This window comes from Pseudomonas sp. B14-6, from assembly GCF_013260315.1.
Taxonomy (GTDB): domain Bacteria; phylum Pseudomonadota; class Gammaproteobacteria; order Pseudomonadales; family Pseudomonadaceae; genus Aquipseudomonas; species Aquipseudomonas mandelii.
Genome location: NZ_CP053929.1, coordinates 3,572,611 through 3,630,281 on the forward strand (window position 1 = coordinate 3,572,611; position 57,671 = coordinate 3,630,281).

A 57,671-nucleotide genomic window follows, 5' to 3' on the forward strand; every position below is an offset into this window, starting at 1 on the left:
GGAAAAAGAATACGCAAAGATGGAGGCTCGTGAGCAAGCAGCCTACGAAGTTGAAGTCTATGAAAATCACATCGAATTGCTGTTATCGATGCATAAGGACTCTGGAGAGGACATCGATTGGAACGAGTTCGTGCAACGACCTGCACCACTCAAACCCGTCGCGCTCAACACCTTAGAAAACCAAGCCAGAAAGAACGAAACAAGCTACAAACCTGGCTTCATCGCTCGCTCGTTGAAGCTGGAGACCAAAAAGCGCCGTAAGTTGGCAGAGGCCGTTCAAACCGCAGTAATCAAAGACAAACAGCAGCTGGACCAAGAGTTGACAGAATGGGAATCAAAAAATAACGATTGGAAAGAAGAGTTCGAGCTTGCTCAAGGAATACTGAATGGTAACGGCCCGTCCAAAATTGAAGCCATCAAGCGGATAGACCCTTTTACTGATATTTCGCATCTCGGCACCGCTATAGTCGTCTCTATCGCTGGCGACGGCATTCTTGAATGCACGCTCTCGGTTCACGGCGAAAAAGTAATCCCTCAAGAAATAAAATCACTACTACAGAGCGGCAAGCTTTCCGCTAAAAAAATGCCGACCAGTAAATTCAATGAACTGCTGCAGGACTACGTGTGTAGCTGCGTTTTGCGGGTCGGACAGGAGTTGTTGAGCATTCTGCCGGACGATCTTGTCATCGTTACAGCCATCGATACATTGCTCAATTCTGCAACCGGCCATCTGGAAGAACAACCAATCCTGAGCGTAGCGATCTCGCGTGAGACGCTATTCAGACTGAATATGCAGAGCATCGATCCATCAGATTCGATGAAGAACTTCGTGCATACGATGAATTTCAAGAAGACAACAGGTTTTATGCCCGTGAGCAGGGTAAGTAGCCGAGATTTCGCGAAACCTGCGTAATCAAAGAGCTGCAGCAGAACCAATGTAGGACCGAGCCTGCTCGCGATAGCGGAGTATCAGTCGACATCAACGTTGAATGATAAATCGCTATCGCGAGCAGGCTCGCTCCCACAGGGGATTTGCAGTGCTTTCAGAACCCGCGATGGCGCTTGAGGTGTTCGTTGATCTTCGCCGCCGGCACTTTCTGCAAGCTGACCAGCAAATCATGGGACAACTCGCGCAACCCGTGCTTGTGCCGCAGCTCTTGCGCCAGGTGCGCCGTGAGGTTGGCTGCCATTTCGGCATCGGCCATGGCCCGGTGGGCCTTGCCGGTGTTGGGCAGGCTGGCGAAGGTGGTGAGGGTGCCGAGTTTGTGGTTCGGCGCGGCGGGCATCAGGCGGCGGGCCAGTAGCAGCGAGCAGGCGAAGTTCTGCAAGCGGGTGCGCTTGATGCGGCTGAGTTCGAAGTCCCAGAACTTCTGGTCGAACGCGGCGTTGTGGGCCAGCAGCGGAGTGATCCCGACGAATTCGTTGACCTCGTTCATCACCTGCTCTGCCGAGGGCGCGGTGCGCAGCATGGCGTTGCTGATGCCGGTCAGTTGCTCGATGAACGCGGGCACGCGCACGCCGGCGTTCATCAGGCTCTGGTAACGCTCGACGATGCGCCCCTGTTCAAGGATCACCACGGCAATTTCCGTGGCCCGGCAGCTGCTGCTCGGGGAGATCCCGGTGGTTTCAAAGTCGATGACTGCTATGCGTTCCAAACCTGTTTCAACTCCGTAAAAATCAATTCTTGAGCAGCAACGCGCCTTCGATCGGCACGTAACGGCTGGCGGCGCGGATCAGCGAGTTGGCCGTCAGGCCCGGCACGCCGTAAGCCACGGCTTGCACCCCGTGCTTGGTGATGATGCGCTCCAGCAGCATGTCGAAATCACCGTCGCCGGAAGCCAGCACCACTTCGTCGACATGATCGGCGGCGTCCATGATGTCGAGGGTGATGCCCACGTCCCAGTCGCCTTTGGCCGAGCCGTCGCTGCGCTGGATGTAGGGCTTGAGCTTCACGATGAAGCCGAGGTTGCGCAGGATCTGCTGGAATTGCTGCTGCTTGCTGTCGCCGCGATCGATCGCATAGGCATAGGCCTCGACGATCTCGCCCTGTTTGCTGATATCAGCCCACAGCGCGGCGTAGTTGAAGTGGCAACCATAGGCCTGACGCACGGTGTAATAGAGGTTTTGAACGTCGGCGAACACTGCGATTTTTTTCACCGTGCATCCTCTTTGGCGCAGTCGCGCGCAGGCTGGGTCAGGCACCAGGCCCGAAAAGTGGCCCAGTATGCCAGCCTGAAGGATTGTTCCGCGAATAATCGGCCCGAAGCCTCTTGGAGCCTCGGACGAATGGCAACCTGTGGCGAGGGAGCTTGCTCCCGCTGGGTCGCGCAGCGGCCCCAAAGAAGGACTGCTGCGCAGCCCAGCGGGAGCAAGCTCCCGCACCACGGGTTCAGTGTTACACCTGTAACGTTGAATCAGACGAAGGAATCGTCGTCGCCGCCAAAGAACGATGAGCTGTCATCGCTGTAGTCGGCGTCGGTGAAGCCTCCCTGATCGTTGGCGTTGTTGTCAGCCACGCGCTCGTCGTTGCCCCAGCCGTTGCCGCTGTCGCTCTGATCATTGACCTGAGCCGGTTCTTCCTTGATGACTTCGACGACTTCCTGCGGTTGCTGATTGCTGTGGAACAGGCTGCTGATGCCTTGCGCCAGCATCACGCCACCGGCCACACCGGCGGCGGTTTTCAGTGCGCCGCCAAGGAAACCACTGCCAATCCCGGGGGCTTGCTGCTGCGGCGCGTAATTCTGCTGTGGCGGTGCAGCACCGAAGTTCTGTTGCTGTGGCGGCTGCGAATTGAACGACGGCCGCCCCTGCTCACGCCATCCACCATTGGAGGACGGCGCGCTTTGCGTCGGTGCAGGCTGCGGATCACGGGAACCGCCACCGAAAATGCTCGACAGGAAACCACCGCTGGCAGGCGCCGACGGCTGAGCCTTGGCCGATTGCAGTTCGGCCTGCAATTGCTGAACTTGCTGAGCGAGTTGCTTGTTCTGCGCGTCGAGGCTTTTGATGGCCGCTTCCTGAACCAGAATCGCCTGGGTCATGAAATAACCTGCCGCCGGTTGGCGAGTCAGGTGCTCCTTGATCCGCGCTTCAGCCTGGGCGTCACGCGGGGCTGAGTCCGTTTCGGCTTGTTGCAACCGGGAAAACAGTCCATCGATCAGGGTTTGTTCTTCGCTGTTCATGGCGACCTCGTAGATTGCCGGAGAAATCGTTGACCTTTACCAAAGAGGATAAGGTGCTCGACCTTAATGGAGGCTGAAACAAGTTGTTTCAATGACCTTTACCGAACGTTTACGTTTGCGCCCCAAAGGGCTTCATCGGTTAAAGTGGGCCACTGCTTTCAACCTGCGATACCGACTGATGAATTCGTTCGATGTACTGCGTGACTCTCTGTATTTCTTCAAGCGCAATCTGGGCCAGATCGTGCGCCTGTGCCTGCCGCTGGTGATTTTCGAGGCGCTGCTGCAACAAGTGGTGGATCGCTCCACCGAGCCGGACAGTTTCCCCGGCATCAGCGTGATGGTCGGCTTGCTGGTCTATCCGCTGTACACCGCCGCACTGATCCTGTTTCTCGATGCCCGCAGCCGTGGCGAATCACCGAGCACCCGCGAGTTGCTGTCGAGGTCGGCCTATCTGTGGCCGCGCTTCGCCCTGCTCACCGCCCTCAACACCTTGCTGATCCTGATCGGCCTGTCGCTGTATTTCCTGCCGGGCATCTGGCTGATGGTGACCCTGGCGTTCGGCGAGTATCTGTTGGTGCTGCGCGGCCTGGCCCCGTTGGCGGCGATGAAGGAAAGCCTGCGTCTGACCCGCGGCCATTTCCTGCGCATCCTGGTGTGCATTCTGTGTGTGATGGGCCCGTTGTGGGTGCTCAAGGGCGCGACCCTTGCGATTTACCCGGATCCGCAGAACCCGGTGATTTCGCTGCTGATCGACAGCGCGCACAGCTTCCTGCAATTGTTCACCAGCGTGGTTCTGTTCCGCCTGTTCATGCTGATTGCCGATGCGCCCGAGAAAATTGACGGGCCGCTATGACCCATGGGCTTAAGCCCGACGCTCGGTTATGCTCGGGCTCATCTTTTGTAACGCTATAAGCCGAGCCATGACCCGTCTACTGCGCTACACCCTGCTGGGCCTGCTGATCGCGGCGGGCCTGATTGCCTTGCTGATTTACAACCTGACCTGGCGTCCCGGTGCCAAAGAAGCAGCACCGGTCGGCTGCAGCGCTCAGGCGCCCACGCTGGTCCCCGGCCAGGCCCTGAAAGTCATGACCTGGAACGTCCAGTACCTGGCGGGCAAGCGCTACGTGTTCTGGAATGACCTGGCCAAAGGCGACGACGAGAGCCCCACCGCCGAAGACATGGCCTTCAGCCTCGATGAGGTGGCACGGGTCATTCGTGACGAGCAACCGGACATTGTGCTGTTGCAGGAGCTGGATGACGGCGCCAAGGCCAGCGATTATCAAAACCAGTTCAAGTTGCTTCAGGAGCGGGTCGCCGACCTTTATCCGTGCAGCGCTCATGCCTTCGACTGGAAAGCTGACTTTGTGCCGCTGCCGCACATCTTCGGCAGTGTCGGCCGACAACTGGCAACCCTCAGCCGATACCAGATCGAACACGCCGAACGCCTGCAATTGCCGGTCGCGTCGGCCAACTTCATCAGCCGTCAGTTCACACCGAAAAACGCCTTGCTGGCGACTTACCTGCCATTGGGCGGCGGTGGGCAGATTGCGGTGCTCAATACTCATCTGGACCGCGTCATCCAACCTGATGAAACCCTGCTGGCCCAAGTGACCGCCGTGGCCAAGGTGCTCGACAAATATGAAAGCCATGGCACCCCGTGGTTGATCGGTGGCGACTTCAACCTGTTGCCGCTGGGTCAGTATCGACGCCTGCCCGACGAACAACGCACGCCCTACTCCGTCGACAGTGCCTTGCATGTGCTGTGGGACAAATACCCGATGATCCCGACCAACAACGAAGCCAGCGGGATCGACCGGGCGCGGTGGCTGACCCACTACCCGAATGATCCAGGCTTGAATGGCCCGGACCGGACGGTTGATTACCTGTTCTACAGCCCGCGGATCAAACGGGTCGAGGCGATGGTGAGGCAGGACGATACCTTGCGGATCTCCGATCATTTGCCGGTGATTGCGCGGTTCCTCCTGCCTGCGGCCCCATAGAGCCGGATCAACGCTCCCAGAGGGGATTTGGGCATGACGGTAAATCGGCTCAATGAACCTCTTCCAGATCGTCATGCAACAGCCCGAAGATCTTGCGTTTCATGTCGATGAACGAGCGCTCCATGACCATGTCCAGGTTACGCGGGCGTTCGATCGGCACGTCCAGGATCTGCTTGATCCGCCCGGGCCTGGCGCCCATCACGTACACCCGATCCCCCAACAGAATCGCCTCATCGATATCGTGGGTCACGAACAGCACGGTCTTCTTGCTGTTGCCCCAGACCCGCAATAACAACTGCTGCATTTGCAGGCGCGTCTGGCTGTCGAGCGCGCCGAAGGGTTCGTCCATCAAGAGGATTTGCGGGTCATTGGCCAAGGCCCGGGCAATCGCCACACGCTGCATCATGCCGCCGGACAACTGCTTGGCGTAGTTATCGGCGAACCCGGTCAGCCCCACTTCATTGACGTAGTAATCGACGATCTCCTTGCGCTGAGCGGCCGCCATGCCGCGCCGCTTGAGGCCGAACTCGACGTTCTGCCGCACGGTCAGCCACGGGAACAGCGTGTAGCTCTGGAACACCATACCCCGATCCGCACCCGGCCCCTGCACTTGCTGGCCGCCGACATAAATCTCGCCTTCCGTGGGCTCGTTCAGGCCGGCCGTGAGGTACAGCAGACTCGACTTGCCACAGCCAGACGGCCCGACCAGCACGGCGAATTGTTGATCCGGCACTTCGAACGACACCTGCTCCAGCGCGGTGAACATGCCGCCATCAGGTTTCTGATAACGCAGGCTGACCTTGTCCACCTGCAGCCGTGGTGCGGCTTGCACCGGGGCGGCCGTGGGTGTGATGAAACGCGGGTTGACGGCGCTTACTGAGCCCATGCGGCAATCCTCAGACGGAGAAAACGGAACAGTTGATCGGTGACCAGACCCAGCAGGCCGATGATTGCGATGGCGAGGAAAATCACGTCCACTTGAAAACCGCGCATGGCTTTCAGGCTCAAGTAACCCAGGCCACTGGACGCGGCGACCAGCTCGGCGACCACCAGATAGGTCCAGGCCCAGCCCATGGTCACGCGCAACGTGTCGAGCACACCCGGCAACGACGCCGGGGCAATCACATGCAGTACCGCATCGCGGCGGGTCGAACCCAAGGTGTACGACGCGTTGATCAGGTCCTTGGAGATGCCCTTGGACACGTCGGCGATCATCACCAGTTGCTGGAAAAACACGCCGAAGATGATCACCGACACCCGCTGTTCCAGACCGATGCCGATCCACAGAATGAACAGCGGCACGAACGAGGTCACCGGTAGGTAGCGGATGAAATTGACCATCGGCTCAAGGAACGCCTGGACGATGCGGAAGCTGCCCATCAGCAACCCCAACGGCACCGCCACCAGCGACGAGACAATGAAGCCGACCATCACCACTTCGAGGCTGGCCCACACATGCAGGCCAAGGGTGCCGTCGCGGCTCAGGCGCACGGCGGCTTCGGCCACCGCCCCCGGTGTCGGCAGGAACATGCCTGGCACCACGCCGCCGTAGGACAACCCGGCCCACAGGCCGATCAACAACACCCAGGCCAGCCCGCTCGCGCTCCAGATCACCTGCACCGGGAGGCCGGTCTTGGGCGTGATGCAGCGGCTCAGCCATGAATTGCGCTTGAACATGCGGACCTCCTACAGCGGGCTGACGAAGCGGTTGTCGATCAGGTCGTCATTGCTGACGTTGTAGGGCTTGCCCTGCAATTCGCTGGCGGTTTCGTTGGCCAGTTTGATCAGTGGCTCGCTGTCGCCCGGCTTGCCCGGAGACCCCAAGAGTTTTTCGCTCATGGCCTGATCGTAGAAGCGCACGCCTTGCGCGGCGGCTTCCAGTTCCTTCGGATCGGCGAGGTAACCGCCGACGCCTTTGGCCATGATTTTGTAAGCTTCCTTCGGATGGTCCTTGGTGTACTGCACCGCTTTGTAGAGACCGGCAACCAAGGCCTTGACGTCTTCCGGTTGCTTCTCGATGACCGTGCAGTTGAGCGCGACCACGTCGACAATCACTCCCGGCGTGCTGCTGCTGTCGATCAGCACTTTGCCTTGTTGCTTGTTGCGGACCATCGACAGGTGCGGCTCCCAGGTCACGGCGGCCGGCACACGGCCGGCGATGAACGCGGTGGCAGCGTCATCGGCCGTCATGTTCTGCACGGTGATGTCGCTCATGCTCATGCCGTGTTTTTTCAGCAGGTACGACAGCCAGAACTGCGAGGTCGACCCTTCGTTCACCGCCACTGCCTTGCCTTTGAGCTCCTGCAAACTCTTGACGTCCTTGCCCACCAGAACACCGTCGCCACCATGGCTGTCATCGAGTGCGGCGACGGCCTTGAAGCAGAATTGCGGGCGGTACTTGAGCACTTCGTCGATGGTCGACGCCGAGCCCGACAACTCGCCCGAAGCCTGGGCGGCCATGTACATCGAAGCTTCTTCAACGACGGGCAATTCGACGGTCAAACCGCCTTCCTTGAAGTAGCCCAGATCCTGGGCCAGGTAGAGCGTGCCGTAGCCGACCCACGTGGTGTGGCCGATGGACAGGGTGCCGGCCTGGGCGCTGGTGGCGACCGTGGCGGCGATGGCGGTGATCGCCAGTGGATGAGCGACGCGGTTAAGCAAGGACTTGATCATGGAGCACTCCCAAAGCTGTTGATTTAGTTTTGTCATGGGCAGTACGGCCAGTGGCCTTGGATCAGTTGCCACCGGTGGTCTCTGATGGACCTTTCGATGGTCAGCATTCGGCTGACTGGCGAAGTCGATGTTGGACCAGGGGCGGGATAAGGAAAATCAGGAAATATGTCGTTGGGAGTGATGAAAAAACTGGGTAGCGCGCGCCGTAAAAGGGCGGGGTTGGCGGGGATGCACGGGGGAGGTGCAAAACATGAAATGAGTGTTGAATCGACCACAGCATTCGCGGGCAAGCCTCGCTCCTGCAGGGTTTATGTCGGCCGCGGAATTGGGCACGACACATAACCTGCAGGAGCGAGGCTTGCCCGCGAAGAGGATCAAAAGAGCGCTACAAGATCAAAGCCGGCCGTATTCCTGAGCAGTACGATCGACTGCTTTCAAGGTCTTGCCCACCAGCTCATCAATCTCCTCCCGGCTGGCAATCAACGCCGGCGCCATGATCATCCGCCCCAGCGTCGAACGAATAATCACCCCTTCCTCAAAGCCAATCGTGCGGCAACGCCAGGCAATGTCGTTCTCATTGGCAAAACGCTTGCGACTGCTTTTGTCCTCGGCCAATTGCAACGCCGCGACCATGCCGACACCCTGAATATCGCCCACCAACGGGTGATTGCCGAACACCTCGCGCAGGCACTGTTGCAGGTACGGCCCGATGTCATCCTTGACCCGCGTCACCACGCCCTCATCGCGCAACGCCGTGAGGTTGGCAATCGCCACCGCCGCCGCCACCGGGTGCCCGGAGTAAGTCAAACCGTGGGCAAATACCCCGCCCTGCTCCACCAACACCCGGGCCATTTTCTTCGACAGAATCAACCCGCCCATGGGGATGTAACCGGAGGTCAAACCCTTGGCGATCGACAGCGTGTCCGGCTCGAAACCGAAGTGCTCGTGAGCGAACCATTCGCCGGTACGACCGAAGCCGCCGATCACTTCGTCGGCGCACAACAGCACGTCATACTTGCGGCAGATCCGCTGAATTTCCGGCCAGTAACTCTCAGGCGGGAAGATCATCCCGCCGGCGCCCTGGAACGGTTCGGCGATAAACCCGGCGACCTTATCGGCGCCCAGCTCGAGAATCTTCGCTTCCAGTTGCTGCGCCGCCCGCACGCCGAATTCGGCCGGGGTCAGATTGCCCTCGTGAGCGAAAAAGTACGGCTCGTCGATGTGTTCGATATCGGGGATCATGCCGCCCATTTCATGCATGAACTTCATGCCGCCGAGCGCCGTCGCCGCCAGGGTCGAGCCGTGGTAACCGTTCCAGCGACCGATCATGATTTTCTTCTCGGGCTTGCCGAGGATCGTCCAGTAACGCCGCACAGTGCGGATCAGCACCTCGTTGGCTTCGGAACCGGAGTTGGTGTAGATCGCGTGGCTGTAGTGCCCCGGCAACAGGCTGAACAGCAGCTCCGAGAGCTCGATCACCTGCGGGTGGGTGGTGTGGAAAAACATGTTGTAGTACGGCAACTGCTCGAGCTGCCGGGTCGCCGCAGCCGCCAGATCCTTGCGGCCGTAACCGAGGTTGGTGCACCACAACCCGGACATGCCGTCGAGGTAACGCCGACCATCGTTGTCCCACAGGTGCAGGCGCTCGCCGCGGACCATCACCCGCGGCCCTTCGTCATTGAGCGCTTTTTGATCGACGAATGCGTGGATGTGGTGCGCTGCGTCGGCGGCCTGGTAGTCGCGGGTTTCACGTGGTGTGGTCATCGCCAGTTCTCCGTTTTGTTATGAGCGGCTGTTATGCGCGCAGCTGAAACCAGGTGGTCTTCAACTGGGTGTATTTATCGAATGAGTGCAGCGACAGGTCGCGACCGAATCCGGACTGTTTGCCGCCGCCAAAAGGCACGGTCACGTCCAGTGCATCGACGCTGTTGACCGACACCGTGCCCGCTCGCAATTGCCGCGCCACACGGTGGGCGCGGTTGAGGTCGTCGGTCCACAGCGAAGCCGCCAGGCCGTAGACGCTGTCGTTGGCCAGTTGCAAGGCGTGGGCCTCGTCGTCGAACGCCGTGACCGCCAGCACCGGGCCGAACACTTCCTCGCGAAACAGCGGCATGTCCGGGCTCACGCCGGTAAAAATCGTCGGCTGAATGAAGTTGTCGGAGCCGTTGAAGATCGACTGCCTGCCCCCGCAAACCCTGGTCGCGCCCAGGCGTTCGGCCTGTTGGATGAACTTCATGATGCGCGCGGTCTGACGGCTGTCGACGATTGCCCCGGCGCTGCTCGACGGGTCCAGCGGATCACCCGGCTGCCAGCGCTCGGCCTGCACTTTCAGGCGCTCGACGAACGCATCATGAATCGAACGCTGCACCAGCAAGCGTGAGTTGGCCGAGCAGACTTCACCCTGATTGAAGAAGATGCCGAACGCGGCTTTCTCGGCGGCCAGGTCCAGGTCCTGGCAATCGGCGAACACCAGATTGGCGCTCTTGCCGCCGCACTCCAGCCACACCTGTTTCAGGTTCGATTGCGCCGAATACTGCATGAAATACTTGCCGACTTCGGTGGAGCCGGTGAACACCAGGCAATCGACATCCGGGTGCAGACCGAGGGCTTTGCCGGTCTGCTCGCCGAGGCCCGGCAGCACGTTGAGCACGCCCGGTGGTAGACCGGCTTCCAATGCAAGCTCAGCCAGACGCAGGGCGGAGAACGGTGATTGCTCGGCGGGCTTGAGGATCACCGAATTGCCTGCGGCCAAGGCTGGCGCGAGTTTCCACGCGGCCATGTCCAGCGGGAAATTCCACGGCACCACCGCAGCGACCACACCCAGTGCTTCGCGGGTGATGGTCGCCAGCACGTTTTGCGCACTGGGGGCGATCTGGTCGTAGAGTTTGTCGAGGCTTTCGGCGTACCAGCGAAACACCCCGGCGGCGCCCGGCACGTCGATGTTGTAGGCGTCCATCACCGGCTTGCCCATGTTCAGCGAGTCGAGCAGCGCCAGTTCTTCGCGGTGGGTCATGATCAGTTCCGCCAGACGCAGCAACATATGCTTGCGCTCGCTCGGCGAACGCGCCGACCAGGTGCCGGCCTCGAATACCCGCCGCGCATTGCGTACCGCCGCGTCCACCTCTTCATCACCGCAAGCGCTCACGTTCGCCAGACGCTGGCCTGTGGCGGGGTCGATTGCTGTGAAGGTCTGACCCGACTGCGCCGAACGGGGTTTGCCGTCGATCAGGGCCTGGTCGGGAAACCGCAGCGCGGCGACTTTGTTTTGCCAATATGCAAGCTCGAACACGTTCAGATGCTCCATGGGCTTTTCTTGTGTCTGAATGGTGGCCCAGGCCCGAGTCCAGTAAAAATAGTAAAAATGTCTTCGCAGACCATGAAAAAACTGGGCAGCCAATCTCCCCGGTGGCGCGGTATGTGGTTATTGTTCAGGCACAACAACACCGTCGTCAGAACGGATGCAGTCGGCGCGAAAATTGCCTGGATGTCGAGTCCATCCACCCCGAGGTTTGCCGTGGCTGCCTACAACCTGCGTCAATTGAAATACTTCATCACCACCGTCGAATGCGGCAGCGTCGCCGAGGCCTCGCGCAAGCTGTACATCGCCCAACCGGCGATCTCCACGGCGATCAAAGGCCTGGAAGACAGCTTCGGCGTGCAACTGCTGATCCGCCATCACGCTCAGGGCGTGTCCCTGACACCAAGCGGCGCACGCTTCTATCGCAAAGCCCAGGAACTGCTGCGCATGGCCAAGGAGTTCGAACAGAACGCCCTCGCCGACAACGACGTGGTGGCCGGGCAAATCGATATCGGCTGCTTCGAAACGGTCGCACCGCTGTACCTGCCGCAACTGATTGCCGGGTTTTCGGCGCTGTATCCGGGGGTGAAAATCCGCATCCGCGACGGCGAGCAGCAAGAGCTGGTGCAAGGCCTGACGTCGGGCACCTTCGACCTGGCGATCCTGTATGAGCACGAGCTCGACGCCACCATTCAGACCGAACCGCTGATGCCGGCGCAACGGCCATATGCGTTGCTGCCGGCGGACCATCGCTTCGCCCAGCTCAAGCAAGTGTCGCTACGTGATCTGTGCCTGGAACCGATGATTCTGCTGGACGTGCAACCGAGCCGGACCTACTTCGTCAGCCTGTTCGAAGAACTGAACCTGTCACCGAACATCGCCTTCAGCTCACCGTCGATCGAGATGGTGCGGGGGATGGTCGGGCAAGGGTTCGGCTTCTCGATCCTGGTGACGCGGCCGCATTCGGAATGCACTTACGACGGGAAGAAAGTGGTGTGCGTGGATATCGTCGAAGAGGTCACTGGTTCGGGATTGGTGGCGGCATGGTTGAAGCGCGGGCAACTGACCAAACCGGCGCAGTTGTTTGCCGATTATTGCCGGGAGCAACTCACTGCCAAGGCCGGGGCAGGCACATGAGCCAAGTGAAACCCTGTGGCGAGGGAGCTTGCTCCCGTTCGAGTGCGCAGCAGTCGCATCTCCATTGCATGCAGTGTATCTGACACATTCCGGCGGCCGATTATGGGGCCGCTTCGTGGCCCAACGGGAGCAAGCTCCCTCGCCACAGTTTTTGTGTTCTACCCCAAGAGTTACTTGCGGGGTTTGATCCGAGCGGTGGCTTCCGCCACCAACGGATCATCCGGCCAATAATGCTTCGGATACCGTCCCTTCAAATCCTTCTTCACCTCGGCGTAGGTACTGCGCCAGAAGTTCGCCAAGTCCTGAGTCACCTGCACCGGCCGCCGCGCCGGGGACAGCAGATGCAGCTTCACCACTTGCCGGCCCCCGGCAATGCGCGGGGTATCGGACAGGCCGAACAGCTCCTGTAAACGCACCGCCAGAATCGGCGGCTGTTCGCTGTAGTCCAGACGAATCGAAGAACCCGACGGCACACTCAGGTGATGCGGCGCCTGTTCATCCAGCCGTTGCGGCAGCGGCCAAGGCAGCAAGTTATGGACGATGCTCGACAGGTCCAGATTGGCGAAATGACTGAGGCGCGAGACTTTGCCCAGGTACGGCATCAGCCAGTGCTCAAGGTTTTTGAGCAGTGCGGTATCGCTGACATCCGGCCATTCACTTTCACCCTTACTGCCGAGGTCCAGCTGTCGCAGCAATGCCACGCGCGCCTGCCACTGACGCAGCTCCGGGGTCCACGGCAACAACTCCAGCCCCTTGCGGCGTACCAGATTGACCAGCGCCTGGCTGCGCGCTGTTTCGTCGAGGCCGGTCAGCGGCTCACGGCTGAGGATCAATTCACCAACCTTGCGCTGACGCTCGGCGCGCAACACACCTTCGCGCTCATCCCAATCCAGTTGATCGACCACGCGCACTTGCTCGGCCAGTACGGAATCGAACAGCGCCGGATCAAAATCCGCCGCCAGATAAATCCGTTCCTCGCGCTGCCCCTGACGACTGCCCAGATCCGCAATCACCAACCACGCTTGCTTCATCAGACTGTCTGCTTCAGCGAACAACGCCGCACGGCCGTTGGCCAGGCGATATTCAGCGCCACCGGCGCGGCGTTGCTGGGCGACACGGTCTGGATAGGCCAACGCCAACAGGGCGCCGAGCCAGCGTGGATGATCCGGATCGCTGACCGGTTCCGTCGCTTTGCCACGCAGGTAACCGCGATACTGCCGCGCCAGTTGCCGGGCACGTTGCACGCCACCCTGAGCACCGCGAGCCGCACGCTCTTCGCCGGACAACAGCACCAATCGGCTGTGCAGATCCGCTCCGGCGCCACGCAAGATGTCCCGCTCACCGAGCAATGCCGCAACATCGCAGGCCATGTCGGCCAAACCGAGCGCCTGACCGCGCAACAACAAATGGGCGATGCGCGGATGCGCCGGCAATTCGGCCATGGCCTGACCGTGACGGGTCAGCGCGTCGCCGTCCAATGCGCCCAGACGATCAAGCAGATCCTGAGCCTGTGCATAAGCGGCGGCGGGCGGCACGTCGAGCCACACCAATTGCGTCGGTGTCACGCCCCAGCGCCCGAGCTGCAAGGCCAGACCGGCAAGGTCGGCCGAGAGAATCTCCGCGCTGGCATAGGCTGCCAATTGCTCGTGCTGATCCTGCGACCACAACCGATAACACACGCCCGGCTCCAGGCGCCCTGCCCGGCCGGCACGTTGAGTGGCACTGGCTTTTGAAATTCGTTGGGTATCGAGCCTGGTCATGCCGCTGCCGGGATCGAAACGCGGCACCCGCGCCAGCCCGGCATCAATCACCACACGCACGCCGTCAATGGTCAGGCTGGTCTCGGCGATGTTGGTCGCCAGCACCACTTTGCGCTTGCCCGCCGGTGCCGGATCGATTGCCGCTCGTTGGGCGGCGAGGTCCAGCTCACCGTGCAACGGGCAGAGCAACACCTGTGTGCTCTCGCCCAACGCATCCGCCAATTGCTGATGCACGCGACGGATTTCCGCCTGCCCCGGCAGGAACACCAGCACGCTGCCGGTCTCATCATTCAAAGCTTCGAGAATCGTCTGCACCAGGCGCGGCTCGATGAATTCGCCGGGCTGGAACGGCCGACCCCAGCGCATCGCCACCGGGTACATACGGCCTTCACTGCGCAGGATCGGCGCGTCATCGAGCAACCCGGCCAGGCGTTCGCCTTCAAGCGTTGCAGACATCAAAAGGATTTTCAGCGGCTGGTCGTCGCGAAACAGCTCCCGGCCATTCAGGCTCAGGGCCAATGCCAGGTCCGCGTCGAGGCTGCGCTCCAGGTTTTTGCCACTTGCTTAAGGTTGTCAACGCGTGCAGCATTACCGCATTCACTGGGCTTGACCGAAGCGAACGAAGGAAAAAAGGTTTGACAATCATCAAAAACGCTAATGCTATGGCTAACTATCCTTTCACCTTCCTTCCCCCAGAAGTCTTGAAGCTGATGCACCTATGCTTTGAGCAATGCCAACGCACAAACTATAAACAATCATTGATCAAGCTCTTCGAGGCCTATTGCCACGTGACGGGAACTGCTGTCACCTACTTAAGCCTGTCAACACCAGCCTTTGGCGTGGTGATCAAGAGCTTCATTGGTGCTCTGGCGGACGAATCATTCCTCGCTGGCAGCAGGCTGACGCGCACGGCCTATGCGAAAGAGTTCAACGATCTCATTGATGTTATGCGCACCCATGTACCGCTCATTCCACTCCTAGGCAAAGATGAGCGGTTGCCAGGAGCCAACACCAAGGAATGGGAACACGCAAAATTAGAGCTCGACCCAGTTGCTGTGCGCTACTGGAATGGTTGGTCAATAGTGGACGCAAAAGGATTCACTAGGTATCTGCCCATTTCTTTAATTTGGCTATCGCATGGCCAAGAGTTCGCCGAGCAGGTCTACAAGAGCTACCGGCAGCACTCCGAGAAAAAAGTACGACCCAATGTTAGCGAAATGATTGCGTTTATAGCTTTCATAAGCGATGAGGCGGATCAATGGCCAGTCGAAACGTTCACGAATCCAATCAAGATAAATAAATGCTTCATCGCATTCATGATTAAACGCTTTACAAAAGCGGCAGAAAATGACTTAAACATTCCAGGCACAATAAAAAACTACGCCACTTTTATTTTATCAATAGAGGAAGCATTCCTAATTCCAGGAACGTGGGCAAAGCCTTTTGCGGGCACATTACCAAAGCCAGCTTCAAAGCGAATTCATGGAACGCACAGTCATTTACGCCAAGGCACGGACGGCGAGTTAGTCCACGAAAAACTAATCACCCCAATCCCGCTACAGATTAAGGACTCAGAAGCCATTGAGATCTTATTCAAAAGAATCCATGAAGATATTTCCTTGGTATTGAAATGGGCAAAGCGTAAAACCTACCTACTGCGACGAGCCCAGTTGAAGAGGGATCAGCTTGCTAAAACTGGAACAAGCAATACGCAATACCGCCCCGGTGCACGAACCATCGAAGATATTGGGATAGCTGATCTGTGCGCGACATTCGACGAGCATGGCTTGGCGTACATCCGGAAAGATTTTCAGCGTAAATTTGGTGAGAGAGTAAAAAAGCAAGAGGTCGCGACGCACTTAGCCCTGCCGCGCCCTAACGATTTTATTTCATTTCAGTTACAGCTTATAGCGGGACACCCATGCCTAGGGGAGTCATTTTTTTCGGACTTCGAGCTATATGATAAAAACGGCAGAGAGTTCGGCTTCATTAAAGAGGACAACGGTTACCTACTTACAGGGTACAAGGATCGTAAAGGCGGCGCCAAATCGCAACAGCGAATCAAACTTACACCCCGGCAAGCAGTGCTCGTCCGTCAGGTAATCGCAATAACTCAACCTTTGAGAGATGAGCTGAAAGCTGCCGGGGATGATAACTGGCGCTACCTATTCCTGCATTCTTTCAAAGCCGTTTCATATCCTTCCAAGTGTAATCCGCCACGCTGGAGGACTACACTTAAGCCAAAACATTTGGAAGCGCTTATCACTGAATTTTCACAGCATTGCGCTTGGAGCAAAGAGAAACTAAGTGACTTTATAGTCAGGGTCTCATTGACAACATTCAGAGCGTCATGTGGCGTTGCTAAATATCTCGAGACTCAAAGCTTGACTGAGATGGCAAAAGCTTTAGGACATTCGAAATACGACTCACACCTGCTGAGCAAATACCTTCCTGATGCGATACTGGCATTTTTCCAAACGCGGTGGATCCGGGTGTTTCAGCGAGGAATAATTTGCGAAGCCATGAAAAATAGTCCTAACATTCTTCTTGCAGCCAAATTCGCTTCAATGGAAGAACTTCATACCTTTTTGGAAAACCACGCATTTAGAGATTTACCAGAGCACCTACAAAATCCAGAATATTTGGCACAGTCACAACGAAGCACTCAGAAAAAAGCTGATGCAGGACAAACCGACCGCGTCTTGATTTCGGTTGACACTGGAATATTGACCGCGCTGATCTCGATCAACCAGGCGGTAGAAAACTCAACTCGAAAAGATCAAATTAACTCTCAAGCCCTCTATTGGTCTCAATTCGCCGACTTAGTTGCCAAAGATATTGATAGAGGATGGAACACCGAACTGCAAGACTACTTGGCTACCGCTAGGCTACATGCCAAACCATCTCATATGGAGGCGTTAATTTATGCCACTGCATCCTAAACTTGATTTCTTAGAGCCGTTCTTAATCCCCCCGAAGAATCATATAGGGCGGCAGTTTGGTTACTTAACGAATTTGACGCTGAGGTATGGCGATATGATTTCGGCTATGGCGAACCTTTCGAATTAGATTGGCGAGTGCCAATTGCTGATGGAACCATACTGACTGACAACATCAACGCGCAGCTGCTGACTTGTTTGAAGTATTTTTTGACGGCTAGCACGCGAAACAGTTTCGGGTACCAAGAGGAAACGAACAACCTCAAAGGGCAGCAACGTATGTCCTTCATTCGCGCATGTCAAATCATTGACCTTTTACTGATAAACAGTAAGAGGTATGAGTTGATCACGCATGGATTGGCCGGGCTGACAGAGGGTAATTTAATCGAAATTTTAGAAAGAATCGGATCCCACCCCTCTACAGCAGAGTCGATATATAACTGGACGGTTAGTCTACGGACGTATTGCCTCAACGTACTTAAAGAATATAGCCATTCTGAAATCACCGCAGTGTTGGATAAAATTCCAGAAATCCAAGTTATTACCAATGAACAAACTGACGATGATGAATTGGATCTTCCGACAGATATTGTGCCGGCAATCCGTGCATGCCTTTACTTAAAAGGTTACTACCGAAGCCATAAAGACTATGGAAATGCTCCAAATACGGTACGCCTTTCTGAAGAGATCTACACAAATTGCTTATGGGGAAAGAATCAATCAAAGCCAACTCCGGCAATCTTGGCGTTCAACACTGACAAGAGCTTATTTACCCGGGAGCATCCTGGCGTATCAGTTCGCACAGGTCTAAGAGAAAAACTTCGCGATCAGACTTACGTCGCTTATCGTCTCACATTGTATAAGATTGGCATACTACATGAAATAGGACTCCCTGCTCCTCCACTGGAAGCTTTGCAAGCAGCAGAAGCTTTCATGCCAGACCTCTCAACTAAAGGTCGGTTTCGCACCCTACCCTCCCAGATGGTTTTCAAAGCCCTGGAACAGGGTATCGATCTTTATTTTGATCATGGGGAGAAGATCATCAACGCATTTTGCCGCGTTGCACTCGCTTGCCGGAAACGTAAAATATCGCCATCAACACTTACTAATGCGCAGTTACAGGAAATCGTAGGTGCGGAGATGCGGGAGTTTGGCATCAAGCAGTATAGTTTATCTATCAAAAGCACGGCTAATGGCGAATATCAGGGAAACGTAAAAGGGACGCGCGAAGAATATTATCCGCAACTGCGCAATAATGCCGGCCTGGTTGAAATGCTTTGTGTTTATGTCGGAGCAGTCCAACTGACCGTTGGTCTTTTGATGGCTCGGCGGGTCAGTGAAATTGTTGAGCTACAGGCAGACAAATGCTTAGACGATTCCGAGCAATGGCTGATTTTCAAAGCAGCAAAAAGCACTCGTCATCTGTTTGGCATACGCCAGACACAGGCCCGACCAATCGAACCAATCGCAGTTGATATGATCAAGTCTCTGATTCGGATGCAACGGATCTTGAAACGCATTGGATATATAAGCGATTTTAAAAAGCTTTTCTCAACGCCCAATCTGACCGGTGCCGCGTCCCTAACAGAAAGCTCGTCGACAAGTTTCAATAGAAACTTAGACCTGTTTTGTGACTATTTTGAAACCCCTACAAATCAAGCGGGTGAGCGTTATTATATTCGCCAGCATCAATTGCGTCGTTTCTTCGCGATGTTGTTTTTCTATGGCAGCAGTTTCGGCAGGCTCGATACTCTGCAATGGATGCTCGGACACTCAGACCCAGCGCATGTTTGGAATTACATTACTGAAACTTTAGATGGCGCGGTACTTGCGGGTGTGGGAGCTCAATTCGTTGCGGAACAGATTCATTACGAGGGTACTGAAGACTATGCCGATCTGGCGGGCTTAATTAGCCAGCGCTTTGGCGTCCACGATTTTGGGTTGATTGACACTGCACTGCTTGAGGATCATATCCTGGATCTTATGACTGAGGGCCTGGTAGAGATCGAACCAGAATTTATTTCAGACCATACAGGCAAAACATTCAAAGTAGTGGCAAGACTAGCTCGAGTGGTGGCTGAAGATGAGTAAGGTTGAATCAAAAATCGTCAAAACAATAAATGGGCTGAAGTTACTGCAGTCTTTCTTGGCTGATATTGCAAAGCGCCCTCAGCACTACCTTTCAGATATGGAGTTACGCACCGCTCTGAAGAGCCAATCTGCACTGGCAAAGATCGACCGCGAGATCACCACGCCCGAGGGGGAAATCGCTAACACGTTTCCTATGAGTCTGAACACACTTAAAACCTACGCTGATGCCGAGCTAAGTGGGAAGTATAAAGCTTTCGACGAGCTAAGAAAAAGAGCCTCAGCAGCAATAGAGGCTTCACAAAACCGACAAGAAAAGCCGAACAAAAGAACAAAAACAGGTCTGTCGAAAAAAATCGCGATATTGGAACACGATTTAGAAATGCACCGCCAGGCCAATGAGATCCTTACGTGTGCGTTGTCTGCAGCGATCAATCAATTTTCGAGTATAAGAGATGCTAAGGATGAGCGATTGCGTGAAAAGCGCACTAGAGACGCCATTGAATTACTTGTCGCTATTACGAGCTTGAATACCCCGCCATTCAATGTGCCGCCTCCAGACCTGGACACCAAGGCAGTTTCCTCCGAAGTGACAAATATTAGTACGTACAGGAAAAACTAAGGCTATGAAAGAACTATCCAGCCGGAAGCTTTTCATGCTACTTGGAAAATTCTCCTTATTCAGTCATTTCTCTGTTGATCGCATAAGCACGCGCGATGCGACTAATCTTTCTTTTATGATATGGCCAAATGGATCGCCCTGCATAATAGGCAATCTTTATATCCAGTCTCTTTTAACAAAAGGAAGAAGCGGCGGTCAGCGTGGTCTAGCACTAAAAGGAAGAAAAGGCGGATCGGTTGGCGAATACGCAGCGAAGATTAGCCAACTACTAAAACGCTGCTACAGAGATGGCCTAAATCCTATCGAAATTAACGACTCTAAATTTACAGACTACGTAGAAGAAATAAGGAAAGAGCCGAATAAGAGAAATCCTGCACATGACCAGAAAACTGAAGCTTCGGTAGTAGCGGTGGGCCGCGTCTGGCTGGACTTTTTGGGGTTCGTTGGACGTTTTCATGGTGATAAAAATTTTGTATCCCCGGAGGGAACGATACGAGCACATGAAGAAACATACACCATCGTATCCAAGAGCGGAACCAAAATAAAGAGAAGTTATCTCACACACCATTCACTTGGCCTAGGCCGCCGCGTCAATACTAGACGCCCCGTAACGAAGGAACAGGTCATGCAATTAAAGTCAGCAATCAAAAAAGTAAAGAGCTCAAATTTTGTAAAACTAAGAAGACGCTGCATGATTGAGTTGTTCAATGACACCGGAGCAAGAAGAACCGAGGTATGCAACATCAAAGTTGATGACATCTTGAACGCATACCGTATGGACAGTCCTCTACTACGGCTTGACACCCTCAAGCAAGGGGATAACGCTGAACGCTATATTCCTGTTACTAAAATGCTCCTCCATGACATAAAAAACTTTATACAAATTGCGCGCCGTGAGCAAATGCGCAAGGCTTACAAAGATGGTAAAGACCACGGATTTCTCTTTATCTCTGAAACCACTGGGAGACCTTTATCTAGCGACACTCTAGGTAATGAAATCTCAACACTGCGTACTGCGGCGAATATTAATACGCAGGTGTGCGCCCATATGTTCAGGCACGCTTTTATCACAAATCTTTTCGTTACACTGATCAAAAGGCATGAAATGTCTACCAAGGATGACTTCCGAAAAGCCCTGTTAGATAGCAAAAAATTTATTTTGGAGATTCAACAATGGACTGGTCATATTGAGGCCTCATCGGTTGAGCATTACATTGATTTGGCGTTTGCAAGACTTTCCGACTATTCCGAAACCATTAGCTCAGTCCATATGATTCGGGCTGTTGATATATTTAATGGTAAAATGGATAACTTAATGCAAGAGCTTGAAGATGGAAGTGTTGATATCAAGACTTTCCGAAAGGAAGTCCAAATTTTGATGCTACTTAGGGATGACGACATTAAATGCGCCCAACGTCGTGAGTCAATGATCAATTAGCACTACAAAAATCATCATCAATGGAAGATGGGAATAGTTATGAGGGATGACGAAACTTAAGTTCTGCTACCAGTATTCTTCTTGGGAGACGCTGATGGTTCTGTGCGTGCCCCTTTCAGGGAACGGCTGTCGTGAACCAAGCCCGGCGTAAACGCCGGTCTCGGCCCTGTGGGCATCCATCCGCACGCCTTCGGCTTTTGGCCTGCGCGCTCCGCTTGCTTTGTGACTCGGTCTGTAACGTTACTTTCTCGTTGTAACGTAAGTAGCGTTACAAAGCAGAAAAGCACGTTACAAACCATGAAAATCGCCTGACTGCTGAAGCTTGGCATGTCGTTTTCGACGTTGAAATCAACAGCTACGCAGAGCATCTGCTCGAGCTCGGCCTGCATATCCGCGATGTCAAACCACACTGCAGGAGCCTAGATTCAAGTGACCACGCTTGACGAGATGCTGCACGAAAAAGCCAAGAAATTTTCCTCATCAACCTTGAAAAAGCACTCGATGGTTCACGGCAACGGAGCGCGGAATGAAAATGTTAGCGCGATGCTTAGCCTTTTTTGGCAAGACGAAAGGCCGGATTCAGAGCAAACGAGAGAACGGGCATTCATAGACGCTCTCAACAATCTGAAGTCTCTCCATGTGACGCCCGAAGGTGGCATGTCGATTCATCCAGATGAGATACGTGAGAAAGTGATCGAAATTCGTCATGCACTGAAGCGATTCGTGCGATGACCAGCTCTTTCCCCTCTGGTGACCAATGAGTTCAATCACTGTTTGCGCTTCATTCGCGTCCTATGAGCCGAGCCTGCAGGCTCGAAGGAGCGATGCCAACGCCACTGGTTGTCCCCCGGCAACATGCGCAATCCATTTCCGTGACGAGGCGATCTTTAGGCCTCTTGAAGGATTTCCGCTTGCATCGCTTTCTTGCCCAGCGAACGTTTAACTACACGGGTCTACTTGAGAGCATCTCTCGGATACGATGCAGGCACCATATGCTGCTACGTAAGGCGGTACCACGCACCATATCCCTCTCAAAAATTTTATCGTGAGTGTTCTATGACCAGCAGAAAGGATGTACTGGCCCGATTGGCGAAACAGGTGCGGGATTCACGCAGTGAAATACGTGCGGGATTGGACGCCGTCGAGAAGGAGTTGCGAGATGCGGTTGGGGAGCTGAATCTCTACGCAACAGGCGCGAATGTAAATCTCGGGTACATGGACGAGAACGATTGGGAGTATGGCTGCTTTGTTTTCGATGGCCAGCACCTCAGAATTCTCACGTCATCGACCGTGGATGATGCGATGGCCCATGGTACGCCCTACGAAGGGCACATGATCGTGAACAACATTAGCGATTTAAGTGATGAGAAGCTTACTAAGCTAGCTTCACCTGCGGCGATTGATTCCATATGGAACGCGGTTGAAAACTGTTTGACTCAAATTTTGGGTGAAGCGGCCAGTTCCGCGCAGTTGCTTTCGGAGTTTTCGAACAATCAAAGCGAGGCTGTTCACGACGACCTCGCGGAATTGATGGACGGCGATTATCTTGAAAAGCAATGGGACAAAGCCCGTATTGCCATACTGACGGATCCCACCGACTCGATCTCCCACAGCAACGCCTTTATCGAATCTGTTTGTCGCCACTACCTGGAAACCAGGGGCTTGCCGCTTCCTCCAGAACTCGTTATTACGAGGCTTATAGGCCAGGTGGTGAATGATTTCCCCGCACTCAAGCTTCCAGATGGCACCGATTATGGTGGTGACATAACTAGGCTTTTCGGCGGTGTGAAATCAATAGCTCAGGGAGTTGGGGTTTTGCGCACCCACGTTAGCAGCGCACATGGCGGGAACAAGGTCGCGTACCAGGCGGAAGCGCGTCTTGCTAACAATTTGGCTGGCTCGATTGCAGTTTATATTTTGGAGAAGCTCAAAGGTCATATGGAACGATCTCATTGAGGAGAGCCTGGATCAATGGTCTGAGCCATGCTGCGGGGGCCTGAGACCTGACGTTCGGCGATCTTTCAGCTCTCAAATACAACGGTGCGGTCACGCTTTTACATTTAAAATGGTTGACGCGCGTGTCACCAATGATCAAAAATGATTACTGAGGACTGCAACTGCGCATTCGTCGGGCTTGGGTACCAGCTATGCCCCCCCCCGCATTTTTGGCAGCAGAGAAAGCTGGTTTCTCTGAAGTAGTGACGGCAAGCGAGCTTGCCGGATTCTGAACCCAAGGTCGCAAGGCTGGGAGCTAAAGAATCGCTGCGACTACTCCTCATAAACACTGAAAAAGCGCCTTTACGGCGCTTTTTTTTGCCTTTTTTTACGCCTCCAGCTCGACCTCGACAGGTGGCCGCACGTCGTCCTGGGCTTTGACCTCAACAGCTGGCGTAGCGCTTTCGTTCGGCGTGACAGCTACGATTGGCTTCCCCAGATATGGCGAATCCCGAAGCCTCGATTATCCCCATTATGAACACCTACCCTCAGATAGATCTCTCCACCAGGCAGTTGAAAGGAGGGCATATCTGGGATTGTTCCAAAGCTCTCCAATCCGGAGGGGTGTGGAACCAATACATTTGGTTTGAGATTGAGCAGTTCTGACAAAACAAATCCGTAGCCAAGGGACGGTAGGGGCAGAGATGCTATTGTGCCATGTCTCGAGCGCTCGCGGTGCGGTTGGGCGAATGGCCATCTTTCAATGGGAATCCAACCCCGTATCACCTATAACTCGGAGAGATGCCTAGTGATCTTCTCCCCCTGTTTGACCGCGATCTCTCACACGTCTCGCCGTTTGATACAATGCTTGAAGCTCGACTCAGTTAATACTGTCGTATTGCACCACCGGAGGAAGCGTGGGGAATCTGATAGCCTTGAAACGGAACAGCCTTCACGAACTCGAAGCTATCGAGCGCCTCGCCACGTTTCTAGGTAGCAACCGATTTGGTGAACTGGCTTTGCAGCTAGCTTACGAACATCCGGTCAAAATTGAAGAGTCCTATCAATCTATACCTAAACTGCATCACAGCTCGGTCATAGGCATGACGCCCGCTCCATTTGAGGCTCTGCGTGTCGTTTGCGAAGTTGTCATTGACCGCGTTCCTGATCTGCTGCGCATACCCTCATACCTTTATCGACATGAGAGTCGCACGACCGTGCCCCATGGGCTTTGGTTAACTCTTTTAGAACGGGCAAATGGAGATATGTCTCTGTTCGACTCTACCAGTTCGTGGGGCATTGATGAGCTCTCGCACGCAAAACTCGATGCTACATCCCACGATCTGATCACTAAAAACCAGGCGATGCTTGACCACGAGTTTCTACTCGCATGTAAGCGCAAAGGTTTATCAGTCAGCGAGGCCGTGGAGAGCTTAATCGCACACAGACGGGGCGCACGCGATAACTAGCGGTATGCAGAGGTCGACAAGTAGCCCTCAAGCCTAGAGGTCGCTGGATTCGTAAGATGCAATATTCGGCAGGGTCAACTCGCTCTCCTTGTTTTACCTAGATCTATCTACGTTCGTCCTTGATCCGCCCTACGCTTCTCCAAGTGCACCATCTCATTCTTCCATTCGATCAGAAACCTCTCCCAGTCTCGGGCATATGGTGCTTCAGGGAGGCGCGTCGTATCGTTAGATCTAGCCATGCGGTGTGTGCCCACCAAAAATGTCAGGACATTTCCCCTAGCATCACTGAAGATGCTCCCACTGGATCAATGCAGGATGGAAGAAAAATGGGGTGGTACATACGGCTCTGGGCCTTTTTCTTTCAGGACAAAAGGTCGGAATGGGAACAGACACAGGAACGTCGATTCATCACGTCGTTGAATCAGCTGAAGAATTATTCGGTGTCTGATCGCGGCGGATTGTCCATAGATCCAGAGGAGCTCCGCGAGGTCGTTATGGCTGGGCGCGAAAAGCTGAAGCATCTTGTTCAACCGTCGCCGAACCGCACAACTCAAGCGCACCAATCTACGAACTCTCCTCTGACTGCCCCTCTGGGTGACCCTACATCAAGCATGAATGACTTTGTCGAAGTCGTGATCTGGCGTCGCGTGGCATCCGGGGCGTCCGTGCGCTACGTATGCCTCCAGTCCACAAGTGGGGGCAGATATGCTGTCGCAACGGCCAGCTTGTTCTCAGGCCTCACGGAGAGTCTTCCGCCCTGGGTCGACGCCAATACAAACAGACAAGTAGCTAACGCGTTACGAGGCTCAGAGCTCCAATGGTTCAGCAGCTTGAGCGAGGCGATGGATGCCTGGGATAATTCCTGTGACCCAGAACAGTTGGACTGATGTTGGTGCGTGCCCTTCGGGGATCGGCTGTCGTGAACCGAGCCTGCGTCTCGGCCCTTCGGGCTCCCATCCTGCACGCCTGCGCGCTCCGCTTGCCCATGCCAACCCAACTGCGCGACATACCAAGTTTGGGCTGGAGGATTTACCGTTTGATCCACATCACGAACAAGGAAGTAAAGCTTTACCGTTAGCTTCCGTTTCGAACACATGCGGGTTAACTAAAGGCCAAGGCCTTTCTTGAGAATCTCCCAGGCGAGCTTAGGCCCTGCCTTTCTCAGCTGCCTCGAGTACCTTCCCCAGAATTGCGAATTCCTCCTCCCGATATGGCAAGTACAAAGAGGCTCCTGTTTTTTGCCCAAAGTGCTGGCTCAGATGCTCGAGCAGGTTCCCAGCGTGCTCAACCTCTTGACCGACGCTGTGGAACCGAACGTAATCGACCAGCGCATTGCTGGCCATCATGTACGCAGGGACTTCACTAGCCCTATCGGGGGTCGCCCTGCCACCAGACGATGTCGTATGCATCCTCCGGCTCTGCATCATCCTCCTTGGGAGCTCGGATCACGGTTCCATCGCGTAGGGAGCGTGCTACTCGCTGATGCTCGATTTCCTCCGAATGAAAGAGTGGGGCTAGGTTGCCGATAAAATCGACTACATGCTGTGCAGAGTAAGTCATGCAGCCATCCTATTTGCGTACCGCCCGTGCGGCTCGGTGCTTCTGAAGATGAAGCATTTCACGCTTCCACTCACCAAGAAATTTTTCCCAATCGTGAGCGTAGAGCCCATCCGCTACCCGTGTTGAACCTAAGCTGGCACACAGAAAACGCTCCCGCCAAGGCTGCGGGATGTTTGTCTCGCGGACTATCCGGCAGCCTATCGGGTGGGGCTCGGTCGGTATCGAATCACGAAAATGACGATGCTGAGTGCTTGTGCGAGCGATGACATGTCATTGCCCTCACGCAGCTCGATATCGTCGAGAACATCTAAGACATCGAGCGCCTTGGGGTCACCAGGCAAGATGGAGGCAAGCGCCCAGAGAGCTTTTCGCCTAGCTAACTCTCTCTCTGCCGGAGTTCTTCGTCATGAGTCATCGCAATCAATCTCCACCCTGCTTGGAGGCCGCCGTCAGGCGTTGATCGCGTAGTTACGCAAGTTGGCATTGCGGCCAATTACGTTTCTGATTTGTCCCTAGGGTATTCACGGGCTTCATTCAGAAGCCCGATCATCAAATTATTTGCGTTTTTTGAATGGAAGTACGACCGCGCTTTCCTCTGGCTTTCGAGCGGAGTTGTTATTCAGAGTGGCCTTCAACGTAGCTAAGTGAACCACAGAGGTTCTTCCGGACAAATAAAGCTCTGGCAGCCCGGTCAGTTTCTCCACGTCGTTAGCAGCCAAACCCACGTAGCCAGATACCGCATCAAGTGGCATCACTCCAGCAGAGGCTAGTAGTTCAATGGTGCGTTTAAGCAGGCGAACTTGTTCCGGCGCACGCCCTTCATCGCCTGGCTCAGCCTTCACTCCCCATCTCGCCGAGCGGCGTTTAAAGAGCAGGGCTTTCGCGTCATTATCAATGATTCGCAGAGCCCAGAGGCGCATGACCATGGCTGCTACCGATACACCCCAACGCTGCTTCAGAAGCAACAGGCTGTCGAGCGTAACGGGGGTCTTCACATCGTCCGCGAACGTTTCGGCTGGGAGTAAAAATGCTCCAGCAAATCGATGGGCCTGGTCTTCCATTAGCTTGTATCGATCAGGATCAGTGGATCTATCAATGCCTTTATGAAGTATGAGGTGCCCCAGCTCGTGCGCGAGGTCGAATCGGCTTCGGAAGCCATTTCCCTTATCCGCTGAGAGTAAAATCAGAGGTCGCTGAAGAGCGTGGCTCCATGCAGATAGACCTTCGATGGTTGCAACACCAGTTTCCTCTCGCACCAAGATGACACCGGCACCTTCAACCGCCATAGCAAGATCTGGAATGGCACGACGTCCGATTCCCCAGAGGTCTCGACATTCGCATGCTGCTTCTTCGATGTCAGCGTTGGTGATCTGCTGTGGATCGGTGAAGGCCCTTGTCGGTAGGTTTACATCCGGAAAGTCCACGAACTCGGACAGCGCCATAGCGATGTCTTGAGCCCACTCAAGACGAGCTTCCAACATTGATCGCGCACAGGCATGCGCCGAAGCGTTGCTTCGAAAGAGTGGCAGCGAGCATTTCTCTGGAAGCGGCCTGGTAAACCACTCTGGGCTTACATTTATCACCTGTGAAAGGCTGGCAAGCGCTTCCGCTTCTGGGGACTGCTGCCCCGTTTTCCATTTACTGATGGTTGCAGGAGAGACTCCAACCATCATGGCCAACTGGGCTTGTGACAACGCGCGAGCAGCGAGCGCTTGAACTAGACGGCCCGGTTCGAAACCTGTTATTCCACGACTCATGATGCAGCATGCCGTCCCGTATCGAGTAGGCCAATTTTTAGCTTCGGCTTTGCCATGTCGACTTGCAATTGAACTTCGTCGTAACGGGCTATGAACTGATTGAGTGGCTCGCGAAAAAGCCAGCCCTCCATTTTTGCATCGGGCACGGCGATATGAATTTCCAGGGGCTTCTCAGGCTGGATATGCAATGAACCGCTGAAACATGCGACGAAAAAGAACGTGCCCGTATTGATTTCCTGCGGAGCAAACAATGATGGCTGAATCAGTTGTGTCATCGCCTGGTTTGCTTCCGCAAGCTGACGGCGCGTGACACTGCGTTTGGGGTTGTTCCACGCAGTCGATGACATGTTCATGCGGCTAAATTTGAACATGCCTACTTGGCCAACAACGACACCATTGCCTTTGAGCGGGACGTGCTCTGCACCAGCCACTTGGAGTGCTTCGCTGAACAGCTCGTTCATGTGGAAATGACGCATCTGTCCTAGGGCATTCTTGCGATGCTTTTTATCCAGATCTTTCGTCGCGGTGTGCGCTCGCGTGGCTCCCGCGCCGAAGGCATCCTCGATGCCCATGATGAGATCGCGGGGTACGTTGGCGATGATTAGATCAGGAATGGAGGTGGCGCGACTAGGGGGCATGGGCAGCACTCTGGTTTCGTTTGGCGGGATTGTACACCAGAATAATTTCGTGTGGCGGCGGGATTTAGTGTTTTCATGTCTGGCCGCAGTTTTCGGCACACTTGCTTAAGCCTGCGTACCTGCAGGTAGACCTGCGCGGCGGATGCGCTGCATTTGACCCAACTTCAACAGCAGAAGGCGAGCCAGATGTCGCGAGTCTCAAGGGGTATTGGGGTAACCGGAATTGCCTTCTCTCATGAAACAAGGTTACTGATGATCTCAGGTACCAAGAACGCGAATAGCCGATCAAACTCCCGATTCCGCCGAAAGGCATTTTCATCATTCTTGATTGCATCGCGGATTTCACGACGACGTTTCGCCCAGGTGCCTTTTTTGTCTTGCTCCAGCAAAAGACCATTTTGCTCGAAAGCGTTCAGCGTCCATCCAAAAGGCATCAGGTACGGTTTGTAAGAGTTGAACGCCACATTAGTGACGTCGAGCAAGCGCGGTAGCCGATAGCCAATTGGACGACCGTATCGAGCACTTAAAATGATGGACACCGCTCCGTGGAAAGGCCCCTCCCAATGTGATTTGGGTAGCCTGAGCTCTGAGTTGAACACCCGCATACGATCTCTCAGAGATGTCCAAACCGCCTTGGCCTCCACTTCCTCACTGGCCCCATACTCCGTCCAAAAATCGTGGAAAGCTTGCCGCATGCTGTCCGAGTTGAGTGTTGCCAATAACTCCGTTCTACGTGACCGGTAGTCATGATAGAAAACGAGCTGTTCGACAGGGTCGATGGTCAACTGATCGAGGAAGACTTGCTCCATGATCCATTCATTTGCGATGAGTCGTCCCTTTAGATGCGGTATCGCATACCAGCAATCGAAGGCCATGCGGTTCGCCTCCTGCGACCTTCGCAACGTCTCTTCGTTAACGACGAAAACGTTGAGGTTGTTGAGGTAGAAAATATCCTCGTGAGCTGTGCGCGTTTCTGCCGGATTGAAACCCTGAAATACCCAAATGATCGCGCCGCCATTCGCTCTGTAGAACTCACGTCGTCCGACTATTTCAGTTAGAAATGTAGTGGATAGCTGAACTTCGAACGCCACGCGTTGACCTTCTCGCTCAACCTGCACATCTGGTTTGCGCCAAGTCGCACGTTCACCTACAGGCATTCCGCGCCATACCTTTTCCACTTGGGGTTCATCACATGTGTGATCCGCGACGAGGCTATCTCGAATGATCCCCTTCAGCCGCAAGTGAGCAGAGCTCTCTTTTGCAGCGTTGTATTTCATGCTGTTGATTTGATCGGCGCTGAACGAGCCTCGTGTTGAAATCGGGCATCCTCGAGTGCCCTCTTCAGCAGTATGGTGACGAAAGTGGAAGCGTCGATCCTTTGTGCGTACCAACATCACGGCACCACCGCACAGTTGGCAGACTAGCCAAGGCTGCTGAGCGTCCCGAGTGTAGCGACCAGCCATCTCGTTTCTGTCCTGCATAACCAGAGCGAGGTCGCGAGTCAGGAAAGTTCGTAAATCCACTGGCATTCCGGTATCAAGATCCAGAATGTCGTTCAAGAGCATTTGATCTGTTGGTTCAGCGTATTCGTAGGTAAACATCCATGTACCCGTATTAGGTGAATGTGGGCCGGAAAAAGCGTGGCGGCTTGCGCTTATGGAGTCGCTCATCGAAAAGCATGCATCCCAAACCGCTCAATAATGAAAGACCTCCACCAATACCCCAAGAGGTCAATCCCAGCCCAAAAGCTTTAGGCACATGCCATCCGAAAGTCGCCTCCAACCACTGCGGCATGAGCACAAATATAGAGAAGGCCAGGAGTCCGCCAATCAACAGCCCCATCTTCATCGCGTTATCACGCTCTCTCGTCGTGGAGCCACTGATTACTTCAGCTTTACAGCCTAGGCAAACGTGGCTATCGAGTGCTACGAACGACTTGCAAAACGGGCAAATCCATCCTTCTTCTTGCTCTTCAGGATGTGCCTGTAGTTGTTTTGGGCGACCTTCAACTTCAGCATTCGCCTCTCCCTCAGCGTCATGCTTCCAACTGAGAAGTCGAAGCACTGTGTAACGTTCTGGGTCGACATCTATCATGCGAGCGCAGCTTTGACACAGCCAAATGCCATTTCGGATTGAGCTTCGCTCAGCGGGTGTCAATGAAGCATCAAAGCGAGGCCCACCGCAGGCAGCTGCTGTTATGTGTGCTCCGACTCCAATCCGCGTGACTTTCTCAGGATTGAAATTTGGCCCGGACGTCAGTCTCCTGCAATCTGGTGCAGAACATTTGTTCCCGGCTCTTTCCTGTAGGGTGCGGATTACATCGCGCTTGAACTCGTCTCTATTGTTCGGTGATGTCACAGGTCTTTCTCTGGAAAAATGGACTGCCGGCCTAGCTGGCAGAATTAGCCTCAGTTACTCATTTGAACCCAAGCCTTGGCCATTTCGGCTTTAAAGCTACTTGCGCATGGTGATCACGCTCGAAATTCTGGAGCCGGTGTAAGGAGGGATGGTTGAACGCTGTAATGGTAACCAAGCATGGTGGCGCTTTGGCACTATTTCAAGGCCATGCAGTTACATTGCTTTTAGACAAAGATGCATTGATCTGCTCGCACCGCACACATGCCCAGGCTGATAGGGCTCTGGAAGGCCATGGAACCTCTGGCGGCGTCCTCTACGGCGCCTCACTGCTTGGCCGAACGTAACTTTCTAGGCTTGGGGATCCCGCTAGGAAAGGAGACAAAACAGCCACCGCAGCCGATGCGACGGCTCACGTTCCGGAGTACAAAGGCGCATGAAGCAGAGAGTTTTGAAGCTACCTCGCAACGACGGTGGCCGTGACTTCGTCGTAGGCGACATCCACTTTAAAACCATCGACCTGCACAAGGCGCTCCGAGCGCTTGGCTTCGACAGCGCGGTTGATCGAGTCATCGGAGTTGGTGATCTGATAGACCGTGGGCCTGGCGTACTTGATGGTCTCAAACTGCTCGGCGAACCTTGGTTCTACACGGTCTTAGGTAATCATGAGCAGATGCTGATCGATGCCTTCCGGGCTAACCCTCACGCCGCTTACACATCCCATGGTGCTCGATGGTGGATGACGATTGCCGATGACTCGAAAGAAATGATCATCGAAAAGCTCGAAGGTCTTCCAGTCGCCATCGAGGTCGAATCAGCGCGTGGAATGGTTGGAGTAGTTCACGCAGATGTACCCGCTGGCTTGTCTTGGAAAGAGTTTGTCGGAAGTCTCGATAACGCACAGATTGAAGAAGTGGCTCTGTGGGGACGGGAACGTGTCATCAAGCATTACCGGGAGGGTGTGTCGGGCGTCTGGCGCGTTTGCACGGGTCATACCTGGATTCCTCAGCCGCTGCGCTTGGGTAACTTTCTTGCACTCGATTGCACGGGAGGAGGCGAAGGCCCGCTGGCGATCTTCTGCATTCAGGACGATACGATCTATGTCGAAGGCAGATCCGTTTCACTTGATAGCGCCGAGACCGTTACCGAGCAGCTCCAAAAGCTTGAGGAAGTCCTGAGCAAGCTTAAGACCGAGGTAAATGGCAACAGGTTGATTGAGTCGCGGGGCTTGAGCCTAGAAGCTGAGGCGCTCGTCAAACAGGCAAACTCTGCCTGGCTCAGCCTTCGAGACGAAATCGCAGAGCCTCAGCGCTTCATCAACTCACTTCATGGGCTCAGTTTGCTTGCTGGTGATCGCAGAGCAGCAAAGCTTGAAGAGCTGAAGACACGTTACGAGGGGACGCAAATTGAGCAGCTGCTGGGACGGCTACTCGACTGATTTACTCTCAGAGTTTCAGGTTCCTGCAGTGTTGCGAGCTGGGTACCAACTCCGCTCCGTCGGACATGCCATTCTCCCTCGCCCCTTGACTCTCTTTTTGGATCGAATTAATCCAGCTCCAGGAGAAAAGCACCACCGAGAACGCCAGCCATTAGTCGATCTCCCAACTTTCAGCGACAGCGCTGACTATTAAGAGCCGCTGACCAGATATCGTTTTTGCACCGCGAGCAATCCGCTCCTTCTTTTGCGTTGATATTGTATGCGTATCCACATTTTACGCAGCAATAAAGCCCTGAAGCGGGCACTTTAACAAACTCATTTCGGTGCTCAGGTGGTAACACAGAGAGTCCTTGCCGGACATCGTCTTTATCAAAAAAATAAAGACTTACGTCGCCATCAGTCTCTACTATAGCTAATCTAACTTGGCCTAGATGCTCAACCCCTAGTTGACGAAACTCCATCAATAACTCGCTAGACGAGATATTTAACTGTTCTAATGATTTCAGCTCATACAAACCGCCTTTAACAACAGTTATAGGAAGGCCGTCCATCCATGCTTCGAATTTTTTACTACGTGCCATTGCGAGCACGGTAAATCGATATAGCATCAAAAGCGTGAGAAACACCACTGCTATAGGTAGCAAGGGCACGTCGTGGTAAAAAGACACATCTCCAGCAGCAGAGCCCAGCGTTAGAAGTACAACGAGTTCAAAGAGGGATAGCTGTCTTATACCTCGCCGACCACTGGATTTTAAAAATAGAAAAACTGCAACAAACGCGAAAAACGCTCGAAAGGCAACCTCTAGCAGAAACGAGTAGGGGAATTCGTCTATCAACATTCGCTGTAAATCAAAAGGCGTCATCACTACCTCAAATTTATTCGATTGTCCCAACAAGTCGATTCAAAGAGACCCTATATCCACTAAAGCGTTCGCAAGACATTTTTAGTCGGTATGGGTTTCTTCGAGCCTCCCATGGGGCGAGAACTGTACGTTTGATCATATAGCGCTTCACGGCCCGCCATTTTTCTTTTTTAAACATCAGGCCTAGGTGGCTTTCGCACCAGGTCTCTCCCAAGCGAAGTCATGCGTCGATCTCATGGTAGACCTCGTCAGCAGTCGTATTGATGCACTTTTTCACGCAAGCGCCCGTAGCACATCTGACTAGCTCGAAGCGCTAGGCGTTGACGCGTTTTCCTTTGGTTCGTGAGGCGAGTTTTTAGCATCGGGTCTACGCTTTTCCCTTCAATCAACACGGAGAAGCTACGCAATGCTAACCATTCCTGCGCACGGTGCGAATGATGATGAGTGGTACGAGTATGCTCAACTAAGCTGCAAGCTTTTGAAGCCCCATCTCGCTGACTTTCTCATAGATCGATTCTCATACAAGCCCCGATATGTGAATCGAATGCTATGGCGGTCAGGAGCTACAATTTCAGCTTTTACAATGAAGTACGACCTCTACTTCCGTGCGTTTGGGCGCCCACAAGACTTTTGGCCAAGAGAATGCATTGTCTTGGCGCGCCTGATGTTTAAACAGCAGCGAGTAGGACATGGCAGGGATTTGATCGAGAGGCTTCTGAAGCTTGCACCAGAATTTTGGTACAAATTCCTTGCCATCGAATGTGCGAACAAAAACGCCGCCGCGTTTGGCAAACGAATGGGCTTCACTTCTTATGAGGATGGCCGGCATTGAGTAGGCTCAGTCTCTGACATCCAGCTAGCTCTTGCTAGTAACACTCTCGACATTAGAGTCGCTTGATCAGTACGGAGGAGCTACCATTGCACAATGGAGTAGTGAGCTGCTCAAACAAGACGCCATGCCAATGGCAGGCGCTTGTTGTCAGAGCAAATGCGTAAAAATCACCAGCCCAGTGCTGTCTTAACCGCGAGATTCAACTCAGCGCGTGACACAACGCGACTCAAACTCGGTACATGCAAAGCATCTTCAGCAGCATGCACTTCGGAAACAAATTTCTTGCCATAGGCATTCATAAGGTTTTCGATAAACTCCATGACCTCATAGCCTTCATCCTTGTCTACTTTTGCCCTGTCCAGCGGGCCTGTGTATTTCCCATCCCCATCATCACGCGCCCAAGTATAAGCGTATTTGTGTTCCTGCAAATTGCTTTGCTTCAATTTAATGCCCAAAATTTTATCTCCCTCGACATGATGAAATAAGCACAGGGTCATTAGCGGACACCTGTCTACGCAAAGTATGTATGTTTTCTTCGTGAACAGCATCCTATATGAATTCTGATCCTGGCATTATCGCTTAGCGCGTGTGACATAACGAAAAAACGCCAGCGGCAGCCATTTGACTGGCGAAAGGTGAGCCGTGTCTAGCATACCGCCGACGAGCATATTTTGTTCTAACCAAAATCGAGAATCGCCCATCATGGAGCTTGCCATTGGGATGCCCTCGGTAACGGGTCATGCCTAATCACTCCGCCTCTCATGGCACTTGCTCATAAACGTAAGCGGTGCACAGCCTCTGCGGGAACTCTTTCGGGATAGTTAGGGGTTGAAGCCATGTTGCCTTGGGGCCTGGCATCGACAATGACTCAGGAATTTTCGGAGCGATGAGCACTCTAGTCTTTGCGGGATCGACAAACACGACGCTCAGCTTACTTTCATCCAACCCCAAGCAACGATATGAGGAATTGAAATCGGCGAAGTGCGCGATCCTATAAATAATAGACCTTCGATGGTCAGGAGTATCGACCCACCCCCAAACCATCACTGTGAAAACTACTTGCGCTACCACACTTATGATAAGAGTGAGCACTATCGCGAAGCCTTCATGTGACCCCACAAACTCGTGCCGCCATAGATATGCAACAATCAAGATGATGATCGACATACCAATCACAGGCCAGTACAGCATATTTAAAACCTGTAATACGGTGGCTGCAAAAACTGTCATGGGCAACAACGATGCATCAACATGAAATAATGAATTAATGTCGCTTACCGCTTGCGCTTTTGCAACATAAGCAAAATATGCAAACAATACAACCCAAGCGACCAGCGAAGCCTTGAGCCCCATTAGATTGCGAAAAATAGTTGTTTCCATTGTACCGATGAAAACATATAGTCCAAGAAAGACAAAAATTACCATGAGAAATAGCGCTGTGTTTGCATGGTACTCTGCACTCACAAAAGACGCTATCAAGAAAAGGACGGCAACGAATGCGGTATTAAGCAAGGAAGTACGGATTGCGCTTAGTCTAAGTTTCTCCCTGTGATCACTCAAGTCCTTGCGTTCACTCAAGCGCGCGTTAGCTATCCCATCATCTACATCACACCCGCACTTCTTACAGTCATTCACATCCAAGCCCTCAAAATCATCAATTTGTAAGTGTGTCGGACACTCATCGACCCAGCCCCGAATTCGCTTCCTACTCTCGCCGGCCTTGAACCGTACACCTCCCTCAGCTGCACTCAGAAACGCCGCCTAGCCCTCGGCAATCGATGTGACGGACTGAATTTTAAGATTGCGCAACTAGAATCTCACCCCGCACAATACTGATAGAACAATAAAAAAGTGTACATCATGCACCTACCAAGACCTCATTCGCGCTTTCCTTTCATTACAATCGGAAAATATCTAGACCCGGATTTTTCTCATGAAAAAGATGGCCCATCTCAAAAGAATAATGATCACGGCTGGTGTTTTACGATTGATAGTATCTACGGCTACGGAACGTATCGAACAAAAAATGAAGCCATAATCGCCGCTGAAAAAGAGCTATTCAGCGAACATGGCGAATTCGCTCGGAGCCAGCTGAAGATCGCCATTGAAAACAACAACGTTTCTCTCGCTCTTGCCTTGGCGGAGCGTCGCGGTTATTGGTTAGGGGCGACACAACGTCAGAAAGAAACGGCAAAAATCATTAAGGTGGCACTTAAGAATCTGATGCCGCTTTCTAAGACCTAAAAATCGTTATGCACTCGCCTTTTCCTTGGCCTGCCTAAAATAGCTATTGGAAAGAAATGTGTGCCAGTGTTCCACCTCCTCACCATCTCGTAGGCCCAGGATGGGCTTACCATTATTGTATGGCTGGCCGCCGATCATATAATGAGAAACTCTGAGAGTCAGGCAACCTTCTTCTTCTTTCATATGGTTAAGCTTGCTGCTCAAGCTTCCATCTCCTATGAAGTAAAATACAATCATAGAGTTCGCAAGCGACAACTCATAGAGCTTCGCAAATGCCTCAAAATCGGGGGCATGCGTCCGGATCACCTCAATGATGATGTTGGGACAACTAGCACGCGGAAAAAATCTATTTGCGTCCCTTCCCGCAAGATCCGGCTGAATATAGGTGTCATCATCGAAGGCAACACGAGCGTCAGCTTCTCGAAACCACCGGTAATCGCTAGTATGTCCAGTAGCGAAAAGCGACTGTTCTTCGCGAGTACCATCGTCTGCAAATATATAGCTCGAAATAGAAATTCGACGCTGCGTTTCGCAAAGCTTTGTGTACAAGTTCTGTACACATTCGTCGTGCGTCGGATTGTTCTCGGCTCTGCCCAAACGCCTCAGAAACGAAGCTCGACCTACGCGGCGATAGTGAGGCCTTTCTGTATTCCTCACCGGCACGACCAGTTCGTCATCTCGATTGAACAGCGGCTCCTCCTTCATTCGAGGATAGAGCTCGGTGAAAATATCCTGCTCTGTATAGTCTCTTCCAGAAACCCCACCAGTTACTGCCATATCCGCACCTCGGCATTTAGCTACTTAACCACGTGATTTGAGAAACAATAAAAAAACCGCAATGCTGTATCGACCAGATTTCGCTTTTCTTTAAGATCACTTTGAAGAGCGTTAATCAGTAAGTCCATATGCAGCCGAGGTCGCTATTAAAGTCCGTCGCACAACGCTGAAAACTTGGTTCAGCGAAGCGCTCATATCCTGGGGCGGCTGAGACTCAGTACCGCGCCCTTGCTTACTCTTTACTCCATAAAGTGATTCCTAGTTTCACTCTGAAAAAATATAGAATGGAATCTAACGTCAAGGCTCCTATCATTAGCACTTTCATTTGAACGAAGGTCTCCCAGTCGCTTAGGCCGAGCCCGATTCCTAACATGACAGTCGAGATGATGAAGAATTGCCAAGCTGGAGCGGTCATAGCAAGGAACTTGAAAATATATGTCCGTGCTAGTAACTCTTCGACGTACAAGCGGTAGTCCCGCCCTAGATAAATAGCCGTGCCCAACATTACGCCAGCAATAGCTAGGGCCATGCTCTGGCTAAGCGGTACGAACAAAAGCGCTACGCCCGCCATTCGCACCCGGCTGCCAATTTTGGCCAGACTTTCGAAGTAACTCTTGGCTACCTTGTAACCAATCCAAGGCAATAACGGATCGAATCTATTTATCCTGACCAATTTAAATTCTCACTTACGGTTCAGTTGGTAACGCAGGTCTGCGAACGCCAAAGGCACTTCACGCCAGATGACAGTCGCCATATGGTATGGACTAAGCGTGTTCTTGCTCCATTCGCCAAGAGTCTGCGTCCACTTTGCCAGCCTTATAGGGCCCCTTCGCTCCGGTCATCCGGCTTTCGTATAAGTTGGCATTACGCAGGTCAGCCCCCTCAAGGTTGGCACGAAAGAAATCCGCTCCGCGAAGGTACGATTCACGCAAATCTGAGCCCGCGAGATTGGCGTGAGAGAAGTTGCCTTGGTAGATATTTGTGCCTGGGCGCAATACTGGGTCGGAGAACAAACGCACAAATTTGCAATGCTGGAGATCTGCTCGCTCAAACGAGGTGCAATGACTCATCCACTCATCCCAGATCACAGAATTACTAGCACTGACCCCGCAAAAATTAAAGGCAAGAGACTCTTCGCGGGCAAATAAGTATTCAAGTAATGAGCTACTGAAGTCAAAGTGATCAAACGATACCTCGTGCTGCTCTGCGGCCTCTGCCAGGGTACGGCTGCCATCAGCAGCGTCCAAGAGGGCTTGAAGTTGTCGCTTGTAAACGTCGGGTTGATAGGCGAAACGGACAGGCGTATCCCAAAAGCGCTTTTCAATATTGAATTTGCAATAGGCTTGAAGCAGTTTGCTTTCACGAGACACTTGGTTGTAATCCAAGCCCAGATCCCTGGCGATGATCTGAAGCCAGTGGCTGTGTTTGAGGGGGCGTCCAGCGAAACGTCGCAGTTGACCTCGGCCCTCGGGCGTCAACGGCGCATCAGGGTCAATCTGACGAAGCTTGGAAAGGTACGCAATATGCTGGAGGAGCGGAGATACCGAGGATTTCATGGCCTATTCCTTTTTTGGCAGCAGTGTCCTAGTCCCAGCTACCTAAAAGAATGGCAAAGGAGGATGAAGCGTGACTCAACGGTGCTATTGCTCTACAGGATCTAGGACTGAGGGTGGCCGTCACCACGAGGCCATATCCTGAAGCTAGGCGGTAATAAGTGTCAAGAGATGGGTTTTATTTCCCATGAGCGTCATCGGCTGTAGCCGCATGCGCATGGTTTCGTGGAAAGAAACCAGCAGCTTCAGACGCTCTAACAAACAAATTAGTGATGCGCCATCTCGTGGTGAATGTCGTCAGCAGTTTGGTCAGCGTAGGACTACACTTTTTTCTTCAATCAACACGGAAAAGCTATGCAAATGCTAACCATTCCTGCGCATGGTGCGAATGATGATGAGTGGTACGAGTATGCCCAACAAAGCTGCAAGCTTTTAAAGCCCCACCTCGCTGACTTTCTCATGGATCGATTCTCATACAAGCCCCGATACGTGAATCGAATGCTATGGCGGTCAGGGGCTACGATTTCAGCTTTTACGATGAAGTAAGACCTCTACTTCCGTGCGTTTGGGCGTCCAGAAGGCTTTTGGCCAAGGGAATGCATTGTCCTGGCGCGGCTGATGTTCAAACAGCAGCGAGTCGGCCATGGGCGGGATTTGATCGAGAGGCTTCTGAAGCTTGCACCAGAATTTGGCTACAAATACCTTGCCATCGAATGTGCGAACAAAAACGCCGCCGCGTTTGGTGAACGTATGGGCTTTTCTCCCTACGAAAATGGCCGACACTGGGTAGGCTCAATCTCTGACATCCAGCAAGCTCTCGCTAGTAATACTCTCGACATTAGCGTCGCTTGATCCCGTAATGCAAAAGCCGATTGTTACCGCTCCGGGGGGCGGCGCTCCAACTACGCCATCTCGATCTACCCTGGAGCGAAATTGCAGTACCGAATGCCCGTGCGAAGGCAACTGATGAAAATACGAAACTCTCAAGCGGTGAGAAAGCCCCAGCTGAGAATTGCTTGATTTCTATTTTTTCCAATTACATCACAGGCTCTACAGGGCCTATGCAACCGTTGGTAAAGATGCGGGTGATATAGCTACGGGCGGTGGGTCTTCTTTATGAAACCTGTCGTCAGGAAAGAATGACGCGATCTTCCTGATGGCGTTTGTAAGGTAAGTATCTGGAGTGGCGTAATCGCGACTGTACCTGCCTGACATGTAGTTGACCCCCCAAGAAGCCTCGAGCCCTTCACCACGTCGCCACATCTCACCTGCTATCCTTGCCGCCTGTAACCCAGTCATGCTTGGGTGACCTAGTTTCACTGGGATTTTCAGGTCTTCGGCGACAAACAGACTTCCATCGCGTCCGATTGCCCAGATAAGGTTTCGATAGGTAGGGTCGGCCACTACGTCCGTGAAGAGGGAGACCAAAGTATCTGCCTGAGGATCGAAGCGATGCTTAAGCGTCGGGTTCTTGCCCTCACCGGTCGCAGATACTTCACTGTCCTCCAGGCGTTTCGGCGCACGCAACGCACCATAAGCCTGATTGAGATGGCTTACGTAGTCGTCATCCCTACGTTTCAAAGCTTTCAGGAACGCGCTGTAAAACTGCTCATCGTCGACATCACCTGGCCAGCTCTTTTGTTCTTCGAAAGCTCCGAGAATCAGCTCGGCTAACAAAAGATCATGAATGTATATAGCTGAGACAGCATCCCCGAGGGGGATGTCGGTAGCGTCTAGAAGAACTTTGAATACTGGTTTCGCCCCCCACCGAAAATCTATTTCCCATTGGAGTCGCGCCATAGGGCTTGTCAGGAATTTTAGTTTGTCGCCGTTCCAACGTTCCAATTTCGACGAGGTGGCGTGGAGTTCTACCTTTCCCAACGTCAGCTTCTCATCGACCTCATACCCTACCGTATGGTCAAACACACCATCTCTAGCTTGGGAAATGGAGGTAAGCCTGATAGAGAAGGTGAGAGGTTCGAGATCCATTTCAGCGAAAGCACAGATACGCTGCATCCAAGGGATGATCTGTTCTTCAATCGCCATCGCCGTTCCGCGTGCGAATTGAAACGGCAGCCGTGTCTTCTTTTCGGCGGGAACGATGGAAAGATCAGGAACAAGGATCTCGTGTGGCTCAGCCCATTCACCGTGCTCATTTCTGTGGCTGAACGCCAGCGCCCATCGCCCTAGAAGATCTTCAGGTGTCGATTCTCCCAGTAGGTCGCTAGCGTCGATAAGTTCGGCCCTGGCGTAGGGGCCTAAACGATCATCGTGCACGTACAGCCAATTGGCGTCGCTTCGAGAATCATACCCAAGCACGGTGATAGCGTGTCCGCCTTTCAGTCGCACAGATTGACGGGCAGAATCTGTTTCCGCTTCACTCTCGTCATCTTCATCGACAGCTTTGGGGCCATACACCGTGCCGGACAGGATGAGAGGGAGGCCACTGTCAATGTGTGCAGTGACGTAGTTCAGAAACCATTGTCGGCTTTCTTTCAGGAGACTGGTTGGGTGGTAGCGCAATCCCTCCACATCCAGAGAGCGCTGAATTTGTTTGTTGCTGAGCTCTTTATTAGGGAACCCATTGTTCGAGCCATCTACATAATTGAGCGCGGCAATGGTGATCTCGCTGCAGGACGGAATGTCTTTCACATCTCTCCAAGGCAATCCGTGAAGCGCCGTCCAAATAGCTGTGGTAGCGCACGCGGCGACAACCTTATCTTGCTCTTGAAATGCAATGGACGAGACGTGGAGCTTGATTCCGAACAGGTTGACATCGTAGCGCTTGGAGATTTTCTTTTTGGTGGCAGCCCCGTCACCAAGATCGCCGCTGACTCGCAGGCAAGTTTTGCCTACGAAGGTTCTGGCCAGTGGTTTGATAACCACGAAGCCGAGATAATGATCCTGCAGCAGCTCAGACGTCAGGTCGCCACTCGAGCCGTCGAGCAACAGCTTATCCAGGTTGCGGTGATCAACCTCGCAACTAAAAAAATGCAGTCGTCCGCAAACGTAGCCATCGTTACCGAAACGCTTCACGTAAAAGCGCGAGTAATCCTCTAAAAAATCACGGTCGATGTACTTGGGCTCGAGAAGAATCGACTTCGCGCCCAGCGCTTTGAGGTAATTGAACAGGTAGGAGACTTGGTCTTTGGCAAAAATATCAGAGAAATCGTACCCGAAACATTCGCGAATCAAAGCACTCAGGGTGGACTTCTGAAATTGAGAAACTAGGTATGGGGTCATTATGGCCGCGCAAAAAAAAGCAGCCGTTAGGCTGCTTTTTGATCATTGAATTCTTTAGAGACTGCAGGTTTTCGCCAGAAGCTCGTTACTCACCGCTTGTGCAGAAAATTGACGCGCAAGCCGCTTGTTGAGTGCAACGGTGCGTGCGCGCGCGTTATCAAGGCGCTCCTCACGAGTCGCGCCCATGCGGTTGCGGGCTTCCTCAAACAGACGATCTAAGCTCATTTCCAATCCCCTTTGCCTACAGTCCCACTATGCCTACGGATAGTCCCGATACGCAACCACGTTGCCACTCGGAGCGGTGTTGAACAACGATACACATGCTGGAGAGCGTTGAATTATGAATCTCTACGACGCGAGGCCACTGGCTTAGCCCCATGCCTGCTAGCAGCACCGTTCACTGTAGATGAGACAAACCGATGGCTCCATCGTTCGGCTCAATTTATTTCGACTGTGAAGGTGGTGTGGCATGGTCGCATTGGCGTTGCGGGCTGTGGCAAACACGGACGAAGAATGATTTTTTCGCCTGTACCACCCTAGCTATCGCACCTCAGCCTTTTGCAGGGTTCACCACGTTTTCTCTATTCAGAAAGGGCCGTGGCGGCGCAGGCGCGGAGTATGCCACATGCCCATCACGTAAGGCGATAGGCTTTTTTAGCCACTTTGAACTCCCTTCCAAGACCAAATAGATGGCAGCTCCACGGCCTTTGATGCTGGATCTCGCGTTTTTTTTGACACAAGCCAGGCTCCGCCAAACCATGGTGTTACTCATCGCTAGCTCGTAACCGTGCGAATTTTTTGAATATTTTTGGATTGCTTTGAGATCAAAAGTTAGCCGCGACTTACGTCGCGAAGAAGCGATCAACTTATGCCCTGCGGGCAGTCCTGTCGTCCTTGAAAATTTTCATCCATTGGGGAATTTTCAAAGGCGAAAAAGAAGCCAAATCAACGACAAAGCAATCGAGTCGAAGGGCTCAACGCATCAAGAAATTTTAAGGAACGCACTTAGGGGAAATCTCTGCTTTTTTTTGTTCTCAAATACAAGAGCTCCGTCGCCTTTTTTTTATTCAAGGGGGATGCCAAAATATATTTTTCACAGCTGGGCGACGATCTGCTGCTGGAAGCTGCCATTTGCTCTGGCTCTAGGCACGAGCTGCCGGCGTGATTCAGTAGTAGATCTCAATGTCTTCCTCTATGTCCTAGCGCAAAGCTCCTAGTAGAAAGCGAGCTTTGCGCAGATTGACCTCGCAATTTTTAGGGAGTCAGTTCTTCAGGTCTGCCTTCAAGCGTTCCCCGGCATACGCCTGTGCTTCTTGAGCTTTTTCCACCACTGCAGCAGTCCCAAAAAACTCATGGGTTACACCTGGATAGAGCCTGCGTTCGACACTTACACCAGCGCTTCGTAGCGCCTGCTCTAACTGAGCACCGTCATCCCGCAACGGGTCGATCTCTGCGTTGATCAATGTGACCGGAGGCAAGCCTTGCAGATTGGCGTGCACGAGGTCGATGCGCGGGTCTTTTGTATCCGCTTGGCTAGTAGTAACTTGCGAAATGAACCACAGCATCGTCGGACGGTTGAGTGGAATCGCATCGGCGTACTTCAGGTACGACTCAGTGTCGGTGTTCGACTGGGCTACGGGATAAACCGACAACACATGCTTTGGAGCAGTCAGCCCCGCCTTATGAGCTGCCACTGCTGTCGCTACAGCTAGGTTACCGCCAGCGCTCTCACCAGCAAGCGCAAGGCGTTTAGGATCACCATTCACTGAAGAAGCTTTGGTTGTCAGCCAACGGTAAGCGGCGAGAGCATCGTCATGTGCGGCAGGGAATTTGTTCTCTGGGGCTAGTCGATAGTCCACAGAAACAACGACAGCATTAGCTTGCTTAGCTAGACCTCGCGCGCCTCCGTCATAAACTTTGCGGTCGGCGAAGACCCAGCCTCCTCCGTGAAAGTACAAGACCACAGGAAACGGCCCAGTACCTTCTGGCGTATACACGGTCGCAGGCATCGAGCCTACGGCGCCAAGTACCTGGATCTCGCGGGTGGTCACACCTGGCACAAGCGCCGTGGGTGTGCTGTCACGCTTTTCGTCAGCCAAAACCCCTTTGACGGCGTCGGCCATTGTCGGTTGTTGGCGTGCTTCGGCTGGCGTGATTTTCTCTATTGCTTTTCCATCGAAGCTGGCAAATTTATTCAAGACTTTCTGCATGTCCGAATCAGTGCGAAACAGACTTTTAGTGCCACTCACAGCAAGCTGAGAAACAGAAGGTTTGTCAGGGTCGCGAGCACACCCACCTAGCAAAGTGATGACGCTGATGGCGGACATTGTAATGGCCAGTTTGCGATGGTGCGTGATCATTATTTTCCCCTCGCACCCGACAGCCCGTCTTAGACACAAACAGTGCCATGGAAGGACTTTTCGGTTGCTTATCTCCACTTTTAGGATGTACCGCCGAGCCTTTCAGAGCCGGCGAAGGCAAGGGTGTTAGCTCAAGCAGCCGGTTTGAGCACGACCTTTGTCCAGCCATTTTCACGTGCATCGAAGTGCTTATACGCGTCAGGCCCTTCAGCAAGTTTCAATCGATGAGAGATGATCTGTCCCGGGTTGGCACGACCATGATGAATGAGCTCAGCCAAGCGACGGTTGTAGACTTTGACATTGGCTTGACCGGTTCTAATTTGCTGCCCTTTAAACCAGAACGCGCCGAAGTCAAAAGCCATCTTGCCTTGCTTCGCGAGCTCATTTTTGGCGCCTGGGTCTTCCGGAACAAATACGCCGACGACACCGATCCCACCGGTAGCCTTCGTCGAAGCGACAAGGTTGTTCATGGTGAGGTGATTGGCTTCATGGCCATGACGGTCGCAGCATTGATAACCCACACACTCGCAACCTCGATCAGTGCCTTTGCCATGAGTCAGGTTGAGAATCTGATCTACGGCTTCCTTCTCAAGCGAGTTGATTGGAGTAGCACCCATCTGAGCAGCCAGCTTCAAACGGTCGGGATGATTGTCGACCACGAACACCTGGGAGGCACCTTTGATCATTGCTGAGTGAGCGGCCATCAGACCGACCGGGCCGGCGCCATAAATGGCGATACTTTCGCCAGGTAACAGGCCTGCCAATTCAGTAGCGTGCCATCCAGTAGGAAAGATGTCAGACAGCATGACGTAGTCGTCTTCGCGCTCTTGCGCATCCTCGGGTAGCACCAAACAGTTAAAGTCCGCGTAAGGCACGCGGAGCAGTTCAGCCTGCCCTCCTTGATAAGGCCCCATTTCTGCGAAGCCATAAGCAGCGCCTGCATTACCAGGGTTGGCAGTCAGACAAAAACCGGTCAGCCCTTTCTCACAGTTTTCACAGAACCCGCAGCCGATGTTGAATGGCAGGCAAACGCGATCACCGACCTTCACTCGGTCGACCCCTGCCCCCACCTCAATTACTTCACCAAGATTCTCGTGTCCGAACACTCGTCCTGTTTCCATCGATGTACGTCCTTCGTACATGTGCAGATCTGAACCACAGATGTTGGTCGTGGTGATTCGAACGAGAACATCTGTAGGTTTTTCAATTTTAGCGTCCCGCACATTTTGCACGCTTACGTCACGCGGGCCGTTGTAAACGATTGCTTTCATGTCGTTCTCCCATTAGCAAAACGAAGAGAAATTTCGTCTGCTCTGACTTATCTGTCAGAGAGAAACGTACATATGTTCAAACATTTGAAGGTATGGCTGACGAGTGGTTAACCGAGGAGCGTAGCGTCGGAAATTCTGAATTTTTTGCTCTCACTGGCATCTTTTTCTTGAACGGAAACGAGGAACAAAATTGCCCATTTGAAACGAAATGAAGGTTGAATAGAGGCGCGAGTACGAGCTAACCGATATGTACGCAACGTCTAGTTTGCATCCACTTAAACTTCAATTGTGAAGAGGTTAAGAGCTTGACCTATTTAGATTGGATTCAATGGCCCGCGATGTTGGTAACAGTGCTTGCCGCGTGGCTAATCGGATCTCAAAGGCCGGCGAGACGAATGGTAGGATTTGTATTTTTCAGTGTGAGTAACGTGCTCTGGGTGATTTGGGGAGTCTATGCAGAGGCGTATGCTCTTATCGTCCTGCAGATTTTCCTTTTCCTTATGAACCTACGCGGGTTCAAAAAGAACTTTAAAGGACAGCAGAACTAGAGTTTTAGTACGCATTGGAGGGGGATGCCGATTCTTGAGGCTCTTGAGCTCTGCGATGCGAGTTTCGCGGCGAAGTGGAGACACTGGTTTTTCTTCGGTTAACCGGAGTAAACCTATCCTGGCCGAGCCTGATGGATGGTATGGCGGCCCTCCCTAGGCAATGGGTGCGGAAACCCACAAGTACAACGAGCGGTCATCCACGATCCGGCGACCATTCATGGCTTGGTCGAAGAAAACGTTGCAGGCCTAAGGATCGACCGTACTCCCGATTACGCCGACCGCCGCGAGGCCCACAGGATCGCCTGCCCAACCATGATTCTATGGTCGCTACGTGATAACCTTGAACTTTTTTACGGCGATGTCCTGGTTGTTTGGAAACCGTGGACGACAAGTTAGCGTGATCGTGGTGTGCCTTCCACTGCTTGGGCATATCGTTTAGTCGCCTCGGTTACCAAATCCTTCCGCTCGTCACGATTGATGAAACCTTGTTTTAGATATTCTTCGGCAAGTCGAAGTAATTCTTCGTATTGCTCTTGAGCGGTCATTCGACTTTCAGCCTTGTCCACCAATGAATGCCACGTCTCGAGCGCCTGCGCTTTCCGATCTTCGTACATGACAACGACTCCCATGGGGCTGTGTTGCGGTTGAGCCGTTCTATAACGCAATGTTCACCATGGACGACGTATGGCAAGCAACGGTCAGCAGCGTTTGCAGTCTTCAAGCGGAGCACCATCGTCACGCACCAGTCAATATTCCAGATTCACCTCGCTTCTCACCTTTATTTAAGGAGCGGCTCCAGCACTCACCTGCGGGTTGGGTATGGGTAGTCCAAGCGAAGAGCCGAGGGAGGACAGATATTCACCAAATCCCTCACGACATTTGTAATCCCTGCGTGCGCTCGTGACGACCGGGTTCGTCGCCGTCCAAACGATACGAGCGCCGATCCTCTCAAGGTCAGCTACCAGGTGTACGTCTTCGTGTGCGGCAAGATGCTGAAATCCACCGGCTTTCAGATAGGCTTCGGCACTTAGCCCGAGATTGGCGCCGTGGATGTGGCGATGATTTTCTATGAACTGGTAAAGCTCCAAATATTTTGAACGCACTAGCTCACCATGTTCATACCAACTGTTCACTTCGACTGTTCCACATACGGCATCAGCCTTGAACTCGATCTGGCGAGCAAGCCAATCATCTGGAACGACCGTATCGGCATCTGTGAACGCAAGCCACTGCGCTCCGGCGGTGAGTAATTTCTCCGCGCCAGCCGCTCTGGCCTTTCCTACATTCTGAAAAGAGACATCGAGTTTCGCTGCGCTCTGCGCCGAAACCAATTGACCTGTGTTGTCCGAACAATTGTCCAAGACGACAATTATCGTGACCAACTGACCACGGAGGCCTAGATGCTTGGTGGCAAGCACGACAGATGATAGGCAGTCGGTGATGTGTTTTTCTTCGTTATGGGCGGGTATTACAACACCGATCATGGACGTTTCCTCGATATAACGAAGTTTATGGTCTTCAGCTATCGACACCTGACCTTATTAGAAGGTTTAAAGAATGTATGACACCTATGCCAAATCCTAGGCACGGATAGCGTAGGCTCAGCGGCGAGATCGTATTTCCGGCATCCCCCCGTTCCATCTGCATGGACAATAGGAAATCCTTTTGCCTTCAGGACTTCTTAAGCAACAGTAATAACAGAGCTGAGGTGGCAAGCAATGCACCGGCAAAGAACGTGCTGTCTGACCCAATGCTTTGCCACAGCCAGCCAGCAAGAACGCTGGCGATCAGCATGCATACGCCGCTGACCAGATTGAAAATGCCAAAGGCGGTGCCCTTGAGTTCTGTGGGAGATTTATCGGCTACGAGAGAGGCAAGAATGCCTTGGCTGAAACCCATATGAAGTCCCCACAATGCAACGCCCACCATCATAGTGAAGACAGAACTGGATTGAGCGAGTACCAGATCTGCCACGATGAGTAATCCCATACCTACGCAGAGTAGCTTCGTGCGACTGACTCGATCAGATAGCCAACCGGCAGGGTAAGCGGACAACGTGTAGAAAAGTGCCATTACCACCATCACCAGCGGAACCCAGGTGACCGACAGGCCAATTTGTTGCGCTCGTAACACCAAAAAAGCCTCACTGAAACGAGCAAGCGTAAACACCCCACCAATAATGACGACCCACCAATACCCAGAGGAGAAGTCGTTAAGGACTCTCCAATGAATTGGAGATCGAAATTTTCCTTCGCTGGGGGCGTGTGTGGGCTCTTTCACTCCTGTGACAATGAAAGCCACAGCTAATGCTGCCGGGATCACCGAAAACCACAGCACCAGCTGTATATCTGCGAGCCATAACATCAGCACGATGGCGAGACCTGGGCCAAGAACAGCCCCCACGGTATCCATCGATTGTCGCAGTCCAAAGCAGGCACCACGGATCTCTGGTGGCGACACATCTGCGACCAGAGCATCTCGGGGCGCCCCACGAATGCCCTTGCCAATGCGATCCAAAAAGCGTGCGGTAAATACCACTTCAACCGAGTGAGCCAGAGGAAAAAGTGGTTTGGAAAGAGCGGCTAAACCATAGCCGAGCAACAGCAATCCTTTGCGCCGACCGACAAAGTCACTGATAGCGCCAGAAAATACCTTGATGAGCATGGCAGTCGACTCGGCGACTCCTTCAATCACCCCGACAGTCAATGCGCTCGCACCCAACGTAGTTATCAAAAATACGGGCAGTAAACTGTGTACTAGCTCGGACGACAGATCCATGAATAGGCTGACAAAGCCAAGCGCCCAAATCGTGCGTGGAATGCGAAGACGCTCAGCATTGGTATCTGAAAATGGGCTGCTCATATTTCATCCTGTCGATGACTCAATCCAAATGAAAGGAAATCGCAGATACGCTCCATGGACAGAAAGATGGCGAAATAGTAGCTTTGGGGGATGACTGCAGAGGGAACGCTCAATATTTGGCCCTCTCGGCTATCACCTTTTTCCTCTGACCGTTGAGTGAATACAGCATAGTCGAGTAATCATTTATGTAGCTCGCAAAAGCGTTCTAGGTCAGATAAGAGAAAATGATGCTGTTGAAATATATAAAAATCTACTTAAGTGATTAAATGGAAATATCATACGCTCGATTAATAGGTGTCCTAGGTTTAATTTTAGCCATCATTGAAATTTGGCAGCCGCGAATATCTGTTTTGCTAGAGAATCTTATAAGCAAACATATCGTTGAGGTTGAAGGGTTTCAAGATTTGTATAATAAAGAACTTAAGATTATGCTGAAAGTTGCCGAGGGATCACGAAAGGAAGTCCTAAAAGGGCCTAGTCCGGTTTCGTATGATGAATTTAAAGCTAGCGTATTTACCTCAATAACATGTATACGATATGTTCTATTGTTTTACGTAATTACATTCATAAATTTTCTAATATTGAAGCCGGTGAGATTAATCTTGATGTACCTCAACAAATTTGGAAATGGAAGGGCTGTCGGTGGTTTAGGGTTGGCGTTAGCCGTAATTGGTATTTTTTTGTAGTCTGTTAAATATCAAGTGTTTTCATGCTTAACATTTCAGAGGCTGCTCGTACCCGACCGCTTCACAGAATCTTCCCCCCAACACTATTCCTCTCATCATTATATAAATTCTTATACGTGGTTACGTAGTAACTTTCCCACATTACTCATGGAAAGCCACTCGGAACATGCCCTATGCATAAAATCTGAGTGGATGCGGGGGTGAAGCATAGCTCATCCAAAATGAGGATCGAGAACACGCCATAGGGTGTACCATCCTTAGACATCCACAAAATATTAGTAAGCCATGCCTATGGAAAGCGAAGAGGGTCACCAGATCGTTGCTTCTCTGGCGTGCCGGATTGGTGACATCGCTGACATTGCGCAGGTCGCCGATGCGATCATTGCAACGCTTAAAGATATGGATTCAGCCCTCATGCCCATTATCGGACAGCAAGGGGTTGCCGCGCTTTTTCGTCGCAGCCTTCTGCTGTGTGCCACCGCGCATCCACGTTTGGCCAACGCTTACCAGAGTGCTCAGATCGACACGAATCTGACAGAACTGAAATCTGTAATTGTTCAGCAAAGCTCAGTCGAAGCGCTATTTTTCGGCGGGGTCATGCTGACAACCTTTTACGAGCTATTGACCACGCTAATTGGGCCCTCGCTCTCCGCACGATTGGTTCGTGACGTTTGGGACAATTCTTTGAGCGTCCCACCTGCGCAGGAAACCTCGCCATGAAATCGAAAGTGACAATCAACCGTTTGGCCACGGGAGTGCCTGGATTGGATGAGGTGCTAGGCGGAGGACTGCCAGAGTTTTCGTTCAACCTCATTGCTGGCCCTCCTGGTTGCGGCAAAACCACCTTGGCTCATCAGATGATGTTTGCCCTGGCGACGCCTGAGCGTCCCGCCCTATTCTTCACTGTACTTGGCGAGCCGCCACTCAAGATGCTTCGGTACCAGCAGCAATTCGACTTCTTCGATAGCGAAGCGATCAACCATTCTGTTCGCTACATCAACTTGGCTGATGACACGCTAGCGGGTGATCTAGACGAGGTGCTGCGACGTATTGTCAGCGCAGTTGAAACGTATTCGCCGGCACTGGTGTTTGTCGACTCGTTCCGTTCGGTGGTGCTGGCAAGCCAGACGGAGAACAACCCAAACAACAACCTGCCGCAGTTTGTTCAGCAGTTAGGCATGTTGATGACCACTTGGCAGGCGACGACCTTCCTGGTTGGCGAATACTTCACTGAAACTGATACCAACCCGATTTTCACTGTGGCAGACGGATTGATTTGGCTGCGCCAAAGCGTCCAGCGAAATTCCATGGTGCGAAAAATGGAAATCATGAAGATGCGTGGCCAGCCAACAATGCCGGGGCTGCATACCTTTCGCATTGCAACTTCAGGAATCAAAGTCTTCCCACCCGCGTCATTAATTCCCGAAAAAACCTTTGAACCCTCTCTAAACAAGCAGCCAGCGCGTTTGAAGATGGGTGTGCCTCGACTAGACGAAATGCTTGGAGGTGGGCTACCACGCGGCTATTCGTTGCTGGTCGCAGGGCCTTCCGGCTCAGGAAAAAGCATCTTGGCTGCAACCTTCTTATCTGAAGGTGCACGCAACGGAGAGACTGGCGTGATCGCAGTTTTCGAGCAGCGTCCTCATCACCTGCGAAATGCCACCCTCACCCAGTTGATCCAGGAAGGAAAGGTCGGGTTAGTCGATAGTCGCGCGCCTGACCTGTCCATCGATGAGATCGTCCAACTGCTGTTGAGCGAGATCACGCGATTGAAAGCAACACGGGTGGTCATCGATTCGCTGTCAGGTTTTGAACTGGCAATAGCTCCGACCTTCCAAGAAGACTTCCGTGAGTCGTTGTCACGTATGGTCACTGCATTGACCAGTGTTGGTGTCAGTGTATTGGTGACCTCGGAACTCGAAGACCGCTACACCGACCTGCGTTTCAGTCCCTATGGTACGGCTTTTCTAACCGACGCCATCATCGTTCAGCGCTATATTGAAGTTGAAAGTCGCTTGCTGCGCATCATGGCGGTGGTCAAGTTGCGGGCCAGCGCTCATTCAGATGAGCTGCGTCTGTACCACATCGATGAAAACGGATTGCAGATCGGCGAAAGGCTGCAAGACCAAGAGGGCTTGCTTGGCGGGCGACCGACAAAAAGGAGTTCAAATGTCACGTGCCTTGGAGATGAAAATGTTTGACTCGGTCTCATGAGCGGAACCGGTGGCAAGAATGAGGATGAGATGGCTGATGCCACTCGCGAACTCATCGCGCTGGGCCAAAAACTTACAAAAGCGCGCGCCGATTTAGCCGCGCTGCAACAAGATCTGATCGACGCGATCAATCGTTTGAACAATAGCGAGCAAGTCAAGCAGTTGATTGAAGCCAATCAACAGTTGGTTCTTGCAATCCTGGCAAAATCGGACGACGTAACGACTTCTGGCACGGAGGGCGCACCTCAGCAGGGGGAGCTTGTTGAGGCTAACGAGCACCTAGTCATTGCCGCTCTCAGCGCACAACACCTTCAGGCGCTGGCTGAGCATGCACTAGGTCAGCAAAAGCGCATTCTTGCGATGGTGGCCCATGAACTGCGCAACCCTTTGACACCTATCAGTATGATTGCAGAGCGCATGGTGCGGATGCCGAGTGCAGAATTGCCCAAGATGCAGGCGCTGATTCAAAGCCAAGTGCAGCACATGTCGCAGATGGTCGACGATCTACTGGACGTCTCCCGGGCCAGCACCGGGAAACTGCGGATCAACTGTCACGAAGTCGATATTTTGCAGGTTATTAGAGAAGCAGCGGGATCGTGCCGCCCATCAATGAACGCCCACCAACTGAATTTCATTTCTAACATCCCCGAGGGCACACTTATTCTAAATGGTGACCCAGTGCGCCTGGGGCAGATCCTCAACAATCTTCTGACCAATGCAGTCAAATACACACAGGCTCACGGCGTCATCAATCTATCTGTAACGATTGAATCCGACGTTGTCAGAATAAGCATCTCTGACAATGGAATCGGTGTCCCCGCCAAAGTTCTGCCGTTTATTTTTGACCCCTATGTTCAGGACTTGCAGGCCGTAGGTTTCAACGGTTCAGGTTTGGGGATCGGTTTGATGGTGGTTCGTGAGCTAGTCGAAGCACATGGTGGACACGTCACTGGTACGAGCGAAGGTAATGGTAAGGGCAGCGAGTTTGTGGTGACGTTACCTTTGCTGAGCCATTGAGTGCCTACGCGCGGACGGACACTGAAATAGAGCCCGCGTTTTGTTGCTCCTTGGTCTCCCCGAGGTTAAAGCCAAGAAGTAGAGCTGAGCTGGATCCAAAAAAGTAGTAGCCTATCGCCATTGGGCTCTCCCTGAGAGGAGCCTGTCTGTGGATAGGTATTTGAGCATGAAACAGCAAGCGTTCTATCAGCTCGCGATTCTTGGTAATGCGCCAGAGAGCGCCGTCCAGGAAATAGAAAACGAGCTTTCTTTGCGACTGAGCGAATTGGGGTTCACCTTGCATGAGGAGGTGAGCTTGTTCGTTGGTTCACCAGCTGAATTCAATGCTCTGGGCGATAGGTGCACGGCAGTTCTCTGCTTCCCTATAAGCGATGAGTTTGAAATGACGATGGCGTCGTTGATGAACCGGGGAATTCCAGTAATCCCTGTGGCTAGCTACAAAGAAAACCTACCCTCAGAATTTCCTCCGCTTGTATCCCGGCTCAATGGCATGGCCTGGAAAACAGACAAGGCCACAGCCATTACGTATGCGCTGCTGGAGTGCGCATCACTGTTGCCACGCAATCGTCGCGTTTTTTTGAGCTATCGCCGTAGTGAGTCCACTGAGGCTGCGTTGCAGTTGTATGCCGCGTTGTCTGCCCGGCTTTACGACGTATTTTTGGATACTCATGACATTCATCCAGGCCAGCATTTTCAGCAGGTTCTCTGGCAACGATTGTGTGACAGCGACGTCCTACTGTTTTTGGATACCCCTAATTACTTTTCGAGTCGTTGGACAGACATGGAATTTACTCGGGCCGAATGGCGCGGTATACCACTGCTGAGAGCCGCTTGGCCTGGCGTGATCGCGAATCCTCGGGTAGGACTGGCCACGACTATAGGCCTCAGTGAGTCTGATTTTTTCGGCAACAGTCATTTAAGCGATGAAGCGGTACTAAACATCTGTAATGAAGTTGAAGACCTCAGAGCGCGAAGCGTTGCTGAACGTTACCAAAGACTCCTGTCGACGCTAAAGGATTCAGTAGCTAAAGGACGTGGCAAAATTGAAGGAGTTACACTTCGACGTAGCCTTATTGTTGCCACTCCAAACGGTACTCGGATAGCGGTCTATCCAGCTTTGGGCGTGCCTACCTCACACACCTTGCACAACGCTACATTGGATAATCACCCCTCTCCTGTAGCTGTTGTGTACGAAGAGGCGGGAATCGATGAGCAAGAGTGGAAAGCTCATATGGAGTGGATAACCCACTATGTTCGTGGCGCTGTCAGATTGGTGAGCTCTCACCGCTGTGGCTGGGATTTTGCTGACTGGAGCTGATCATGAATTACGTATTTCTCTCAGCCGGCATTCCTGCCCCTGAAGACCCTTACGCAGACAAATGCGACCCTTTTCTGGTTCACACAGCCATCCGTGCTTTTCTGTCGCTAGCGCTTGGTAGACGCCACATTGTATGGGGAGGACACCCTTCCATCACTCCGATGGTAGTGGTCGCTTGTCAAAGTTTAGGGATCGAATACACCGAGGCAGTAACGCTGTATCAATCGAGGTATTTTTCATCAGTTTTTCCAAGCGCTAACGACCACTTTGCCAATGTTGTACTCGTCAACGCGTCGAAGGATGAAGCTGCAAGTCTAAAAGAAATGCGTGAAACGATGTTCTCAGACTTTGAGTTCAGCGCAGGAGTTTTCATTGGGGGTAAGCAGGGAATAATTGAGGAGTATCGCCTCTTTCGTGAATATCACCCTCAAGCGACGGCATTAGTCGTCAAGCGGCCAGGTGGCGCGGCTGCGAAAATATTGAACGTCTCGACCACTGCCTCAGTAGATGATGCGAGCTACAACCCTATAGATTTCACAAGCACATTTATACACGAGCTCGATATTTCTACCGAGGAACCTCGTGACAGCTATGCACACCTCTCACCGCCTCAAAGCTTTGACTATTAGTCTCAATGTTGACCTATCAAAAACCATAGGAAAAAAGTCGTGGATCGTGGATTCAATGTTTCGCTGTACAGAGACCTTTACAAAATTGATGATGCAGCCGTTAGAGAATATCAGAGCGACGAAAAGCGAAAAGTAGAGGATTTGTCCGCTTACGTATTGGACGCCGACACCATCGACGCTCAAACGGTGATCAGAAAAATCTTTCCTCATCAAAATGTGGATGTCTTCATTTCGCACTCTCATGAAGATAGAAATTTAGCAACTCAACTAGCAATTGACCTAAAGGAAAAGCTAGGAATTATTGCTTTTGTTGATTCATCTGTCTGGGGTTCTGCAGACGATCTTTTGAAAAAAATAGATGACAAGCATTGCTGGGATGCTGATTTAGGAAGCTACCGGTACAGTGACAGAAATCGTTCGACTGCTCACGTTCATATGATTTTGGCAACTGCTTTGCAACAGATGATTGACCGCGCAGACACGCTATTTTTCTTAAATACTGATAAATCGTTGTCTACAAAGCATTCAGTTGTGTCGAATGAGAAAACTTTATCACCTTGGATTCACATGGAGTTGATGTTCAGCTCTATGGTCAGAACAAAATCACGTCCATCCCTCGAGCATAAACGCATGATGGACAGTGTTAACGAATCACTGGACGTCGCCCACGAGGCACCGCTGAAGCATCTGACCACACTGGGCCACTACGACATGATTCTTTGGATGGTTAAAGCTGCTGAATTGCGAGGAAAAGCAGCCATTAAAGTACTTTATGAAAATCACTGACCTAGGGAGCTCCAAAGCATGGATAGAAAGCTGAAGCACCTGGAATTTATACAAGGAGTCGTGAATCGACTATCGACAAACTCCTTCCTTCTGAAAGGATGGTCTGTTGTTATAGTCTCAGCACTTTTCGCGCTTTCAGCGAAAGATTCAGACAAGGGATTTGCTGTTTTGGCTTACGTGCCAGCCATAGCATTCTGGGGATTGGATGCGTATTTTCTGGCGCTGGAACGAAATTACAGAAAGCTCTACGATAAAGTTCGGGTTGTAGAGCCCGGAAGCGTTGATTTTGTAATGACTATCGACGTAAAGGAAGGTACCAAGGACTGGTGGAAGTCTTTTCTGTCCAAGACTCTTCTAATTTTCCATGGTGCCGTTGTAGTGGCGATTAGCTTAGTTATCTTCTTGTACCATCGCTAATAAAGAGGGCCTAGGCCCTCTTTTCCCAACAACTATCGTCCAGCATTTCGTGCCGCTTGCTCTACCCATATACCAATATTGCGATATCCAAAATCTGACACCCAGTTGTAGTTAGGATAACCTCTAACCTGGAGTCCACAGGACGTCGTAGGGCGGCCATCCCATCCAGGAATTTGACTTATATTGATTGTCAGAATGCCATTCCCGCGCTCGATACTTTTTTGAATCTCGTACTGAACCCACTTGCTTTGATTGGTTGTTGGGCCAACGAGTACCACGGTTACCGACGTACCCTCAAGCTGTCGATCAATCCAATTGCGGACGGCGACATCGCCTTGTCGAGCTATCTGTTCGAATTCCGCCTTGTCGATCACGCCAGACTTCTGTACACCATCGATGACATTACTATTTCTTACGGTCATGACACGTTGCACATCTTCATACTGGAAGCTGAAAAAAACTTTGCGTGCCATTTGTATTCCCTCGTATTAAGTAAAAACTCCCGATAAAAAATCCGACTTACAAACTTCTTACTGATACGCCGCCATAGTTAGTGCCCGGCTCCCAAACCGCCAGAGCACCAAGATTTGAAAAATCGATCCGCCTATATAAATCTAGATACTCGCTGCCGTGAGTTGTCCAGCCTTCTACCGTGGGGATCATAATAATGCGATCTAGGTTTTTTACTCCATCCGCAAATCCTATCTCCCAAGGGCACCATCTCGAAGACATCGAACTTGCCGTTGCCAAAAACAAAAAATAATCAGACTCTGAAATTTTTCGTTGGATGCGTGTTGCGGTCTCCCGATTTGGGGTGGCCGGCATTTCTTCATCCTGCCAATCGATGTATACACTCCACCCAGCTTCATTCAGCAACTGCGCTAGCCCAATCGCCAGAAATCTATCTTGGTGACTGTGAGAGAGAAATGCAGTCGACATACCGAGACGCTTTGCTTGAACAGCATCTCTGATGCGTCCGTTAAACGACCATCTCGGAGCAGCATTGCGTAGTTGATCAGTGCGTATAGGCATTAGGACTGCTTGATAAACCAGTGATGTCAGTTTGACTTTATCAGATTGGATCCACCGAATGCACCCTATGATTGGCGAAGGTACAGCTGGTCAGTGGTGAGCGGATTCGGCGAGCAGATTCCTGCCCAGACGCCCAAGACATTTAACGCAGGCACGTTAGCGATATTGACCTAGTGACGAGTCTTGCGAGCGACTTCTGAGAGCGCTGACATTTGCTGCAATAGCAGCAACGTTGATGTCTGTGGCTGGGGTGAACACCTCAGATCAATATCTCCAAAAGACTGGTGTCACAAGCACCAGTACGGTCAGAATTTCCAACCGGCCCAAAAGCATCCCAATGGTCAGAAGCCATTTTGCAGCATCAGGTAGTGATGAGAAATTACCTGCCGGCCCGATGATGTTTCCCAACCCTGGCCCAACGTTACACACGGCAGTAGCCGCGCCGCTCAAAGCCGTTGTCCAGTCAAGCCCAATGAGAGCAAGCCCTAAGGCGATTGCTGCAATCGTGACTGTGAAGAAAAAACAAAAAGTCAAAAGTGAGCGCACAATCTCCTCGTCTACAGGATGACCATTGTACTTTTTTTGAATGACTGCCCGAGGATGAATCAGTTGCTTTAGGCTGCTCAATAACAAAGTAACCGCTACCTGAAAGCGGAAGATTTTAAGACCGCCAGCGGTCGAGCCCGAACATCCGCCGACAAAGGTCAGATAGAAAAAAAGCATTACTGCAA

Annotated in this window: 49 protein-coding genes and 3 pseudogenes (2 of these 52 only partly in view); 22 read left to right on the forward strand and 30 right to left on the reverse strand. The window is 52.5% G+C overall.

The window, feature by feature from the left end:
• Positions 1-913: the 3' portion of a hypothetical protein gene (locus HP062_RS16360; protein WP_083375698.1), read on the forward strand. The gene continues 92 nt to the left of window position 1, outside the view; only the last 913 of its 1,005 coding nucleotides appear in the window; its start codon lies beyond the left edge, outside the window; the stop codon is at positions 911-913.
• A 130-nt stretch (positions 914-1,043) separates the two neighbouring features.
• On the opposite strand, the gene HP062_RS16365 is transcribed toward HP062_RS16360, so the two are convergent.
• From HP062_RS16365 to HP062_RS16375, 3 genes are all read right to left on the reverse strand, one after another.
• A complete protein-coding gene (locus HP062_RS16365; protein ID WP_077749914.1) occupies positions 1,044-1,655 on the reverse strand; it encodes a PolC-type DNA polymerase III in 612 nt (203 codons plus the stop codon).
• 22 nt (positions 1,656-1,677) lie between these two features.
• On the reverse strand, positions 1,678-2,157 hold the full coding sequence (locus HP062_RS16370) for an NYN domain-containing protein (RefSeq protein ID WP_010467410.1): 480 nt from the start codon (positions 2,155-2,157) through the stop codon (positions 1,678-1,680).
• Between the two features lie 257 nt (positions 2,158-2,414).
• Positions 2,415-3,182, reverse strand: a complete 768-nt coding sequence (locus tag HP062_RS16375) for a DUF2076 domain-containing protein (RefSeq protein ID WP_083375696.1) — start codon at positions 3,180-3,182, stop codon at positions 2,415-2,417.
• A gap of 178 nt (positions 3,183-3,360) precedes the next feature.
• On the opposite strand from HP062_RS16375, the gene HP062_RS16380 reads away from it, so the two are divergent.
• Both HP062_RS16380 and HP062_RS16385 read left to right on the forward strand, forming a co-directional pair.
• Entirely contained in the window at positions 3,361-4,035 is a 675-nt protein-coding gene (locus HP062_RS16380) for a YciC family protein (protein WP_077749934.1), read from the forward strand.
• Positions 4,036-4,102: 67 nt separating this feature from the next.
• Positions 4,103-5,182, forward strand: a complete 1,080-nt coding sequence (locus HP062_RS16385) for an endonuclease/exonuclease/phosphatase family protein (RefSeq protein ID WP_172791681.1) — start codon at positions 4,103-4,105, stop codon at positions 5,180-5,182.
• Positions 5,183-5,231: 49 nt separating this feature from the next.
• On the opposite strand, the gene HP062_RS16390 is transcribed toward HP062_RS16385, so the two are convergent.
• The 5 genes from HP062_RS16390 to HP062_RS16410 all read right to left on the reverse strand — a co-directional run bounded on the left by HP062_RS16390 (position 5,232) and on the right by HP062_RS16410 (position 11,144).
• Complete coding sequence (locus tag HP062_RS16390; protein WP_010467405.1) at positions 5,232-6,068, reverse strand: ABC transporter ATP-binding protein; 837 nt, start codon at positions 6,066-6,068, stop codon at positions 5,232-5,234.
• Positions 6,056-6,859, reverse strand: a complete 804-nt coding sequence (locus HP062_RS16395) for an ABC transporter permease (protein WP_010467403.1) — start codon at positions 6,857-6,859, stop codon at positions 6,056-6,058. Before HP062_RS16395 ends, HP062_RS16390 begins: the two co-directional genes overlap by 13 nt.
• Positions 6,860-6,868: 9 nt before the next feature.
• Entirely contained in the window at positions 6,869-7,855 is a 987-nt protein-coding gene (locus HP062_RS16400) for an ABC transporter substrate-binding protein (protein WP_010467401.1), read from the reverse strand.
• Between the two features lie 393 nt (positions 7,856-8,248).
• Complete coding sequence (locus tag HP062_RS16405; RefSeq protein ID WP_010467400.1) at positions 8,249-9,619, reverse strand: aspartate aminotransferase family protein; 1,371 nt, start codon at positions 9,617-9,619, stop codon at positions 8,249-8,251.
• A gap of 31 nt (positions 9,620-9,650) precedes the next feature.
• On the reverse strand, positions 9,651-11,144 hold the full coding sequence (locus HP062_RS16410) for an aldehyde dehydrogenase (protein WP_172792586.1): 1,494 nt from the start codon (positions 11,142-11,144) through the stop codon (positions 9,651-9,653).
• A 225-nt stretch (positions 11,145-11,369) separates the two neighbouring features.
• On the opposite strand from HP062_RS16410, the gene HP062_RS16415 reads away from it, so the two are divergent.
• Positions 11,370-12,290, forward strand: a complete 921-nt coding sequence (locus HP062_RS16415; RefSeq protein ID WP_172792587.1) for a LysR substrate-binding domain-containing protein — start codon at positions 11,370-11,372, stop codon at positions 12,288-12,290.
• A gap of 170 nt (positions 12,291-12,460) precedes the next feature.
• Here the strand turns inward: HP062_RS16415 and hrpB are convergent.
• Positions 12,461-14,596 (reverse strand): annotated as a pseudogene (hrpB, locus tag HP062_RS16420) (ATP-dependent helicase HrpB); the annotation flags it as partial.
• Positions 14,597-14,685: 89 nt separating this feature from the next.
• Between hrpB and HP062_RS16425 the strand changes: the two are divergent.
• The 7 genes from HP062_RS16425 to HP062_RS16455 all read left to right on the forward strand — a co-directional run bounded on the left by HP062_RS16425 (position 14,686) and on the right by HP062_RS16455 (position 24,541).
• A complete protein-coding gene (locus HP062_RS16425; RefSeq protein ID WP_172791682.1) occupies positions 14,686-16,992 on the forward strand; it encodes a hypothetical protein in 2,307 nt (768 codons plus the stop codon).
• A gap of 135 nt (positions 16,993-17,127) precedes the next feature.
• Entirely contained in the window at positions 17,128-19,080 is a 1,953-nt protein-coding gene (locus HP062_RS16430; protein WP_178119847.1) for an integrase, read from the forward strand.
• Entirely contained in the window at positions 19,073-19,699 is a 627-nt protein-coding gene (locus HP062_RS16435) for a hypothetical protein (protein WP_172791683.1), read from the forward strand. Before HP062_RS16430 ends, HP062_RS16435 begins: the two co-directional genes overlap by 8 nt.
• A 4-nt stretch (positions 19,700-19,703) precedes the next feature.
• Positions 19,704-21,137, forward strand: coding sequence for a tyrosine-type recombinase/integrase (locus HP062_RS16440; protein WP_172791684.1), 1,434 nt, complete (start codon positions 19,704-19,706; stop codon positions 21,135-21,137).
• A gap of 429 nt (positions 21,138-21,566) precedes the next feature.
• Positions 21,567-21,869 (forward strand): hypothetical protein, encoded by a 303-nt coding sequence (locus tag HP062_RS31105; protein WP_256665819.1) that lies wholly within the window; start codon positions 21,567-21,569, stop codon positions 21,867-21,869.
• A gap of 324 nt (positions 21,870-22,193) precedes the next feature.
• On the forward strand, positions 22,194-23,093 hold the full coding sequence (locus tag HP062_RS16450; protein WP_172791685.1) for an abortive infection family protein: 900 nt from the start codon (positions 22,194-22,196) through the stop codon (positions 23,091-23,093).
• An 896-nt stretch (positions 23,094-23,989) separates the two neighbouring features.
• Positions 23,990-24,541 (forward strand): hypothetical protein, encoded by a 552-nt coding sequence (locus HP062_RS16455; RefSeq protein ID WP_172791686.1) that lies wholly within the window; start codon positions 23,990-23,992, stop codon positions 24,539-24,541.
• Between the two features lie 1,569 nt (positions 24,542-26,110).
• Here HP062_RS16455 and HP062_RS31510 read toward each other — a convergent pair.
• The 5 genes and pseudogenes from HP062_RS31510 to HP062_RS16475 form a co-directional block, all read right to left on the reverse strand.
• Positions 26,111-26,445: pseudogene (locus tag HP062_RS31510) on the reverse strand (hypothetical protein).
• Positions 26,446-26,655: 210 nt separating this feature from the next.
• Positions 26,656-27,858: an XRE family transcriptional regulator gene (locus HP062_RS16460; RefSeq protein WP_172791687.1), complete on the reverse strand. Its 1,203-nt coding sequence runs from the start codon at positions 27,856-27,858 to the stop codon at positions 26,656-26,658.
• Positions 27,855-28,496 carry a hypothetical protein gene (locus tag HP062_RS16465; protein ID WP_172791688.1) on the reverse strand — a complete coding sequence of 214 codons (642 nt, stop codon included), beginning with the start codon at positions 28,494-28,496 and terminating at the stop codon, positions 27,855-27,857. Before HP062_RS16465 ends, HP062_RS16460 begins: the two co-directional genes overlap by 4 nt.
• A gap of 233 nt (positions 28,497-28,729) precedes the next feature.
• Positions 28,730-30,097, reverse strand: a complete 1,368-nt coding sequence (locus HP062_RS16470; RefSeq protein WP_172791689.1) for a DUF6035 family protein — start codon at positions 30,095-30,097, stop codon at positions 28,730-28,732.
• Between the two features lie 13 nt (positions 30,098-30,110).
• On the reverse strand, positions 30,111-30,590 hold the full coding sequence (locus HP062_RS16475; RefSeq protein WP_172791690.1) for a hypothetical protein: 480 nt from the start codon (positions 30,588-30,590) through the stop codon (positions 30,111-30,113).
• Between the two features lie 697 nt (positions 30,591-31,287).
• On the opposite strand from HP062_RS16475, the gene HP062_RS16480 reads away from it, so the two are divergent.
• Entirely contained in the window at positions 31,288-32,289 is a 1,002-nt protein-coding gene (locus HP062_RS16480) for a metallophosphoesterase (RefSeq protein WP_172791691.1), read from the forward strand.
• Between the two features lie 170 nt (positions 32,290-32,459).
• On the opposite strand, the gene HP062_RS16485 is transcribed toward HP062_RS16480, so the two are convergent.
• The 4 genes from HP062_RS16485 to HP062_RS16500 all read right to left on the reverse strand — a co-directional run bounded on the left by HP062_RS16485 (position 32,460) and on the right by HP062_RS16500 (position 35,448).
• A complete protein-coding gene (locus HP062_RS16485; RefSeq protein ID WP_172791692.1) occupies positions 32,460-33,152 on the reverse strand; it encodes a DUF421 domain-containing protein in 693 nt (230 codons plus the stop codon).
• A gap of 571 nt (positions 33,153-33,723) precedes the next feature.
• Positions 33,724-33,981 (reverse strand): hypothetical protein, encoded by a 258-nt coding sequence (locus HP062_RS16490; protein ID WP_172791693.1) that lies wholly within the window; start codon positions 33,979-33,981, stop codon positions 33,724-33,726.
• Positions 33,982-34,151: 170 nt separating this feature from the next.
• Positions 34,152-34,481: a hypothetical protein gene (locus HP062_RS16495; protein WP_256665821.1), complete on the reverse strand. Its 330-nt coding sequence runs from the start codon at positions 34,479-34,481 to the stop codon at positions 34,152-34,154.
• Positions 34,482-34,743: 262 nt separating this feature from the next.
• Positions 34,744-35,448, reverse strand: coding sequence for a hypothetical protein (locus HP062_RS16500; protein ID WP_172791694.1), 705 nt, complete (start codon positions 35,446-35,448; stop codon positions 34,744-34,746).
• A gap of 396 nt (positions 35,449-35,844) precedes the next feature.
• On the opposite strand from HP062_RS16500, the gene HP062_RS16505 reads away from it, so the two are divergent.
• Entirely contained in the window at positions 35,845-36,228 is a 384-nt protein-coding gene (locus HP062_RS16505; protein WP_172791695.1) for a hypothetical protein, read from the forward strand.
• Between the two features lie 6 nt (positions 36,229-36,234).
• On the opposite strand, the gene HP062_RS16510 is transcribed toward HP062_RS16505, so the two are convergent.
• Positions 36,235-37,005: a hypothetical protein gene (locus tag HP062_RS16510; RefSeq protein WP_172791696.1), complete on the reverse strand. Its 771-nt coding sequence runs from the start codon at positions 37,003-37,005 to the stop codon at positions 36,235-36,237.
• Positions 37,006-37,769: 764 nt separating this feature from the next.
• Entirely contained in the window at positions 37,770-38,561 is a 792-nt protein-coding gene (locus HP062_RS31110; RefSeq protein ID WP_172791697.1) for a pentapeptide repeat-containing protein, read from the reverse strand.
• 615 nt (positions 38,562-39,176) lie between these two features.
• Here HP062_RS31110 and HP062_RS16520 point away from each other — a divergent pair.
• A complete protein-coding gene (locus tag HP062_RS16520) occupies positions 39,177-39,410 on the forward strand; it encodes a GNAT family N-acetyltransferase (protein WP_172791698.1) in 234 nt (77 codons plus the stop codon).
• Between the two features lie 207 nt (positions 39,411-39,617).
• Here the strand turns inward: HP062_RS16520 and HP062_RS16525 are convergent, their stop codons facing one another.
• The 4 genes from HP062_RS16525 to HP062_RS16540 all read right to left on the reverse strand — a co-directional run bounded on the left by HP062_RS16525 (position 39,618) and on the right by HP062_RS16540 (position 45,432).
• The gene (locus tag HP062_RS16525; RefSeq protein WP_178119848.1) at positions 39,618-41,801 is read right to left on the reverse strand and encodes a hypothetical protein; all 2,184 of its coding nucleotides are present in this window, start codon (positions 41,799-41,801) and stop codon (positions 39,618-39,620) included.
• Positions 41,802-41,855: 54 nt separating this feature from the next.
• Positions 41,856-42,026, reverse strand: a complete 171-nt coding sequence (locus tag HP062_RS16530; RefSeq protein WP_172791699.1) for a hypothetical protein — start codon at positions 42,024-42,026, stop codon at positions 41,856-41,858.
• A 1,037-nt stretch (positions 42,027-43,063) separates the two neighbouring features.
• Positions 43,064-44,161, reverse strand: coding sequence for an alpha/beta hydrolase (locus HP062_RS16535; RefSeq protein ID WP_172791700.1), 1,098 nt, complete (start codon positions 44,159-44,161; stop codon positions 43,064-43,066).
• Positions 44,162-44,292: 131 nt separating this feature from the next.
• Positions 44,293-45,432: a glutathione-independent formaldehyde dehydrogenase gene (locus tag HP062_RS16540; RefSeq protein ID WP_172791701.1), complete on the reverse strand. Its 1,140-nt coding sequence runs from the start codon at positions 45,430-45,432 to the stop codon at positions 44,293-44,295.
• A gap of 305 nt (positions 45,433-45,737) precedes the next feature.
• Between HP062_RS16540 and HP062_RS31115 the strand changes: the two genes are divergently transcribed.
• Complete coding sequence (locus HP062_RS31115; RefSeq protein WP_256665822.1) at positions 45,738-45,980, forward strand: hypothetical protein; 243 nt, start codon at positions 45,738-45,740, stop codon at positions 45,978-45,980.
• Positions 45,981-46,372: 392 nt separating this feature from the next.
• On the opposite strand, the gene HP062_RS16545 is transcribed toward HP062_RS31115, so the two are convergent.
• The 3 genes from HP062_RS16545 to HP062_RS16555 all read right to left on the reverse strand — a co-directional run bounded on the left by HP062_RS16545 (position 46,373) and on the right by HP062_RS16555 (position 48,842).
• Positions 46,373-46,594, reverse strand: coding sequence for a hypothetical protein (locus HP062_RS16545; protein ID WP_172791702.1), 222 nt, complete (start codon positions 46,592-46,594; stop codon positions 46,373-46,375).
• Between the two features lie 168 nt (positions 46,595-46,762).
• Positions 46,763-47,464, reverse strand: a complete 702-nt coding sequence (locus tag HP062_RS16550; protein ID WP_172791703.1) for a glycosyltransferase family 2 protein — start codon at positions 47,462-47,464, stop codon at positions 46,763-46,765.
• Positions 47,465-47,651: 187 nt separating this feature from the next.
• Positions 47,652-48,842 carry an MFS transporter gene (locus HP062_RS16555; RefSeq protein WP_172791704.1) on the reverse strand — a complete coding sequence of 397 codons (1,191 nt, stop codon included), beginning with the start codon at positions 48,840-48,842 and terminating at the stop codon, positions 47,652-47,654.
• Positions 48,843-49,819: 977 nt separating this feature from the next.
• On the opposite strand from HP062_RS16555, the gene HP062_RS16560 reads away from it, so the two are divergent.
• The 7 genes from HP062_RS16560 (at position 49,820) to HP062_RS16590 (ending at position 55,908) form a co-directional block, all read left to right on the forward strand.
• On the forward strand, positions 49,820-50,248 hold the full coding sequence (locus HP062_RS16560) for a hypothetical protein (RefSeq protein ID WP_256665824.1): 429 nt from the start codon (positions 49,820-49,822) through the stop codon (positions 50,246-50,248).
• Entirely contained in the window at positions 50,245-51,729 is a 1,485-nt protein-coding gene (locus HP062_RS16565) for an ATPase domain-containing protein (RefSeq protein ID WP_172791705.1), read from the forward strand. Before HP062_RS16560 ends, HP062_RS16565 begins: the two co-directional genes overlap by 4 nt.
• Before the next feature lie 42 nt (positions 51,730-51,771).
• Entirely contained in the window at positions 51,772-52,758 is a 987-nt protein-coding gene (locus HP062_RS16570; protein WP_256665825.1) for a HAMP domain-containing sensor histidine kinase, read from the forward strand.
• A gap of 166 nt (positions 52,759-52,924) precedes the next feature.
• The gene (locus tag HP062_RS16575) at positions 52,925-54,076 is read left to right on the forward strand and encodes a toll/interleukin-1 receptor domain-containing protein (protein ID WP_172791707.1); all 1,152 of its coding nucleotides are present in this window, start codon (positions 52,925-52,927) and stop codon (positions 54,074-54,076) included.
• 2 nt (positions 54,077-54,078) lie between these two features.
• Complete coding sequence (locus HP062_RS16580) at positions 54,079-54,705, forward strand: hypothetical protein (protein WP_172791708.1); 627 nt, start codon at positions 54,079-54,081, stop codon at positions 54,703-54,705.
• 39 nt (positions 54,706-54,744) lie between these two features.
• Entirely contained in the window at positions 54,745-55,491 is a 747-nt protein-coding gene (locus HP062_RS16585; protein ID WP_172791709.1) for a toll/interleukin-1 receptor domain-containing protein, read from the forward strand.
• 18 nt (positions 55,492-55,509) lie between these two features.
• Complete coding sequence (locus HP062_RS16590; RefSeq protein ID WP_172791710.1) at positions 55,510-55,908, forward strand: hypothetical protein; 399 nt, start codon at positions 55,510-55,512, stop codon at positions 55,906-55,908.
• 32 nt (positions 55,909-55,940) lie between these two features.
• On the opposite strand, the gene HP062_RS16595 is transcribed toward HP062_RS16590, so the two are convergent.
• The 3 genes and pseudogenes from HP062_RS16595 to HP062_RS16605 form a co-directional block, all read right to left on the reverse strand.
• Positions 55,941-56,381, reverse strand: coding sequence for a TIR domain-containing protein (locus HP062_RS16595; RefSeq protein ID WP_172791711.1), 441 nt, complete (start codon positions 56,379-56,381; stop codon positions 55,941-55,943).
• A gap of 46 nt (positions 56,382-56,427) precedes the next feature.
• Positions 56,428-56,847, reverse strand: a complete 420-nt coding sequence (locus tag HP062_RS16600) for a toll/interleukin-1 receptor domain-containing protein (RefSeq protein ID WP_256665826.1) — start codon at positions 56,845-56,847, stop codon at positions 56,428-56,430.
• Between the two features lie 357 nt (positions 56,848-57,204).
• Positions 57,205-57,671: pseudogene (locus HP062_RS16605) on the reverse strand (TrkH family potassium uptake protein); it runs 987 nt beyond the window's last position.

Excerpts from the sequence above, each read along its gene's own strand:
- HP062_RS16495 (WP_256665821.1), bottom strand. The coding sequence starts at position 34,481 with ATGACCCTGTGCTTATTTCATCATGTCGAGGGAGATAAAATTTTGGGC.
- HP062_RS16485 (WP_172791692.1), bottom strand. The coding sequence starts at position 33,152 with ATGACGCCTTTTGATTTACAGCGAATGTTGATAGACGAATTCCCCTAC.
- HP062_RS16535 (WP_172791700.1), bottom strand. The coding sequence starts at position 44,161 with ATGATCACGCACCATCGCAAACTGGCCATTACAATGTCCGCCATCAGC.
- HP062_RS16450 (WP_172791685.1), top strand. The coding sequence starts at position 22,194 with ATGACCAGCAGAAAGGATGTACTGGCCCGATTGGCGAAACAGGTGCGG.
- HP062_RS16460 (WP_172791687.1), bottom strand. The coding sequence starts at position 27,858 with ATGAGTCGTGGAATAACAGGTTTCGAACCGGGCCGTCTAGTTCAAGCG.
- HP062_RS16525 (WP_178119848.1), bottom strand. The coding sequence starts at position 41,801 with ATGACCCCATACCTAGTTTCTCAATTTCAGAAGTCCACCCTGAGTGCT.
- HP062_RS16580 (WP_172791708.1), top strand. The coding sequence starts at position 54,079 with ATGAATTACGTATTTCTCTCAGCCGGCATTCCTGCCCCTGAAGACCCT.
- HP062_RS16570 (WP_256665825.1), top strand. The coding sequence starts at position 51,772 with ATGGCTGATGCCACTCGCGAACTCATCGCGCTGGGCCAAAAACTTACA.
- HP062_RS16400 (WP_010467401.1), bottom strand. The coding sequence starts at position 7,855 with ATGATCAAGTCCTTGCTTAACCGCGTCGCTCATCCACTGGCGATCACC.
- HP062_RS16440 (WP_172791684.1), top strand. The coding sequence starts at position 19,704 with ATGAAAGAACTATCCAGCCGGAAGCTTTTCATGCTACTTGGAAAATTC.
- HP062_RS16490 (WP_172791693.1), bottom strand. The coding sequence starts at position 33,981 with ATGCCGGCCATCCTCATAAGAAGTGAAGCCCATTCGTTTGCCAAACGC.
- HP062_RS16530 (WP_172791699.1), bottom strand. The coding sequence starts at position 42,026 with ATGAGCTTAGATCGTCTGTTTGAGGAAGCCCGCAACCGCATGGGCGCG.
- HP062_RS16465 (WP_172791688.1), bottom strand. The coding sequence starts at position 28,496 with ATGCCCCCTAGTCGCGCCACCTCCATTCCTGATCTAATCATCGCCAAC.
- HP062_RS16470 (WP_172791689.1), bottom strand. The coding sequence starts at position 30,097 with ATGTTTACCTACGAATACGCTGAACCAACAGATCAAATGCTCTTGAAC.
- HP062_RS16595 (WP_172791711.1), bottom strand. The coding sequence starts at position 56,381 with ATGGCACGCAAAGTTTTTTTCAGCTTCCAGTATGAAGATGTGCAACGT.
- HP062_RS16590 (WP_172791710.1), top strand. The coding sequence starts at position 55,510 with ATGGATAGAAAGCTGAAGCACCTGGAATTTATACAAGGAGTCGTGAAT.
- HP062_RS16375 (WP_083375696.1), bottom strand. The coding sequence starts at position 3,182 with ATGAACAGCGAAGAACAAACCCTGATCGATGGACTGTTTTCCCGGTTG.
- HP062_RS16475 (WP_172791690.1), bottom strand. The coding sequence starts at position 30,590 with ATGATAGATGTCGACCCAGAACGTTACACAGTGCTTCGACTTCTCAGT.
- HP062_RS16480 (WP_172791691.1), top strand. The coding sequence starts at position 31,288 with ATGAAGCAGAGAGTTTTGAAGCTACCTCGCAACGACGGTGGCCGTGAC.
- HP062_RS16600 (WP_256665826.1), bottom strand. The coding sequence starts at position 56,847 with ATGTCGACTGCATTTCTCTCTCACAGTCACCAAGATAGATTTCTGGCG.
- HP062_RS16540 (WP_172791701.1), bottom strand. The coding sequence starts at position 45,432 with ATGAAAGCAATCGTTTACAACGGCCCGCGTGACGTAAGCGTGCAAAAT.
- HP062_RS16380 (WP_077749934.1), top strand. The coding sequence starts at position 3,361 with ATGAATTCGTTCGATGTACTGCGTGACTCTCTGTATTTCTTCAAGCGC.
- HP062_RS16560 (WP_256665824.1), top strand. The coding sequence starts at position 49,820 with ATGGAAAGCGAAGAGGGTCACCAGATCGTTGCTTCTCTGGCGTGCCGG.
- HP062_RS16390 (WP_010467405.1), bottom strand. The coding sequence starts at position 6,068 with ATGGGCTCAGTAAGCGCCGTCAACCCGCGTTTCATCACACCCACGGCC.
- HP062_RS16395 (WP_010467403.1), bottom strand. The coding sequence starts at position 6,859 with ATGTTCAAGCGCAATTCATGGCTGAGCCGCTGCATCACGCCCAAGACC.
- HP062_RS16565 (WP_172791705.1), top strand. The coding sequence starts at position 50,245 with ATGAAATCGAAAGTGACAATCAACCGTTTGGCCACGGGAGTGCCTGGA.
- HP062_RS16505 (WP_172791695.1), top strand. The coding sequence starts at position 35,845 with ATGCACCTACCAAGACCTCATTCGCGCTTTCCTTTCATTACAATCGGA.
- HP062_RS31110 (WP_172791697.1), bottom strand. The coding sequence starts at position 38,561 with ATGAAATCCTCGGTATCTCCGCTCCTCCAGCATATTGCGTACCTTTCC.
- HP062_RS16510 (WP_172791696.1), bottom strand. The coding sequence starts at position 37,005 with ATGGCAGTAACTGGTGGGGTTTCTGGAAGAGACTATACAGAGCAGGAT.
- HP062_RS16545 (WP_172791702.1), bottom strand. The coding sequence starts at position 46,594 with ATGTACGAAGATCGGAAAGCGCAGGCGCTCGAGACGTGGCATTCATTG.
- HP062_RS16435 (WP_172791683.1), top strand. The coding sequence starts at position 19,073 with ATGAGTAAGGTTGAATCAAAAATCGTCAAAACAATAAATGGGCTGAAG.
- HP062_RS16575 (WP_172791707.1), top strand. The coding sequence starts at position 52,925 with ATGAAACAGCAAGCGTTCTATCAGCTCGCGATTCTTGGTAATGCGCCA.
- HP062_RS16550 (WP_172791703.1), bottom strand. The coding sequence starts at position 47,464 with ATGATCGGTGTTGTAATACCCGCCCATAACGAAGAAAAACACATCACC.
- HP062_RS16405 (WP_010467400.1), bottom strand. The coding sequence starts at position 9,619 with ATGACCACACCACGTGAAACCCGCGACTACCAGGCCGCCGACGCAGCG.
- HP062_RS16555 (WP_172791704.1), bottom strand. The coding sequence starts at position 48,842 with ATGAGCAGCCCATTTTCAGATACCAATGCTGAGCGTCTTCGCATTCCA.
- HP062_RS16385 (WP_172791681.1), top strand. The coding sequence starts at position 4,103 with ATGACCCGTCTACTGCGCTACACCCTGCTGGGCCTGCTGATCGCGGCG.
- HP062_RS16520 (WP_172791698.1), top strand. The coding sequence starts at position 39,177 with ATGTTCAAACAGCAGCGAGTCGGCCATGGGCGGGATTTGATCGAGAGG.